This is a genomic window from Pseudomonas paraeruginosa PA7, assembly GCF_000017205.1.
Lineage (GTDB): Bacteria > Pseudomonadota > Gammaproteobacteria > Pseudomonadales > Pseudomonadaceae > Pseudomonas > Pseudomonas paraeruginosa.
Genome location: NC_009656.1, coordinates 5,572,501 through 5,628,829 on the forward strand (window position 1 = coordinate 5,572,501; position 56,329 = coordinate 5,628,829).

General features: G+C 66.3%; 53 protein-coding genes (2 of these 53 running past the window's edge). 29 read left to right on the forward strand and 24 right to left on the reverse strand.

Features of this window, described 5'->3' with window-relative positions:
• From msrQ to PSPA7_RS25820, 6 genes are all read right to left on the reverse strand, one after another.
• Positions 1-31, reverse strand: the start of a protein-coding gene (gene msrQ, locus PSPA7_RS25795; protein ID WP_012077452.1) for a protein-methionine-sulfoxide reductase heme-binding subunit MsrQ. 578 nt of this gene lie to the left of the window's left edge; the window shows 31 of its 609 coding nt (coding positions 1-31); the start codon lies at positions 29-31; its stop codon lies off the left edge, out of view.
• A complete protein-coding gene (msrP, locus tag PSPA7_RS25800) occupies positions 31-1,044 on the reverse strand; it encodes a protein-methionine-sulfoxide reductase catalytic subunit MsrP (protein ID WP_012077453.1) in 1,014 nt (337 codons plus the stop codon). The genes msrQ and msrP overlap by 1 nt, the downstream gene beginning before the upstream one ends.
• A 60-nt stretch (positions 1,045-1,104) precedes the next feature.
• Positions 1,105-1,920, reverse strand: a complete 816-nt coding sequence (gene pssA, locus PSPA7_RS25805; RefSeq protein ID WP_003095061.1) for a CDP-diacylglycerol--serine O-phosphatidyltransferase — start codon at positions 1,918-1,920, stop codon at positions 1,105-1,107.
• 155 nt (positions 1,921-2,075) lie between these two features.
• Positions 2,076-3,092, reverse strand: a complete 1,017-nt coding sequence (gene ilvC, locus PSPA7_RS25810) for a ketol-acid reductoisomerase (RefSeq protein ID WP_003148652.1) — start codon at positions 3,090-3,092, stop codon at positions 2,076-2,078.
• A 42-nt stretch (positions 3,093-3,134) separates the two neighbouring features.
• Positions 3,135-3,626 carry an acetolactate synthase small subunit gene (ilvN, locus tag PSPA7_RS25815; protein WP_003095069.1) on the reverse strand — a complete coding sequence of 164 codons (492 nt, stop codon included), beginning with the start codon at positions 3,624-3,626 and terminating at the stop codon, positions 3,135-3,137.
• Between the two features lie 2 nt (positions 3,627-3,628).
• Positions 3,629-5,353: an acetolactate synthase 3 large subunit gene (locus PSPA7_RS25820; protein ID WP_012077454.1), complete on the reverse strand. Its 1,725-nt coding sequence runs from the start codon at positions 5,351-5,353 to the stop codon at positions 3,629-3,631.
• Between the two features lie 551 nt (positions 5,354-5,904).
• On the opposite strand from PSPA7_RS25820, the gene PSPA7_RS25825 reads away from it, so the two are divergent.
• Positions 5,905-6,375: a DUF4124 domain-containing protein gene (locus tag PSPA7_RS25825; protein ID WP_003148655.1), complete on the forward strand. Its 471-nt coding sequence runs from the start codon at positions 5,905-5,907 to the stop codon at positions 6,373-6,375.
• Positions 6,376-6,499: 124 nt separating this feature from the next.
• Here the strand turns inward: PSPA7_RS25825 and PSPA7_RS25830 are convergent, their stop codons facing one another.
• Genes PSPA7_RS25830 through mrcB form a run of 3 tightly spaced genes read right to left on the reverse strand, consistent with a single transcriptional unit; the run spans position 6,500 to position 9,961 of the window.
• Positions 6,500-6,829: a YqcC family protein gene (locus PSPA7_RS25830; protein ID WP_012077456.1), complete on the reverse strand. Its 330-nt coding sequence runs from the start codon at positions 6,827-6,829 to the stop codon at positions 6,500-6,502.
• A complete protein-coding gene (gene lpoP, locus PSPA7_RS25835) occupies positions 6,829-7,617 on the reverse strand; it encodes a penicillin-binding protein activator LpoP (protein ID WP_012077457.1) in 789 nt (262 codons plus the stop codon). Before lpoP ends, PSPA7_RS25830 begins: the two co-directional genes overlap by 1 nt.
• Positions 7,618-7,633: 16 nt before the next feature.
• Positions 7,634-9,961, reverse strand: a complete 2,328-nt coding sequence (gene mrcB, locus PSPA7_RS25840) for a penicillin-binding protein 1B (RefSeq protein ID WP_012077458.1) — start codon at positions 9,959-9,961, stop codon at positions 7,634-7,636.
• A gap of 212 nt (positions 9,962-10,173) precedes the next feature.
• Here mrcB and PSPA7_RS25845 point away from each other — a divergent pair, with 212 nt between their 5' ends.
• From PSPA7_RS25845 to PSPA7_RS25860, 4 genes are all read left to right on the forward strand, one after another.
• Positions 10,174-11,736 (forward strand): bifunctional aminoglycoside phosphotransferase/ATP-binding protein, encoded by a 1,563-nt coding sequence (locus PSPA7_RS25845; RefSeq protein ID WP_012077460.1) that lies wholly within the window; start codon positions 10,174-10,176, stop codon positions 11,734-11,736.
• A 92-nt stretch (positions 11,737-11,828) separates the two neighbouring features.
• On the forward strand, positions 11,829-12,176 hold the full coding sequence (locus PSPA7_RS25850) for a pentapeptide repeat-containing protein (RefSeq protein ID WP_003148660.1): 348 nt from the start codon (positions 11,829-11,831) through the stop codon (positions 12,174-12,176).
• Positions 12,177-12,330: 154 nt separating this feature from the next.
• Positions 12,331-12,603, forward strand: coding sequence for a TfoX/Sxy family protein (locus tag PSPA7_RS25855; RefSeq protein WP_003148662.1), 273 nt, complete (start codon positions 12,331-12,333; stop codon positions 12,601-12,603).
• 104 nt (positions 12,604-12,707) lie between these two features.
• Positions 12,708-13,505 carry a cyclic nucleotide-binding domain-containing protein gene (locus PSPA7_RS25860; RefSeq protein ID WP_012077461.1) on the forward strand — a complete coding sequence of 266 codons (798 nt, stop codon included), beginning with the start codon at positions 12,708-12,710 and terminating at the stop codon, positions 13,503-13,505.
• Between the two features lie 446 nt (positions 13,506-13,951).
• On the opposite strand, the gene PSPA7_RS25865 is transcribed toward PSPA7_RS25860, so the two are convergent.
• The 5 genes from PSPA7_RS25865 to PSPA7_RS25885 are packed head-to-tail and all read right to left on the reverse strand — an operon-like array spanning position 13,952 to position 18,612.
• Positions 13,952-14,833 (reverse strand): ChaN family lipoprotein, encoded by an 882-nt coding sequence (locus PSPA7_RS25865; RefSeq protein WP_012077462.1) that lies wholly within the window; start codon positions 14,831-14,833, stop codon positions 13,952-13,954.
• A 10-nt stretch (positions 14,834-14,843) separates the two neighbouring features.
• A complete protein-coding gene (locus PSPA7_RS25870; protein ID WP_012077463.1) occupies positions 14,844-15,611 on the reverse strand; it encodes a heme ABC transporter ATP-binding protein in 768 nt (255 codons plus the stop codon).
• The gene (locus tag PSPA7_RS25875; RefSeq protein WP_079262254.1) at positions 15,611-16,603 is read right to left on the reverse strand and encodes a FecCD family ABC transporter permease; all 993 of its coding nucleotides are present in this window, start codon (positions 16,601-16,603) and stop codon (positions 15,611-15,613) included. Before PSPA7_RS25875 ends, PSPA7_RS25870 begins: the two co-directional genes overlap by 1 nt.
• Before the next feature lie 41 nt (positions 16,604-16,644).
• The gene (locus tag PSPA7_RS25880) at positions 16,645-17,538 is read right to left on the reverse strand and encodes a hemin ABC transporter substrate-binding protein (RefSeq protein ID WP_012077465.1); all 894 of its coding nucleotides are present in this window, start codon (positions 17,536-17,538) and stop codon (positions 16,645-16,647) included.
• Positions 17,539-17,547: 9 nt separating this feature from the next.
• A complete protein-coding gene (locus tag PSPA7_RS25885; protein ID WP_012077466.1) occupies positions 17,548-18,612 on the reverse strand; it encodes a hemin-degrading factor in 1,065 nt (354 codons plus the stop codon).
• A 181-nt stretch (positions 18,613-18,793) separates the two neighbouring features.
• Between PSPA7_RS25885 and phuR the strand changes: the two genes are divergently transcribed.
• The 3 genes from phuR to PSPA7_RS25900 all read left to right on the forward strand — a co-directional run bounded on the left by phuR (position 18,794) and on the right by PSPA7_RS25900 (position 22,125).
• Complete coding sequence (gene phuR, locus PSPA7_RS25890) at positions 18,794-21,088, forward strand: heme/hemoglobin uptake receptor PhuR (protein ID WP_003151996.1); 2,295 nt, start codon at positions 18,794-18,796, stop codon at positions 21,086-21,088.
• 99 nt (positions 21,089-21,187) lie between these two features.
• On the forward strand, positions 21,188-21,535 hold the full coding sequence (locus PSPA7_RS25895) for a Rieske (2Fe-2S) protein (RefSeq protein ID WP_074197265.1): 348 nt from the start codon (positions 21,188-21,190) through the stop codon (positions 21,533-21,535).
• An 80-nt stretch (positions 21,536-21,615) separates the two neighbouring features.
• Positions 21,616-22,125 (forward strand): DUF4136 domain-containing protein, encoded by a 510-nt coding sequence (locus PSPA7_RS25900; protein ID WP_033998111.1) that lies wholly within the window; start codon positions 21,616-21,618, stop codon positions 22,123-22,125.
• A gap of 3 nt (positions 22,126-22,128) precedes the next feature.
• Here the strand turns inward: PSPA7_RS25900 and PSPA7_RS25905 are convergent, their stop codons facing one another.
• Positions 22,129-22,584, reverse strand: a complete 456-nt coding sequence (locus tag PSPA7_RS25905) for a DUF4345 family protein (RefSeq protein ID WP_012077467.1) — start codon at positions 22,582-22,584, stop codon at positions 22,129-22,131.
• Positions 22,585-22,832: 248 nt separating this feature from the next.
• On the opposite strand from PSPA7_RS25905, the gene PSPA7_RS25910 reads away from it, so the two are divergent.
• The gene (locus PSPA7_RS25910) at positions 22,833-23,282 is read left to right on the forward strand and encodes a DUF411 domain-containing protein (protein WP_012077468.1); all 450 of its coding nucleotides are present in this window, start codon (positions 22,833-22,835) and stop codon (positions 23,280-23,282) included.
• 79 nt (positions 23,283-23,361) lie between these two features.
• Here PSPA7_RS25910 and alaC read toward each other — a convergent pair whose 3' ends face one another.
• Positions 23,362-24,597, reverse strand: coding sequence for an alanine transaminase (alaC, locus tag PSPA7_RS25915; RefSeq protein WP_012077469.1), 1,236 nt, complete (start codon positions 24,595-24,597; stop codon positions 23,362-23,364).
• A gap of 168 nt (positions 24,598-24,765) precedes the next feature.
• Between alaC and PSPA7_RS25920 the strand changes: the two genes are divergently transcribed.
• A complete protein-coding gene (locus PSPA7_RS25920) occupies positions 24,766-25,620 on the forward strand; it encodes a PhzF family protein (RefSeq protein WP_012077470.1) in 855 nt (284 codons plus the stop codon).
• Between the two features lie 67 nt (positions 25,621-25,687).
• On the forward strand, positions 25,688-26,581 hold the full coding sequence (gene ypfJ, locus PSPA7_RS25925) for a KPN_02809 family neutral zinc metallopeptidase (RefSeq protein WP_012077471.1): 894 nt from the start codon (positions 25,688-25,690) through the stop codon (positions 26,579-26,581).
• Positions 26,582-26,599: 18 nt separating this feature from the next.
• Here ypfJ and PSPA7_RS25930 read toward each other — a convergent pair whose 3' ends face one another.
• The gene (locus PSPA7_RS25930) at positions 26,600-27,076 is read right to left on the reverse strand and encodes a SecDF P1 head subdomain-containing protein (RefSeq protein WP_012077472.1); all 477 of its coding nucleotides are present in this window, start codon (positions 27,074-27,076) and stop codon (positions 26,600-26,602) included.
• A gap of 414 nt (positions 27,077-27,490) precedes the next feature.
• Here PSPA7_RS25930 and PSPA7_RS25935 point away from each other — a divergent pair, with 414 nt between their 5' ends.
• Both PSPA7_RS25935 and trmA read left to right on the forward strand, forming a co-directional pair.
• Positions 27,491-28,786, forward strand: coding sequence for an NCS2 family permease (locus PSPA7_RS25935; RefSeq protein WP_012077473.1), 1,296 nt, complete (start codon positions 27,491-27,493; stop codon positions 28,784-28,786).
• Positions 28,783-29,874, forward strand: a complete 1,092-nt coding sequence (gene trmA / locus PSPA7_RS25940; RefSeq protein ID WP_012077474.1) for a tRNA (uridine(54)-C5)-methyltransferase TrmA — start codon at positions 28,783-28,785, stop codon at positions 29,872-29,874. The genes PSPA7_RS25935 and trmA overlap by 4 nt, the downstream gene beginning before the upstream one ends.
• Before the next feature lie 16 nt (positions 29,875-29,890).
• On the opposite strand, the gene sfsA is transcribed toward trmA, so the two are convergent.
• Both sfsA and PSPA7_RS25950 read right to left on the reverse strand, forming a co-directional pair.
• Positions 29,891-30,598: a DNA/RNA nuclease SfsA gene (gene sfsA / locus PSPA7_RS25945; RefSeq protein ID WP_012077475.1), complete on the reverse strand. Its 708-nt coding sequence runs from the start codon at positions 30,596-30,598 to the stop codon at positions 29,891-29,893.
• Positions 30,598-31,770 carry a pyridoxal phosphate-dependent aminotransferase gene (locus PSPA7_RS25950; RefSeq protein WP_012077476.1) on the reverse strand — a complete coding sequence of 391 codons (1,173 nt, stop codon included), beginning with the start codon at positions 31,768-31,770 and terminating at the stop codon, positions 30,598-30,600. Before PSPA7_RS25950 ends, sfsA begins: the two co-directional genes overlap by 1 nt.
• Positions 31,771-31,962: 192 nt before the next feature.
• Between PSPA7_RS25950 and dksA the strand changes: the two genes are divergently transcribed.
• The 16 genes from dksA (at position 31,963) to PSPA7_RS26030 (ending at position 52,009) form a co-directional block, all read left to right on the forward strand.
• The gene (gene dksA / locus PSPA7_RS25955) at positions 31,963-32,409 is read left to right on the forward strand and encodes an RNA polymerase-binding protein DksA (RefSeq protein WP_003095122.1); all 447 of its coding nucleotides are present in this window, start codon (positions 31,963-31,965) and stop codon (positions 32,407-32,409) included.
• 67 nt (positions 32,410-32,476) lie between these two features.
• Positions 32,477-33,358 (forward strand): tRNA glutamyl-Q(34) synthetase GluQRS, encoded by an 882-nt coding sequence (gene gluQRS, locus PSPA7_RS25960; RefSeq protein WP_012077477.1) that lies wholly within the window; start codon positions 32,477-32,479, stop codon positions 33,356-33,358.
• Between the two features lie 69 nt (positions 33,359-33,427).
• Positions 33,428-33,604, forward strand: a complete 177-nt coding sequence (locus tag PSPA7_RS25965) for a hypothetical protein (RefSeq protein ID WP_003095129.1) — start codon at positions 33,428-33,430, stop codon at positions 33,602-33,604.
• Positions 33,588-36,539, forward strand: coding sequence for a two-component system sensor histidine kinase CbrA (gene cbrA / locus PSPA7_RS25970; protein ID WP_012077478.1), 2,952 nt, complete (start codon positions 33,588-33,590; stop codon positions 36,537-36,539). Before PSPA7_RS25965 ends, cbrA begins: the two co-directional genes overlap by 17 nt.
• Positions 36,540-36,565: 26 nt before the next feature.
• Complete coding sequence (cbrB, locus tag PSPA7_RS25975; RefSeq protein ID WP_012077479.1) at positions 36,566-37,999, forward strand: two-component system response regulator CbrB; 1,434 nt, start codon at positions 36,566-36,568, stop codon at positions 37,997-37,999.
• Positions 38,000-38,898: 899 nt separating this feature from the next.
• The gene (locus PSPA7_RS25980; protein WP_012077480.1) at positions 38,899-40,302 is read left to right on the forward strand and encodes a polynucleotide adenylyltransferase PcnB; all 1,404 of its coding nucleotides are present in this window, start codon (positions 38,899-38,901) and stop codon (positions 40,300-40,302) included.
• On the forward strand, positions 40,299-40,787 hold the full coding sequence (gene folK, locus PSPA7_RS25985) for a 2-amino-4-hydroxy-6-hydroxymethyldihydropteridine diphosphokinase (RefSeq protein WP_012077481.1): 489 nt from the start codon (positions 40,299-40,301) through the stop codon (positions 40,785-40,787). The genes PSPA7_RS25980 and folK overlap by 4 nt, the downstream gene beginning before the upstream one ends.
• Before the next feature lie 240 nt (positions 40,788-41,027).
• Positions 41,028-41,828, forward strand: coding sequence for a 3-methyl-2-oxobutanoate hydroxymethyltransferase (gene panB / locus PSPA7_RS25990; protein ID WP_012077482.1), 801 nt, complete (start codon positions 41,028-41,030; stop codon positions 41,826-41,828).
• Positions 41,825-42,676: a pantoate--beta-alanine ligase gene (panC, locus tag PSPA7_RS25995; RefSeq protein WP_012077483.1), complete on the forward strand. Its 852-nt coding sequence runs from the start codon at positions 41,825-41,827 to the stop codon at positions 42,674-42,676. The genes panB and panC overlap by 4 nt, the downstream gene beginning before the upstream one ends.
• Positions 42,677-42,769: 93 nt before the next feature.
• Positions 42,770-43,150: an aspartate 1-decarboxylase gene (gene panD, locus PSPA7_RS26000; protein WP_003148753.1), complete on the forward strand. Its 381-nt coding sequence runs from the start codon at positions 42,770-42,772 to the stop codon at positions 43,148-43,150.
• Between the two features lie 89 nt (positions 43,151-43,239).
• Positions 43,240-44,904, forward strand: coding sequence for a glucose-6-phosphate isomerase (pgi, locus tag PSPA7_RS26005; RefSeq protein WP_012077484.1), 1,665 nt, complete (start codon positions 43,240-43,242; stop codon positions 44,902-44,904).
• A gap of 182 nt (positions 44,905-45,086) precedes the next feature.
• Entirely contained in the window at positions 45,087-47,024 is a 1,938-nt protein-coding gene (gene acs / locus PSPA7_RS26010) for an acetate--CoA ligase (protein ID WP_003148751.1), read from the forward strand.
• Between the two features lie 97 nt (positions 47,025-47,121).
• Positions 47,122-48,003 carry an oxygenase MpaB family protein gene (locus PSPA7_RS26015; protein ID WP_012077485.1) on the forward strand — a complete coding sequence of 294 codons (882 nt, stop codon included), beginning with the start codon at positions 47,122-47,124 and terminating at the stop codon, positions 48,001-48,003.
• A 139-nt stretch (positions 48,004-48,142) separates the two neighbouring features.
• The gene (locus PSPA7_RS26020) at positions 48,143-51,409 is read left to right on the forward strand and encodes a DUF748 domain-containing protein (protein WP_012077486.1); all 3,267 of its coding nucleotides are present in this window, start codon (positions 48,143-48,145) and stop codon (positions 51,407-51,409) included.
• Between the two features lie 4 nt (positions 51,410-51,413).
• Complete coding sequence (locus tag PSPA7_RS26025; protein WP_012077487.1) at positions 51,414-51,707, forward strand: DUF2845 domain-containing protein; 294 nt, start codon at positions 51,414-51,416, stop codon at positions 51,705-51,707.
• A complete protein-coding gene (locus PSPA7_RS26030; protein WP_003148743.1) occupies positions 51,704-52,009 on the forward strand; it encodes a DUF2845 domain-containing protein in 306 nt (101 codons plus the stop codon). The genes PSPA7_RS26025 and PSPA7_RS26030 overlap by 4 nt, the downstream gene beginning before the upstream one ends.
• A 60-nt stretch (positions 52,010-52,069) precedes the next feature.
• Here PSPA7_RS26030 and PSPA7_RS26035 read toward each other — a convergent pair whose 3' ends face one another.
• From PSPA7_RS26035 to truB, 5 genes are all read right to left on the reverse strand, one after another.
• Positions 52,070-52,267, reverse strand: coding sequence for a CsbD family protein (locus PSPA7_RS26035; RefSeq protein WP_003095174.1), 198 nt, complete (start codon positions 52,265-52,267; stop codon positions 52,070-52,072).
• A gap of 52 nt (positions 52,268-52,319) precedes the next feature.
• A complete protein-coding gene (locus PSPA7_RS26040) occupies positions 52,320-52,664 on the reverse strand; it encodes a BON domain-containing protein (protein ID WP_003095177.1) in 345 nt (114 codons plus the stop codon).
• A 276-nt stretch (positions 52,665-52,940) separates the two neighbouring features.
• Positions 52,941-55,046, reverse strand: a complete 2,106-nt coding sequence (gene pnp / locus PSPA7_RS26045) for a polyribonucleotide nucleotidyltransferase (RefSeq protein WP_003148740.1) — start codon at positions 55,044-55,046, stop codon at positions 52,941-52,943.
• A 172-nt stretch (positions 55,047-55,218) separates the two neighbouring features.
• A complete protein-coding gene (gene rpsO / locus PSPA7_RS26050; RefSeq protein WP_003095184.1) occupies positions 55,219-55,488 on the reverse strand; it encodes a 30S ribosomal protein S15 in 270 nt (89 codons plus the stop codon).
• A 95-nt stretch (positions 55,489-55,583) separates the two neighbouring features.
• On the reverse strand, positions 55,584-56,329 hold the 3' portion of the coding sequence (truB, locus tag PSPA7_RS26055) for a tRNA pseudouridine(55) synthase TruB (RefSeq protein WP_003148738.1). It continues 169 nt past the right edge of the window; only the last 746 of its 915 coding nucleotides appear in the window; the start codon falls outside the window, past its right edge — the gene reads right to left on this strand; the stop codon is at positions 55,584-55,586.

The following is a 56,329-nucleotide window of genomic DNA, read 5'->3' on the forward strand; positions in this document are numbered from 1 at the left end:
ATACCGCAAGGCGCAGATACCAGTAGCGCATCAGTAGTACTTCCTCAGATCCATGCCGCTATAAAGGGAAGCGACCTCGCTCCCGTAGCCATTGAACATCTGCGTATCCCGCACATTGGGGCTGAACAACCCACTGGGCAGGCGTCGCTCGCGGGCCTGGGACCAGCGCGGGTGGTCGACCTGCGGATTGACGTTGGCATAGAACCCGTACTCGTTGGCGGCGATGCTTTCCCAGGTGGTCTTCGGCTGCTCGCGTACCAGACTGATACGCACGATCGACTTGATGCTCTTGAAGCCATACTTCCACGGCACCACCAGGCGCAACGGCGCGCCATTCTGGTTGGGCAACGGCCGCCCGTACATGCCCACCGCCAGAATTGCCAGGGGATGCATCGCCTCGTCCATGCGTAAGCCTTCTATATAAGGCCAGTCGATCACCGAGAAACCAGAGCGTTGGCCGACCATCTGTTCCGGACGCTGCAGGGTTTCGAAACGGACGAACTTCGCCTGCCCATGGGGTTCGACCCGCTTGAGCAGGTCCGCCAGGGGAAAGCCCAGCCAAGGGATCACCATCGACCAGGCTTCCACGCAGCGCAGCCGATAGATGCGCTCTTCCAGTTGGTAGGGTTTGACGAAGTCCTCAAGGGCATAGGTACCCGGCTTGCCGACCTCGCCGTCGATCACCACCGACCAGGGCTCGGTCTTCAGGGCCGAGGCGTTTTCCGCCGGATCGCCCTTGTTCGGCCCGAACTCGTAGAAATTGTTGTAGTGGGTGGCGTCCTTGAATGGAGTGATCGCTTCCCCCTGGACATCAACCGCCCGCCAGCGGGTCTGCGGTAGCTTTTCGGCGAACCAGCCCGGCGCCGGTACCGACTCGACGCCGGCATAGCGCTGTTCGTCGGCAAAGCCCAGGCGCGGCAGGCCGCTGGCCAGCGCCAATCCGGCGAGGGAACCGCCGAGCAGGCGCCGACGGGACAGGTAGAGGGTTTCGGAGGTGACGTCCGACTCGGAACAGTCGGAACGGGAGGGAATCTTGATCAGCATGACGGGCTCCGCAATGACCAGCGTTGTGCCAGTAGACTACGGAGCCCGTTGGAAATTACATCAGCTCGGCTGCTTCCGGCGACGCAGCTGCAGCAGGTATTGCACAGGACCGGAGGCCGCGTAGGCAAGGAACAGCAACAGGAGGATGCGCGGCGGATCGGTAAAGACCACGGCGAAGGCCAGCACCACGATAAGGATCGCCACGAACGGCACGCGGCCGCGCAGGTCGAGATCCTTGAAGCTGTGGTACTTGATGTTGCTGACCATCAGCACGCCGGCGGCGGCGACCAGCAGGGCGACGAGGAAGGCAACCTTGGCGCCCTGGATCTCGAAATCGCTGAACGCCCATACCGTACCCGCCACCAGCGCCGCGGCGGCCGGACTGGCCAGGCCGATGAAATAGCGCTTGTCGGCCTTGCCGACCTGGGTGTTGAAACGAGCCAGACGCAGCGCGGCGCCCGCAACGTAGATGAAAGCGACCATCCAGCCGACCTTGCCGAGGCTGCCAAGCGCCCATTCGAAGGCGACCAGCGCCGGCGCCACACCGAAGGCGACCATGTCGGACAGCGAGTCATACTCGGCACCGAAGGCGCTCTGGGTGTTGGTCAGGCGGGCCACGCGGCCGTCCAGTCCATCGAGGACCATGGCCACGAAGATAGCGATGGCGGCGTTGGCGAACTGGCCGCTCATGCCATTGATGATGGCGTAGAAGCCGGAAAACAGGGCCGCCGTGGTGAACAGGTTGGGCAGCAGGTAGATACCGCGGTGACGAACCTTCCGCCCTTCGGCGTCGTGCCCTTCTTCTATATGTTCGTCGATGGGCAGCAGGCTTTCTTCGTCGGAGGCCTTGTTCGGCTCCTCGGGACGTTCACTCATGGACAATTCCTTGGGAACTGATGGGGTGCGAATATGCCGACAGACTCTTCTGACTAGGAAGACAGTTCCGCCGGCCCAGGCTTTATACCAGATCGCCAGGCAAGAACGAAAAAACGCGGCCGGGGCCGCGTTTCTTCGTCTGTCGCCGGAGCCGCTTAGTTCTTGCTCTTGTCGACGATCTTGTTGGCTGCGATCCACGGCATCATCGCGCGCAGCTTCTCGCCGATCTGTTCGATCGGGTGAGCGGCGTTGTTGCGGCGGTAAGCTGTCATCGACGGGTAGTTCGCCGCACCTTCGGTGATGAACATCTTCGCGTATTCGCCGTCCTGGATGCGCTTCAGGGCGTTGCGCATGGCAGCGCGGGATTCGGCGTTGATCACCTCCGGACCGGTTACGTACTCACCGTACTCGGCGTTGTTGGAGATGGAGTAGTTCATGTTGGCGATGCCGCCTTCGTACATCAGGTCGACGATCAGCTTCAACTCGTGCAGGCACTCGAAGTAGGCCATTTCCGGTGCATAACCGGCTTCGACCAGGGTTTCGAAACCGGCCTTGACCAGCTCCACGCAACCGCCGCAGAGAACGGCCTGCTCACCGAACAGGTCGGTTTCGGTCTCGTCCTTGAAGGTGGTTTCGATGATACCGGTACGGCCGCCGCCCACGCCGCAGGCATAGGACAGCGCGACGTTCTTGGCATTGCCGGAAGCGTCCTGGTAGATGGCGATCAGGTCAGGGATGCCGCCGCCCTTGACGAACTCGGAGCGCACGGTGTGACCCGGGGCCTTCGGCGCGATCATGATCACGTCGAGGTCGGCGCGCGGGACGACCTGGTTGTAGTGGATGGAGAAGCCGTGGGCGAAGGCCAGGGTCGCGCCCTTCTTCAGGTTCGGCTCGATCTCTTCCTTGTACAGGCGACCCTGGAACTCGTCCGGGGTGAGGATCATGACCACGTCGGCGGCGGCGACGGCGCTCTTCACGTCGGCGACCTTCAGGCCGTGCGCTTCGGCCTTGGCCACGGTGGCGGAGCCGCTGCGCAGACCCACAGTGACGTCGACGCCGGAGTCCTTCAGGTTGCAGGCATGGGCATGGCCCTGGGAACCGTAACCGATGATGGCAACTTTCTTGCCCTGGATGATCGAGAGGTCACAGTCTTTATCGTAGAAAACGCGCATGGGAATTCCCCTTCAGTAAGGCCTCGCGGGCCTGCTTTCAGTTCAGATGCTCAGAGTCTTGTCGCCACGGGCGATGCCGGTGACGCCGCTGCGGACCACTTCCAGGATCGACGCGGTGCCGATGGCCTGGATGAAGCTGTCCAGTTTGTCGCTGGTACCCGCCAGTTGCACGGTATAGACGCTACTGGTGACGTCGACGATCTGTCCACGGAAGATGTCGGTGGTGCGCTTTACCTCGGCGCGCTGGGCGCCGGTGGCCTTGACCTTCACCAGCATCAGTTCGCGCTCGATATGGGCGCTTTCCGACAGATCGACCAGCTTGACCACCTCGATCAGCTTGTTGAGGTTCTTGGTGATCTGCTCGATCACCTCATCGTGTCCCACGGTGGTCAGCGTCAGACGCGACAGGGTCGGGTCCTCGGTCGGCGCCACGGTCAGGCTTTCGATGTTGTAGTTGCGTTGGGAGAACAGGCCGACCACGCGGGACAATGCGCCAGGCTCGTTTTCCAGCAGCAGGGAAATGATGTGTCGCATGATCAGGTACGCTCCGTCTTGCTCAGCCACATGTCGCGCATCGCGCCGTCACGGATCTGCATCGGGTAGACGTGCTCGCTGGCGTCCACCTGGATGTCGAGGAAGACCAGGCGGTTCTTCAGGGCGAACGCCTCTTCCATCTTCGGCTTCAGGTCCTTCAGGTCGGTGATGCGCATGCCGACATGCCCGTAGGCTTCGGCAAGCTTGACGAAGTCCGGCAGGGATTCCATGTAGGAATGCGAATAGCGGCTGTTGTACTGCATGTCCTGCCACTGGCGAACCATGCCCAGCGCACCGTTGTTCAGATTGACGATCTTCACCGGCAGGTCGTACTGCAGGCAGGTCGACAGCTCCTGAATGTTCATCTGGATACTGCCTTCGCCGGTCACGCAGGCTACGTCGTCGTCCGGGAAGTTGAGCTTGATGCCCATCGCCGCCGGGAAGCCGAAGCCCATGGTGCCGAGGCCGCCGGAGTTGATCCAGCGGTTGGGCTTGCTGAACTTGTAGTACTGCGAGGCGAACATCTGGTGCTGACCGACATCGGAAGTGATGTAGGCGTCGCCATGGGTGACTTCGTAAAGCGTCTCGATGACGGTCTGCGGCTTGATGATGCTGCCGTCTCCCTTGTCATAGGGGAACAGCCCGCGAGTGCCGCGCCATTCGTCGATCTGCTTCCACCAGGCGACCTGCGCCTCCTGGTTCGGGGTCTCGCCGATTTCCTTGAGGATCGCGACCATTTCGGTGAGGACGCTGTCCACCGGGCCGACGATCGGGATATCGGCCTTGATGGTCTTGGAGATCGATGCCGGATCGATGTCGATGTGGATGATCTTGGCGTTCGGGCAGAACTTCGCCGCGCCGTTGATCACCCGGTCGTCGAAACGCGCGCCCACGGCGAGGATCACGTCGCTGTGGTGCATCGCCAGGTTGGCGGTGAAGCTGCCGTGCATGCCGAGCATGCCGAGGAACTGGCGATCCGCGCCCGGATAGCCACCCAGCCCCATCAGGGTGTTGGTCACCGGCAGGTTGAGCATCTGCGCCAGCTCGGTCAGCGGCGCCGCGGCATTGCCCATGATCACGCCACCGCCGGAGTAGACCACCGGGCGCTTGGCCGCCAGGAGCATCTCGGCGGCCTTGCGGATCTGCCCGGAATGGCCACGCACGGCCGGGCTGTAGGAGCGCAGCTTGACCTTCTTCGGATAGGAATACTCGAACTTCTGGGTCGGATCGCCCATGTCCTTCGGAATATCCACGACAACCGGCCCCGGACGACCCGATTGCGCCAGGTAGAAGGCCTTCTTGATCACCTCGGGGATCTCCGAGGGATGCTTGATGATGAAGCTGTGCTTCACGATCGGCCGGGAAATGCCGACCATGTCGGTTTCCTGGAACGCGTCGGTGCCGACCATGTTGCTCGGTACCTGGCCCGACAGGATCACCATCGGGATCGAGTCCATGTACGCGGTGGCGATGCCGGTGATGGCGTTGGTCGCGCCCGGGCCGGAGGTCACCAGCACGACACCGGGCTTGCCGGTGGCGCGGGCGTAGCCGTCGGCCATGTGGGTAGCCGCCTGCTCGTGGCGCACCAGGATATGGGTCACGTCGTGCTCCTTGAAGAGCGCGTCGTAGATATGCAGGAGGGCACCACCCGGGTACCCGTAGATGTACTTAACGCCTTCGTCGCGCAACGAGCGGACGACCATTTCAGCGCCAGATAAAAGCTCCACGTTTTCACCTCTAGAACGCTATACGGCCACCCAGGGGCGGGCGACCGAAATTCGGTTGGCTGCCCGGCAGAGCATGGGTGACGGTAGTCACCGGCTACGTCAACTGCCGATTGAGCGAACTTGGAAGGGCGCCTGGTGTTACGGAGCTCTTCCACCCAGCGCGAGGTAACGCGAAGCAGGGTGTAACTTTCGGCGCGGGTAGGCACCTCATGGTCTGCCGGAGAGGGGACTGGGTTGCAGACGGCCCGCTACAGCGAGCTTGGATTCTTCGCATTCGCCGGACGCAAGTCAAGCTTTATTCTGAAATTTATCAAAAAAAATTCCACGGAAGCCGGCATACCCTTCCATAAAAAAGCTGATCAACTAACAAAAACAGATTTTATGGCTAGAAAATTCTGATTTAGAGCAAACATTGCCAAAATGCCCATGATTCCCGCGAGGACTTGCCAAGGCGTGGCCGTCTCCGGCGGCGGTTGTGATGCCGTGCAGCATGCCGGGCCGGCGGATTTGGTTATAGTTAGCCGCAGTTAGCGCATTTCCAAGGACTCCGCATGCGACGCATGATCCTCCCGGCCAGCCTGTTGCTCGCCCTCTCCTCTTTCGCCATGGCCGCGCCGATCTACAAGTGGGTCGACGCCGAGGGCGTCACCCATTTCGGCGCCCAGCCGCCGCAGGGAACCCAGGCCACCACGGTGAACACCCAGACCGCCCCGCCGCAGAACGACTTCCCGCTGCCCGCCTCGGTACCGGCGCCGACCATCGAGCGCAAGCCGGCCCTTGAGGAAAAGCCGGCCGACCCCGAACAGAAGGCGATCGACGACAAGGTGAAACAGCAGGTGGCGAAGGAGGAAGCCGAGCGCAAGCAGTTCTGCGAGGAAACCCGCAACAACCTCGCGCAGTTGAAGAACAACCCGCGCGTACGGGTCGACGAAGGCAAGGGTGAGCTGCGCCGCCTGGGCGAGGAAGAACGCCAGGAGCGAATCGCCAAGGCAGAGAAGGCGATCCAGGAAAACTGTCGCTGAGACGAGAACGAGCCGGCCTCGAAAGCATCGGTCCCGACGCCGCTGCGCGGTGCGGTGCCAGCGTCCGGCCTCTCCGGCAGGAAGAAACCCGGCTACAGGCCGGGTTCCTCTTGCCGGGGCGAGTTCATGACGACTCGCCGATCAGCCGATCGAACTCGCCAAGCGCCGCCAGCAGGCCGGCGACCTTCTCACCACGCTGCGCATAGACCACCTCGGCCATGGCCAGGATGCCCGAGGCTTGCGGCAGGGCGCTATCGCTCTCGAGAATCAGCTTCATCCGCGGCAGGAAGATCCATTGCAGCCATTCCTCCAGGGCCAGCGTGTCCACGCAGAATGGTTCGGGACTGGCCAGCGCCTCTGCGGCGGGACTGCTTTCGCTCCACCAGTGGAGGGCACGCAGCTCGCGCTCGATCAGCAGCAACTGATCGGCCAGCGCATAGACCCGCCGATCCATCACGAGCTTGCCTTGGCCTTCTGCCGGGCCAGCGCCGCGCCGGCGGAATCACCCTGCTTTTCCCGCGCCTGGGCGATCAGTTCCCAGAGCCCGGCCTGCAGGGTCGGTCGGCCATTGGCATAGCTCAGGCCGCGACGTGCGACCTGCTCGGCCTGCGCCGCATCGCCCTGGGCCAGGCGCACCTGGGCCAGACGATAGAGCACCTGCGGCTCCCTCGGGGCGATACGCTGGGCACGCTCGAGACTGGCGGCGGCACTGTTCAGGTCGCCGCTGCCCTGCTGTTGCTGGGCGGTGGTGAGCATCGCCAGGACAGGTCCGTCCAGCTGCTCGTCGGCCGCCAGGCTACCGGCCGAGCCGGAAGCCGGAATGCCGCTGGGCGCGGCCCGGGGAGCGCTGCCGGGAGCGGTGCTGGGCGGCATGCTGTAGCTGCCGCCCAGCGGGGCCGTGGGAGCGTTGCCGGACGGGGCCTGGTACGAGGTGCCGGACCCGATCGGCGCGCTGTTGATCGGCGCAGCGCCGGACTGCGCCGGGAAGGTCTGGATCGGCGCGGCATTGGCGCCCTGCGGCACCATCACCACCACGCCGGAGTCGCCGCCCTGGGGAATCCCCTGGGCCGCCGCGCCTTGCGTGCGCGGCACCTGTGTCCGGGTGATGCGGAAACCGCCGCTTTCCTGGTTGGAAACCGGAGTACCGGCATCCACCACCGGAATCGCGCCGTGTTGCGGACTGGCGCAACCCGCCAGCAGGGCGCTGCCGGCGAGCGCGGTGAGCAGGAAAATCTTCTTCACTTCAGGTCCTCTCGGATCAATTCAGCCAGCCACGCACCCAGTCCATAACCTCGCCGGCCGGGTTCTGGATCCCGCAACCGGGGCCCTGGGCGGGCTCGCTGCCACGAATATAGGGCATCTGCACGGCGTTCGGGCAGTCCGCCGCCGAGCCCTGCCCGGTCTGCGCATCGACCCAGGCCAACACCACGTTCTCCGGCATCGGCATCTCCAGCGGTTGCGGATGGGCCTTGCGCATGAAGCTGGTCCAGACCTGCAGGGCGCCGGTGGCACCGGTCAGGGGAGTCTTGCCGTTGTCGTCGCGACCGAGCCAGACCACCGCCTGGAGGTCGCCGCCGAAACCGGAGAACCAGCTGTCGCGGGAATCGTTGCTGGTACCGGTCTTGCCGGCCAGGGTCAGCGACGATGGCAATTGACTGTACACCGAACGCCCGGTGCCTTCGCGCATCACCCGCTGCATGGCGTTCTGCACCAGGTAGACGGCGCCCGAGTCGAAACGCTGCTCGACCTGGAACGGATAGCGCTTGAGCGGCTGGCCGTCGGCGGTCAGCACGCTGCGGATGCCGCGCAGCGGCGTGTTGAAGCCGCCGCTGGCGATGGTCTGGTACATGGTCGCGACTTCCATCGGGCTGAGCGAACCGGCGCCCAGCAGCATCGACGGGTAGGCCGGCCAGTCGCGGTTGATGCCCAGCCGGGCGACGGTCTGCAGCACATTGGGCACGCCAACGTCGAGGCCGAGCTTGGCGGTAGACAGGTTGTAGGAGTTGGCCAGGCCCTGGTACAGGAAGATCGTCCCATGCGAGCGCCGGTCATAGTTCTGCGGGCGCCAGACCTGGCCGTCCTGGCCTTTCACCGCGAAAGGCTCGTCCTGGACCCAGGTGGTCAGGGTGTACTTGCTCGGCCGCTCCAGGGCGGTCAGGTAGACCGCCGGCTTGATCAGCGAGCCGATCGGCCGCACTGCGTCCAGTGCCCGGTTGAAACCGGCGAAGCGCGGGTCGCGGCTGCCGATCAGGGCCTGGATCTCGCCGGTCTCGGGATTGGTGACGACCATCGCCGCCTCGACCTGGTCGACGCCCTTGCGCCCGCTGAGGCGCTTGAGCGTTTCGTTGACCGAGGTCTCGGCCTTCTCCTGCAGGATCGGGTCGAAGCTGGTGAAGATGCGCAGCCCTTCCTCGGTCAGGTCCTCGTCGCGGTAGTCCTGGCGCAACTGGCGCTTGACCAGGTCGAGGAAGGCCGGATACGAACTGTCGGCCATGCTGCCCTGGCGGGTTACGCCGAGCGGCCGCTGCTTGGCGGCGTCGACTTCCTGCCGGGTCGCCACGCCCTGCTCGGCGAGCACGTCGAGCACCAGGTTGCGCCGCGCCAGGGCGCGGTCCGGGTAGCGCCGCGGGTTGTAGTAGGACGGCCCCTTGACCATGCCGACCAGCAACGCCACCTGGTCGAGCTTGAGCTCGGCCAGCGGCTGGCTGAAGAAATACTGGCTGGCCAGGCCGAACCCATGGATGGCGCGCTGGCCGTCCTGGCCGAGGAATACCTCGTTGAGATAGGACTCGAGGATGTCGCGCTTGTCGTAATGCAATTCGAGCAACACGGCCATCATCGCCTCGTTGAGCTTGCGGCTCAGGCTGCGCTCGTTGCTCAGGAAGAAATTCTTCACCAGTTGCTGGGTCAGGGTGCTGCCGCCCTGGCGCAGCTGGCCGGCGGTGGTGTTGACCCAGACCGCGCGGGCCACCGACTTCAGCGATACGCCGTGGTGGTTCCAGAAGTCCCGGTCCTCGACCGCGACCAGGGTATCGATGAGGTAGGTCGGCACCTGGTCGAGCTTGACCAGGATGCGGTCCTCGTGGTGAGCCGGATACAGGCCGCCGATCAGCAACGGCTCCAGCCGCGCCACCGCCAGTTCCTTGCCGCTGGCCTCGTTCAGCCCGCTGACGTAGTTGCCGTTGAAACGCACGCGCACACGCTGGGCCGGTTCGGCCCCTTCGTAGAACTGGAAGCCACGGGTATTGAGCTCAACCGCGCTGGCCGCCACCGATACGGTGCCGGGCCCGGTCACGCTGGGCTCGCGACGGTAACCGAGGGCGTCGAGTTCGCGCAGGAAGTCTTCCTTGCTCAGCTTGAGGCCGTTGAACAGCTCCAGGGGACGGGCATAGACCTTCGCGGGGATGGTCCAGCGCCGGCCGGAGAATTTCTCCTGGACCACCGCATCGAGATAGATGGCGAAGCCGGCCAGGAGCACCAGGCCGACGAGGCCGAGCTTGAGTGCCCAGCCGAGCCACTTGTTCAGGCCGGGAGCCGGGCGTGCTTTTTTTCCGTTACGGGAGCGGGGGGATCGGGGACGCGTCATGGCGGCGCATTATACGTACTTTATCCACAGCGGACAGACACCGAATCGAGCGGCATCCACGGTCTGCGCGGCCCCGGTGGATAGGCGCGGCGGCGGCGCGGCGCATTCGACCGGCGATCCGGCAAATGGTTGCCATCCGCCAGCAAGGTTTGCACTGTCACCCCTTCCCGCCATAATGCGGGTTTCGCATATTTCCGAGGCAAGGATATCCCGTGAGCCAGACCCTGATCGCCGCCCTGCAGAACCCGGCCCTCTACCCCCACCCGGTGGAGCGCTTCGAGGTCATCGAGACGCACATCTCCTGGGTCCTGTTGACCGGTCCCTACGCCTACAAGATCAAGAAGCCGATGGACTTCGGCTTCCTCGATTTCACCAGCCTGGAAAAACGCCGCTTCTATTGCAACGAAGAGTTGCGCCTGAACCAGCGCCTGACCGACGACCTCTACCTGGAGGTCCTGCCGGTGACCGGCAGCGAACAGGCGCCGCGCATCGGCGGCGACGGCGAGGCCATCGAATACCTGCTGAAGATGCGCCAGTTCCCGCAGGACAACCTGCTGGCGGCGATCCAGGGGCGCGGCGAGCTGAGCAACCAGCACATCGACGAACTGGCCGAGCAGATCGCGCACTTCCACCAGACCACTCCGAAGGTGCCGCTGGAGCATCCGCTGGGCACCGCCGAATCCTGCATGGCGCCGGTGCGGCAGAACTTCGAACAGGTCCGCCCGCTGCTCAAGGACAAGGCCGACCTGCAGCAGCTGGACGCCCTCGAAGCCTGGGCCGAGAGCAGCTTCGAACGCCTGCTGCCGGTACTCCGCGAACGCAAGGAGCAGGGCTTCATCCGCGAATGCCACGGCGACATCCACCTGGGCAACGCCGCGCTGATCGACGGCAAGGTGGTGCTGTTCGACTGCATCGAGTTCAACGAGCCGTTCCGCTTCACCGACGTCTGCGCCGACTTCGCCTTCCTCGCCATGGACCTGGAAGACCGTGGCCTGAAATGCCACGCGCGGCGCTTCGTCAGCCTCTACCTGGAACGCACCGGTGACTACCAGGCCCTGGAACTGCTGAATTTCTACAAGGCCTACCGCGCCATGGTCCGCGCCAAGGTGGCGCTGTTCAGCCTCGGCTACCAGACCGACGCCGTGCAGCGCGCCGCGACCCTGCGCCAGTACCGCAACTACGCCAACCTGGCGGAAAGCTACAGTGCCATTCCCTCGCGTTTCCTGGCCATCACCCATGGAGTTTCCGCGGTCGGCAAGAGCCAGGTGGCTATGCGCCTGGTGGAGGCCCTGGGCGCGGTGCGCCTGCGCTCCGACGTGGAACGCAAGCGCCTGTTCGGCGAGCAAGCGGAGAACGACAAGGGCCGGTTCGCCGCCGGGATCTATAGCACCCAGGCCAGCGAGGCGACCTATGCGCACCTTCACCAGTTGGCTGCGAAGGTCCTCCAGGCCGGCTACCCGGTGGTGATCGATGCCGCCTACCTGAAGCAGAACCAGCGCCAGGCCGCTTGCCACATTGCGGAAGAAACCGGCGTGCCGTTCCTGATCCTCGACTGCCAGGCGCCCGAAGCGGTGATCGCCGGCTGGCTGGCGCAGCGCCAGGCGGAAGGCCGCGATCCTTCCGATGCCACCCTCGACGTGATCCGCACCCAACAGGCCACCCGCGAGCCGTTGTCGGCGGCCGAGACGGCACAGAGCAAACGCGTCGATACCCACGACGCGGCCAGCCTGGACGGCCTGGTCGACGGCATCCGCCAGCGCCTGCCCGGTCTCTGAGCACGGTCCAGCGCCGCCCGCTCCGTCCGGAGCGGGCGCTGTGCCACTACTCTTCTATACTCTGGGCGAGCCTTCCGCGCAGGACGCCGCCCATGAACGCCCCCCGTCAGCTCGATTCCCCGCTCTACCAGCTGTTGCACGACGAAGACATCGAAGGCTTCAACCAACAGAAGCCGGCCGACGGCTGGATCGACCTGGCCGGCGGCGATTTCCGCGGCCTCGACCTGCGCCTGCTGGATGCCGCCCGGGTCGACTTCAGCGATGCCTATTTCCGTGGCGCCGACCTGCGTGGCGTGGATCTGCGCGAGGCACGCCTGGAAGGCGCCAGCCTCGCCCACGCCCAGATCTCCGGCACCTACTTCCCGCTGCGCCTGGCGGCGGACGAGATCCGCATGTCGGTAAGCTTCGGCACCCGCCTGCGCTACCTGCCCGAGGCCTGACGCCCAGCGGCCACGTTTTGCCGGAGGACCGCTACACTTCCCGACAGGTATCCGGCCGGCTGAGGACCGGTCCCGGACCGCATCCACCGGTCCCGGGCCGGTTCCTGGCAGTTCCGCGCCATCACGCTTCTGAGCGGCATCGCAAGGACCGACGATGAACGACGAACTGCTGAACCTGAAGAACCTGGGCAAGACCTCCACCCAATGGCTGCATGCCGTGGGCATCCACAGCGCCACCGACCTGCGCCGGCTCGGCTCGGTGGGCGCCTACCGGGCGGTCCGCGCGCGCGGCTTCCGCGCCTCGAAAGTACTCCTCTATGCCATCGAGGGCGCCCTGCTGGACGTGCACTGGAACGAGCTGTCGGCGGACCACAAGGCCGCGCTGCTGGGCGAGCTGGAGACTTTCCCCGCACGAAACAAGAGCTAGCTCACACCTGCCACGGGAAGACATTTACTCCTCCCGGACGCCCACCTATCGTCTCGTGGACGTTCGTACCTCCTCTCCCGCCCAGGCAGCTCAAGGAAATGGCCATGTATCTACTCGGCGAGCAACCGGCTTATGCCGATCAACTGATCAACCGCCTGCAGGGAATCCCCCACCGCTTGCTCGAAGGCCTTTCGCCCAGCGGCCCCACCCTCGAGGTGGAGCGCAGCGACGACCTGGAGCACGAACTGCCCGACGACCGGGTCTTCCTGGTGGAAAGCGGCCTGCTCCATGCGCTGGTCGACGGGCGCCCGCTGTTCTACCTGCAGGAAGGCGACCTGCTCGGCCTGCGCCGCGGCCTCGACCTGCCCGCCTGCCGGCATGCCAACGAGGAACCGATCCGTCTGCGTCCCTATTCGCGCAGCGAGGTGCTGCGTCACTTCCATGCCGACGAAGGACGCCAGGAACTGCTGCTGCAATACCTGATCGGACAGACCGCCCTGCTCGGCGACGCCCTGGCGCACCTGAAGCAGCCGGAAATCCGCCCGGCCACCGGCTTCCGCCATTTCGCCGCGGGCGAAGCGCTGATCCGCCAGGGCGACGAGGCCGACCACGTGTTCATCATCATCGAGGGTCACGCCGAGGCGCTGGTCGATGGGCAGAAGGTCGGCGACGTGCAGAAGGACGAGATATTCGGCGCCATGGCCGTGTTCACCCGCGAGAAGCGCAGCGCCACGGTGGTCGCCAGCGAACCCTGCACGGTGATGGTGATTCCCAAGGAACAGTTCCTCGGCCTGATGCAAAACAACCCGCGGATCGCCCACAGCCTGATCGAAGGCATGGCCCGGCGCATCGACCTGCTCAACCGCGAAGTGACCCAATTGCGCCTGCCACGCAGCGCCTGAACCCTTCCAGAGACCTCGCGACTAGCTAGCAGAAAAGTTTCGCGAAAGCGTTTGACATGGAAATGAGAATCATTATTATATCACTCAACTGGTCGCGAGATCAGCCGGTAAGCTGAGAGACCCACGCAGTCGGACTCTTCAGATTATCTCCTCATCAGGCTAATCACGGTTTTTGACCCGGCACTTTGCCGGGTCTTTTTTTGCCTGCGTTTCGTGCCCCGGACGACCGTTCATCGGCTGGGAATGGAATGAATGAGAACCGACTTGACCTGATAATGAGAATAGTTATTATTACACCACCTGGCCGCGAGGCCAGCAGGTAAGCTGAGAGACCCACGCAGTCGGACTCTTCAGATTATCTCCTCATCAGGCTAATCACGGTTTCGACCCGGCACTTTGCCGGGTCTTTTTTTTGCCTGCGAAAAGCCTCTCGCGTCGCCAGTCTTTCAGCGCGCCTGCATGTCCGCGCAATAGTCCTTCTCCGGCAGCGCCGGCGTATACCAGGCATAGTCGGCCTCGCGCGTCGTCACCGCCTGGCCCGCTTCGACCAGCAGCAGCACCCGCACCTCCTGCACGCCAAGGTCACGCAGGTGGACCGGTACGCCAAGGTCGCGCCGCGCGTGGAACCCGCCGGCGATGAGCAGCGCCGGCAGCGGCGCATCGCGAAGGCGCTCGGCCATGCGCCGGTCGCGTTGCTGCTGGACGGCGAGCATTGCCGGCAATTGCTCATCGGGAAGCATGCCGCAGTGGGATTCGCGAATCTGCGCGAGTAGCGGCAGGCGCACGCTGTCGCGCCGGGAAGCCGTTCCCGCGGGCAGCGGGCGATCCTTGTAGATCCGCATGATCTCGCTCCGCTCGAGATTCGCCGCGAGCAATGGCGCGGGTTGCGCGAGCGCCCAGGTCACCAGGGGTCCGTACTGAGACCAGTCCCAACCTTTCCGCCAGTCCAGGGCCTGCTCCAGGTTCGCCACCGGCTTGCCGGCCTTACGTTGCGCCCTGATCGCATCGACACGCGGCTGCTGGTCGGGACCGAGCATTTCCAGCAGCAGGCTGCCTTGCGCCCGGCGTTCGCCCAGGGTTCGCGCCAGCCATAGTTCGAGGGCGTGATGGTCGGGGTTGTCGTGCTTCTCGCCAACGATCACCCGTGACGCCACAGCCAGGCGTTCGAGCAGTTGCCCGGGGGTCAACGTCGCACCGCTGCGCAGGTCGACGATGCGTCCGGCCCGTGGATCGTCGCGTCCCTCCGGACCTTGCCAGTCGGGCAACGGCGGCAGCTGGGACTGGCAACCGCCCAGCAGCAGGCAGAGGGCGAACAGGCGAATGCGCATGGCAGCTCCTTCAGCGGGCGACGATCAGCGGATGACCTCGCTCGGGATGACGTTGGACCAGGACTTCGAGACCGAACACCGCGCGCAGCGGCTCGGGGCGCAGGACCTCCTCGGGCGCGCCGAGCAGGTGCGGACGGCCATTCTGCAACAGCAGCAGACGGTCGCAATAGCGCGCGGCCAGGTTCAGGTCGTGGAGGATCACCAGCACCGAGGCGCCGCGCCGGGCGAAATCGTGCACCGCCTGCAGGGTGGTGTGCTGGTGCAGCGGGTCGAGCGCCGAGGTCGGCTCGTCGAGCAGCAGTACCTGCCCCGGCTCGCCCGGCCACAGCTGCGCCAGCACCCGCGCCAGGTGCACGCGCTGGCGTTCTCCGCCGGACAGCGCCAGGTAGCTGCGTCCGGCCAGATGGCTGGCGTCGGCCGCCGCCAAGGCCTCGGCGACGATCTGCACATCGCGCTCGCGGCCGCTGGAATGGGGCAGCCGACCGAAGCCGACCACCGCCTCCACCGGAAACGCGAAGCCCAGCGACGAACTCTGCGGCAGCACCGCCAGGCGCTGCGCGCGGGCTACGCCCGCCCACTGGTCGAGTCCGCGCTCGTCAAGCAGGACTCGTCCCTCGGCCGGCTCCAGTTCCCCGCAGAGCGCGCCGAGCAGGGTGCTCTTGCCGGCACCGTTGGGGCCAAGCACACCGAGCACCTCGCCGGCCCGTAGCTCCAGCTCCAGGCCCTCCAGCACGGTCTTTCCGCCACGGCGGATGGACAGGTTCTCCACGCGCAGCATCAGGCCCGCCCTCGCAGCAACAGGTAAAGGAAGAACGGCGCGCCGATCAGCGCCGTGACGATGCCGATCGGCAGCTCGGCCGGTGCCAGCGCCAGGCGCGCCAGCAGGTCGGCGAGCAGCAGCAGGGTGGCGCCGGCCATCATCGAAGCCGGTAGCAGGGTCCGGTGGTCAGGGCCGGCGACCAGGCGGATCAGGTGCGGCACCACCAGGCCGATGAAACCGATCATTCCCGCCGCCGCCACCGCGGCGCCGACACCGAGTGCGGTACAGAGCACCAGCTCGGCCTTGAGGCGCTCGACATCGAAGCCCAGATGGCGCGCTTCCGATTCGCCGAGCAGCAACGCGTTCAACGCATCGGCCCGGCGCGGCAGCCAGCAGGCCACCAGCAGCGCCACCAGCAGCAGCGGCCACAGGCGCGGGTAGCTGGCGCCATTGAGGCTGCCGAGGTTCCAGAAAGTCAGGGTGCGTAGCGTGGCGTCGTCGGCGAGGTAGGTGAACAGCCCGATCACCGCGCCGGACAACGCGGTCAGGGCGATCCCCGCCAGCAGCATGGTGGCCACGCTGGTCTGGCCATCGCGGCGGCCGAGTCGATAGACCAGCCAGGTAACCCCCAGGCCGCCACCGAAGGCGCACAGCGACAGCAGGTAAGGCGCGAGGACCGCCGGCAGGCCGCCCAGCGAGGCGCCGAACACGATCGCCAGCGCCGCGCCGAGCGCCGCGCCGCTGGACACCCCGACCAGGCCGGGATCGGCCAGCGGATTGCGAAACAGGCCCTGCATGGCAACGCCGGACAGCGCCAGCACGGCGCCCACGGCCAGGCCGAGCAGGGTCCGCGGCAGGCGGATCTGGCCGAGGATCATCTCCGCCTGGGCCAGGCCCGCTCCATCGAGTGGAAGACCGGTCAGGCGCAACGCGGCGCGCAGGGTATCGCCCAGCGGCAGGCTGACGGGACCGAGGGCGAGGGACAACCAGAGGACCAGGACGAGCGAAATCCCCAGCGCGCCGAACAGCGCGCGGGGACGAACAACCGATTTCAATGGGCGGCTTCCGTACTCAGCGGTTTCACGGAAGGATAAAAGGCTGCGGAAAGCGCCGCCAGGCCATCCGGCAGGCGCGGACCGAGACCGCCTACCAGCAGGGTCGGATCCAGCACCAGCAGGCGCCCGTCGCGGGCCGCGCGGGTCGCGGCGAGGCCTGGGTTCTGCTTGAGCAGGGCGGCGCGCGCGGCGTCGCCCTCCAGGCTGCGGTCGGCGATCACCAGCGCGGCAGGATCGAGCGCCGCCAGGGCTTCCACCGAGATCGGCTTGTAACCCTCATGGGCGGCCAGGTTGCGCGCCCCGGCCCGGTTCAGCACCCAGTCGCCGCCGGTGTTGCGCCCGGCCACCAGCACCTGCCCGCCGGCATTGCCGATCACCAGCAGGACGCCCGGCGCCGGCTGGCTCTTCTGTGCCGCTGCGATCCAGTCGGCCTGGCGTCGCAGGCGCTGGCGGTAGTCGAGTTCGGCGGCCTCGGCGCGCTGCGGCACACCGAGCCAGTCGCCGAGCTTCTTCAGATTGCTTTCCAGGGCGTCCAGATCCGCTTTGGCGGAAAGGGTCTCGACCCGCACACCGGCACCTGCGAGCTGCTCGAGCACCGGCGGCGGGCCCATTTCCTCGGTGCCGATGAGGATATCCGGACGCAACGCCAGCACGCCCTCGGCAGCCAGTTGGCGCTGGTAGCCGACGCTCGGCAACTGTTTCAGCGCCTGCGGATGCTGGCTGGTGGTGTCCACCCCGACCAGCTTGCTTTCGCCGCCCAGCGCCACTACCCACTCGCTCAGCGAGCCGCCGGCGCTCACCCAGCGCTGCGGCAGGCCATCGGCACGGGCCACGCCAGCGCCGAGCAGCAGGCCCAGCGCCAGGCCGTTGAATAGTCGTTCGATACGCATGATCTCTCCTCAGAGCGCCTTGAAGGATTCGGCCAGTTCGCGCCAGTCGTCGCGCTCGGGCTGGCCGGGCTTGCGCGCGCCGAACAGTTGCACGACCAGTTCGCCGTCGGCGTCGAAGGCTTCCCAACTGGTGACGATGCCATCGCTGCTCGGCTTGCGCACCCGCCACAGCTCGGCGATGCCGCTGGTCTTCAGATGCAGGTTGAAATCCGGATCGAGCACATTGAACCAGTCGTCCAGCCATTTCAGGTTGCACACCGGCCCGGAATGGATCTGGATGCAGTGGGCATTGCCGACGAACACCATGATCGGCAATCCGCTTTCGGCCGCCGCCTCGAAGAGCTTCGGCAGATCGCCATTGTCCAGGCGCTCGGCCCATTCGCCGCCGGCCAGGCGCAGCGCCTGGGTGCGCTGCGCGCCATGCTTCTTCAGCAAGGCGTGGAAATGGTGGGTGTCCTTCAACGCGGCCCAGCCTTCGCGCAAGGCGGCGGCATCGATCTGCGCATCGGCGACCGCCGTCGCCGGCGCGCTGGGCTCGCGCAGCGCCAGCACGGCATCCTGCCCGGCAGCCCGCAGGCGTTCGACCAGCGGCTCCCAGGCGCGGACGGCGCTGGCCTCGGTAAGAAATACCTTGTGTATCGCCACGCCCTGCTGGTCGAACACCTGGATGCTGCGCTGGATACCCCGCGGCGTCTCCTCGGCAATGGCGAAGGCGGCGTTCCAGCCACCCAGGAACAGGCGCAGGTCGATGTCCGGGGAAACCACCAGGCCCATTCGACCGTTGGCCGATACCGTCACCTCGCGATACGGCCCCTTGCGTTCATGGACGCAATGTTCGTTGCGGGTGAGCGCCATGATCGGTCCCAGTTCGCCGAGCGCCGGCAGCAAGGCGGACCAATCCGGGCGCAGGCGCACGGCATCGATGCCGACCCGGCTGGCGACCAGCTCGCCCTCGCTGACCCGCAACTGCGCCGCGGCGTCCCGCGCGCGCAACTGCGGCCGCTCGGCGCGCAGGTCCTGCCAGGCCCGGTAGAGCTCGGCGGGGGAATGGGAAAGGGTGGGAGTGCTGCTCATCGACGGATCCTCGGGCATTTCCGGTTCGGTAGCGCAAACGCGCAAAAACAGGTGAACTTTGCCATAAAACGCATATCTGAATCCATTTGATAATTATTTGCATTAGCGTTTTTCTGGCAGTACCTTGTGCGCCCGACGTCCCCCTGGCTATCCGCCATCGGCCCGACCCAAGGAGTCCCACATGTCGCTCGCCCCGCCCTTCGCCCTGCGCCCCTGCCTGGCCCTGCTGCTGCTCAGCCCTTCGCTGGCCCTGGCGGGGAATGCCGTCCCGCTGACCCCGACCACCATCACCGCGACCCGCACCGAGCAGGCGGTGGACGCTGTGCCGAGCACCGTCAGCGTCCAGACCCGCGAGCAACTGGACCGGCAGAACGTCAACAACATCAAGGAACTGGTGCGCTACGAACCCGGTGTCTCGGTCGGCGGCACCGGCCAGCGCGCCGGGATCACCGGCTACAACATCCGCGGCATCGACGGCAACCGCATCCTCACCCAGATCGACGGGGTCGAGCTGCCCAACGACTTCTTCAGCGGCCCCTACGCCCAGACCCACCGCAACTACGTCGACCCGGACATCGTCAAGCGCGTGGAAATCCTCCGCGGCCCGGCCTCGGCGCTGTACGGCAGCAACGCCATCGGCGGCGCGGTGAGCTACTTCACCCTCGATCCATCAGACATCATCAAGGACGGCAAGGACGTCGGCGCCCGCCTGAAGACCGGCTACGAGTCGGCCAGCCATTCCTGGCTGACCTCGGCCACCGTCGCCGGCCGCGCCGACGACTTCGACGGCCTGCTGCACTATGGTTACCGCCAGGGCCACGAGACCGAATCCAACGGCGGCCACGGCGGCACCGGACTCTCGCGCAGCGAAGCCAACCCGGAGGACGCCGACAGCTACAGCCTGCTCGGCAAGCTGGGCTGGAACTACGCCGAAGGCAGCCGTTTCGGGCTGGTCTTCGAGAAGTACAAGAGCGACGTCGACACCGACCAGAAGAGCGCCTATGGCGGCCCCTACGACAAGGGCAAGCCGGCGATACCGCCGAGCGTGCTGCCGGGCGGCATGTACCAGTGGCGCAAGGGCAACGACACCCTGACCCGCGAACGCTACGGCCTGGAACACCACTTCCTGGTCGACAGCCCGGTCGCCGACCGCATCCAGTGGAGCCTCAACTACCAGGTGGCGAAGACCGACCAGGCGACCCGCGAGTTCTACTATCCGATTACCCGCAAGGTCCTGCGCACCCGCGATACCACCTACAAGGAACGCCTGTGGGTGTTCGACAGCCAGTTGGACAAGAGCTTCGCCATCGGCGAGACCGACCACCTGCTGAGCTACGGGATCAACCTCAAGCAGCAGAAGGTCACCGGCATGCGCAGCGGTACCGGCACCAACCTGCAGACCGGCGCCGAGAGCCCGCGCGACGCCCTGGAGCGCAGCAGCGACTTCCCCGACCCGACGGTGAAGACCTACGCCCTGTTCGCCCAGGACAGCATCAGGTGGAACGACTGGACCTTCACCCCCGGGCTGCGCTACGACTACACGCGCATGGAGCCGCACATCACCGACGAGTTCCTGCGCACCATGAAGCAGAGCCAGAACACCACGGTCGACGAGTCGGACAAAAAATGGCACCGGGTCTCGCCCAAGTTCGGCGTGACCTATGACTTCGCCCAGCACTACACCTGGTACGGCCAGTACGCCCAGGGCTTCCGCACGCCCACGGCGAAGGCGCTGTACGGGCGCTTCGAGAACCTGCAGGCCGGCTACCACATCGAGCCGAACCCGAACCTCAAGCCGGAGAAGAGCCAGAGCTTCGAGACCGGCCTGCGCGGCAAGTTCGACGAAGGCAGCTTCGGCGTGGCGGTGTTCTACAACAAGTACCGCGACTTCATCGACGAGGACGCACTGAACACCGCTGGCACCGGCGGCAACGGCCAGACCTTCCAGGCCAACAATATCGAGCGCGCGGTGATCAAGGGCGTGGAACTCAAGGGCCGCCTGGAGCTCGGCGCCCTCGGCGCGCCGCAGGGCCTCTACACCCAGGCCAGCGTGGCCTACGCCCATGGCCGCAACAAGGACAACGGCGAGCCGATCAACAGCGTCAACCCGCTCACCGGCGTGTTCGGCCTCGGCTACGACGAGGCCGGCGGCAACTACGGCGGCCTGCTCAGCTGGACCCTGGTCAAGCGCAAGGACCGCGTCGACGACAGCACCTTCCACACCCCGGACGGCACCGCCAGTCAGTTCAAGACCCCGGGCTTCGGCGTTCTCGACCTCAGCGCCTACTACAAGTTGAGCAAGGACCTGACCCTCAACGCCGGCCTCTACAACCTGACCGACAAGAAGTACTGGCTGTGGGACGACGTACGCGGCTACGACGGCGTCGGCGAGGCTTCGGCGCTGGCCCCGGCGAACCTCGACCGGCTGTCCCAGCCGGGACGCAACTTCGCGGTCAACCTGGTCTGGGACATCTGAGTCTTTCCCCTTCGCACACGGAAGTGCCCCTATCCCCGCGCCCGGCTCCTGCCGGGCGCTTGCATGGCGGACAGGTGAAAGCCGCCCTCCGGATCGGGGATAATCCCGGCAAACGGAGCGCCCATGATCCACCTGTGTCCCTCTTCCCTGCTCGCCGAAGGCACCAGCCGCGGCTTCCGCGTCGATGAACGCCGCCTCTTCGCGGTGCGCCGCGACGGCCGCGCCTACGTCTACCTGAACCGCTGCCCGCACCGCGGCATCCCGCTGGAGTGGCAGCCCGACGCCTTCCTCGACGACAGCGCCAGCCTGATCCGCTGCGCCAGCCACGGCGCACTGTTCCTCGTCGAGTCGGGGGAATGCGTCGCCGGGCCCTGCGCCGGGGAGCGGCTGCGCGCCCTGCCCTGTCGGGAAGACGCCGAGGGACTCTGGGTGGAGCTGGACGACTGACCCAACCCGGGTTGGGCGGCAGGCCGCGCGCCAACGACTAGGCTGTGCGGCACAACGACAAGAAGAGGAAGGAACGCGCCATGCGCCGATTCAGCCTGCGCCTCGCCCTGCCGCTCCTGTTCGGCCTGCTGCTCTACGCCTGCCGCAGCGATCCGGACCCTGTACGCCTGGCCCCAGGAATAGCGGCGACGGATTACCGGACCTTCTTCATCCAGGCGGTACGCGCCGAGGGCCACCGCATCGACTTCGAGGAGCGCTTCGATACAGCCGTGCGCCGAGCCCTGGAGGCCAAGGGCTATCGCTACCAGGCGGAACACGGCGACCTGCGGGTGATCTATGCCCTCGGCCTGCGGCGCCAGCCGGGCCTGGAACTGCGCCCGGTGATAACTCGGGATGGCGTCTTCACCCAGACCCAGTTGACCGAAGACAGCGAGGCCAGGCTGGCCCTGCGCATCCTCGACGAGCGCGACGGCCGGATCCTCCTGGAAAGCGTGCTCGGCCGCCGACTGCACGATCCGGCGCTGACCCAGGAAGCCTTCGACAGCGGCGTGGCGCAACTGCTGAAGGATTTCCCGGCACGCCAGCGCTGAGCCTCAGAGCCCGTCGAAGTCGTCCTCGCGACGCTCGGCGCGCTCGACGGGCGTCGCTGCGGGCAGCGCAGCCGGCTGCCGCTGCAGCCACCACAGGGCGGCGATGCCGAGCAGCGCCATCGCGCCGCGGAACGCTAGGCCGAACAGGTTGGCGTCGGCGGCCATCCCGCCTTCGATCCAGGCGATCAGCAGGCGCGACAGGGTCAGGATGGATTGCAGCAGCACCACCAGGATCAGCGCCGGCTGCACCAGCGATGCCCGGCGCAGGGCGAACAGCAGGAACAGCGCCAGGGCGAACTGATGGCCGCCGTAGAATACCCGCGCATCGCTGACCGCCGAATCCTCCATCAGCAGCATGCCGCTGAGGTTGGCCATTTCGTAGGGGCGCACCCAGTACAGCACTCCCAGGGCGCCCCAGACCAGCGCCTGAACCAGCAAAACCAAACGGGCGAAGAGCATCCCCTTTCTCCTCGGGCCTGTTGCCCCTGCAATCAGTTCGACACCGGCGGCGCGCGCCCCGGCAACCTCAAGGACAGCAGACCTGAAGCGCGCCGGCGAGTTCGCTGCGACGATTCGTCCCTGCCCGACGGCAGCCCGGCACGCCGGGCCGCGGGACGCTTCGTCACAAGTGGATACAGCTCGCCGGCTGGGTGGCGCCGTGCGCCGGGGGTATGCTCGCGGCATTCGCTCGCCGCAAGGAGACTCTCATGCGCCGCTTCGCCCCCCTGGCCGTCCTGGCCGCCACCCTGCTCCACGGTTCCCTGGCCCAGGCCGCCGAACCACTGGCCATCGACGTGCATCGTGACGCCAATTGCGGCTGTTGCAAGGACTGGATCAGGCACCTCGAAGCCAACGGCTTCAAGGTCAACGACCATGTGGAAGCGGACATGAGCGCGGTCAAGACCCGGCTCGGCGTACCCCATGGCATGGGCTCGTGCCATACCGGGGTGATCGATGGCAAGTTCGTCGAAGGACACGTCCCGGCCAGCGATATCCTCAAGCTGCGCGCGCGCGCCGACCTGATCGGCGCCGCGGTGCCCGGCATGCCGGTCGGCTCACCGGGCATGGAAATGGGCGACCGCCAGGATGCCTACCAAGTCGTCGGCCTGAGCAGGAGCGGCCAGGCCTCGGTGCTGGCGGAGTACCCCGGACGCTGAGCGGGCTTCGCAACGCAGCAACGAAAACGCCGTTTCCCCTGGAGGAAACGGCGTTTTTCTTTCCGCTTCGGCGTGAAGGTCACTCCGCCGCGCTATCGGCCTTCTTCGACGGCGCCAGCAGCCCATCGGCGCGGAACATCGCCTTGATCCCGCGCACCGCCTGGCGCAGGCGGTCGCGGTTTTCGATCAGGGCGAAGCGCACATGGTCGTCACCGTAGTCGCCGAAGCCGATACCCGGCGACACCGAGACCTTGGCATCCTGCAACAGCTTCTTGGCGAACTCCAGCGAGCCCAGGTGTGCATAAGGCTCGGGAATCTTCGCCCAGACATACATCGAGGCCTTCGGGTTCACCACCATCCAGCCGGCCTCGCGCAGCCCCTTCACCAGTACGTCGCGGCGCTGCTGGTACTGCTGGGCGATATCGCGGACGCACTGCTGGTCGCCTTCCAGCGCGGCGATGGCCGCCACCTGCAGGGGCGTGAAGGTGCCGTAGTCGTGGTAGCTCTTGATCCGCGCCAGGGCCGAGACCAGCTCGGGATTGCCGACCATGAAGCCGATCCGCCAGCCGGCCATGTTGTAGCTCTTCGACAGGGTGAAGAACTCCACGGCGATGTCCTTGGCGCCCGGCACCTGCATGATCGACGGCGCTTTCCAGCCGTCGTAGACGATGTCGGCATAGGCCAGGTCATGCACCACCATCACGTCGTACTGCTTGGCCAGCGCCACCACGCGCTCGAAGAAGTCCAGCTCGACGCACTGCGCGGTGGGGTTGGAAGGGAAGCCGAGGATCATCATGCGCGGCTTGGGAATCGATTCGCGGATCGCCCGTTCCAGCTCGTTGAAGAAGTCGATGCCCGGCACCAGCGGCACCGAGCGCACCTGGGCGCCGGCGATCACCGCACCATAGATGTGGATCGGATAGCTCGGGTTGGGCACGAGGATGGTGTCGCCGTGGTCGAGGGTCGCCAGCATCAGGTGCGCCAGCCCCTCCTTGGAGCCGATGGTGACGATGGCTTCGCTCTCCGGGTCGATCTGCACGTCGTAGCGGTCGCGGTACCAGTGCGAGATGGCCCGGCGCAGGCGCGGGATGCCGCGCGAGGTGGAATAGCCGTGGGTGTCTTCGCGCTGGGCGACGGTGCAGAGCTTCTCGACGATATGCGGCGGGGTCGGCCCGTCGGGATTGCCCATGCTCAGGTCGATGATGTCCTCGCCACGGCGACGAGCGGCCATCTTCAGTTCGGCGGTGATATTGAAAACGTAGGGGGGAAGGCGGTCGATGCGCGCGAAACGGCGCGCAGGGCGTGATTCAGCCATGCTGTCCTCGGAGTAACGTAAGCGCCCGGAACCGTCCGAGCGACGCCGGCCGCTGTGACGGCCTGGAAAGCGCCAGCCAGGCGCTTTCTTGTCGGCGAACATAAAGGCCGATAGGCTGCTTGTCGAGTCCCCCCCGCGCTTTTCATTCCATTTCACAGGAAAAGGCCCATGTCCCGACGCTACTGGCACCTCGATGTGTTCGCCGAGCGTCCGCTCACCGGCAACGGCCTGGCCGTATTCGACGACGCCAGCGCCCTCGATGACGCCGCCATGCAGGCCTGGACCCGCGAGCTGCGCCAGTTCGAGTCGATCTTCCTGTTGCCGGGCGACGACCCGCAGGTCTTCGGCGCGCGAATCTTCACCCTGGAGGAAGAACTGCCGTTCGCCGGCCACCCGCTGCTCGGCGCTGCGGCCCTGCTCCATCATCTGCGCGGCGACGCCGGCGAACAGCGCTGGACGCTGCACCTGGCCAGCAAGTCGGTGGCCCTGCGCAGCGTGCGGGCGGGCAGCGGTTTCTACGCCGAGATGGACCAGGGCCGCGCCGAATTCGGCGCCACCCCGGACGCCGGGACCTGCCGCTGGTTCGCCGAAGCCTTCTCGCTATCGGCCAACGACCTGTCCGGGCATCCGCCGCGGGTGGTCAGTACCGGCCTGCCCTACCTGCTCCTGCCGGTGACCGCCGAGGCGCTGGGTCGTGCCCGCCAGGTCAACGATTTGCAAGAGGCGCTGGATAAACTCGGCGCGGCGTTTGTCTATCTGCTCGACGTCGACGGGCGCGAGGGCCGGACCTGGGACAGCCTGGGGCTGGTGGAAGACGTGGCTACCGGCAGCGCTGCCGGTCCGGTCGCCGCCTACCTGGTGGAACACGGGCTGGCCGCGCGCGGCGAACCTTTCGTCCTGCGCCAGGGGCGCTATCTCGGCCGCCCCAGCCGGCTCGACGTGGAGGTCGCGACGGACGGCAGCGTCAGGGTCGGCGGCCACGTCCAACTGCTCGCCCGCGCCGAGCTGCTGGTTCCGGCCTGACGGCCGGAGTGGCGCAGGCGGCGGACGGCGACAACACTGAAGAAGCGAAACGTACAGGAGAACCGCCATGCTCTGGCGCAAAGGACGACGCAGTGACAACGTGATTGATGCCCGGGGCGAAGGAGGCGCAGGCGGCGGGGGCGGCATGCGCATCGGCGGCAAGGGCCTGAGCCTGGGTGGGGTGGCCATCGTGGTGGTGGTCGGCCTGCTGATGGGGCAGGACCCGATGCAAATCCTCGGTTCGCTGCTCGGCCAGATGGACACCCAGGCCCCCGCCACCCAGCAGCAGGCCGGCGGTCGGGCCCCGGCGGCCAACGACGAGCAGAGCGAGTTCGTCCGCGCGATCCTCGGCGACACCGAGGACACCTGGGAACAGATCTTCGCCAGCGGCCAGGCCCAGTACCAGCAGCCCAAGCTGGTGCTGTTCAGCAATGGGGTGAATTCCGCCTGCGGCTTCGCCTCCTCGGCCACCGGGCCGTTCTATTGCCCGGCCGACCGCCGGGTCTACCTCGACCTGGAGTTCTTCCGCGAGATGGAGCAGCGCTTCTCCGCCGCCGGCGACTTCGCCCAGGCCTATGTGATCGCCCATGAGGTCGGCCACCACGTACAGAACCTGATGGGCATCTCGGCCAAGATCAGCGCCGCCCGCCAGCGCGGCGCGCGCATGGAAGGCGCCAACGGCCTGTCGGTGCGCCAGGAACTGCAGGCGGACTGCTTCGCCGGGGTCTGGGCCAATCGCGCCCAGCAGCGCCTGAACTGGCTGGAGCCGGGCGACATGGAGGAAGCCCTGAACGCCGCCAACGCCATCGGCGACGACCGCCTGCAGCGCCAGGGTCGTGGCATGGTGGTGCCGGACTCCTTCACCCACGGCTCCTCGGCGCAACGCATGCGCTGGTTCAAGACCGGTTTCGAGAGCGGCTCGCCGGCCAGCTGCGACACCTTCAAGGCGCAGACCCTCTGAGTCGACGCCGGCCGGGATTCACCGCCCCGGCTGGTTTCTCAGCGCGTTCAACTGGTCGGCCAGCTCGCCGGCCTCGTACGCCGAGCCCAGCCCGCCGAGATAGACCTTGCCGTTGCGGATCGGCTCGCGCACCCGCGGCGCCAGGCGCAGGCGCCCGTCCACCAGCACCGCCAGCGCGCGCCCCTGGGCCTCCTCGGTCAGCGCGGCCAGGCGACGGGCAGCCTGTTCGGTGAAGGTGACCTCGACACCGGGGCGGCCGTTCTGGTCGTAGAGGACTTCGGCGCGCAACACATCGGCCTGGGTCAGGCTCGGCTTGACCGCCACCAGCAACGCCTTGCCCTGAGGGTCGGCCAGGGTGCGGAACGCCGCGGAAGGCTTGCTGGCGGTGGCGTAGACCCCGAAGCTGTGCTGTGGGATCGGCAACGGATCGCTGGCGCAGGCGGCCAGCAGCAGCACCAGGCCCAGCGGAAGGAATGCGAGTGTCGAGCGTTTCATGATGAGTACTGCAGGGAGCCGGAGCGGGGCGTCCGCCCGGACGCCGCCACCCATGATAACGCCGCCCGCGTCGGCCGGGCGAGCGGGCAGCTGCGCGAAGCGACGATTGTCTAGACTGGCGGAAATTCACCCGTCTTCCGCGAACTGGTATGATGCGCGCCTTTTCGAGCCGTATGAACCCCACGCAGGCCGCCGCGAGGCCCCTGGCGTGCGTGGGTCGTTTCATGCGGCTCGCGCATTTTCGGGACTCAGCCGTCTGCCGGGATCGCTCGCGATACCACGCCGACGAGACAGCGATGCATCGCCCGCCACGCGGAAATTTCGGTTTTCCCTGGCCGGCGGCCGGCTCCCGGGCCTCCGGCAGCGGCCACGCGTCATGGGGATCGTTGCAGAGCACATTCAGGGGAAACCAACATGCTGGAAAAGCTGTTCCAACTCAAGGCGCACAACACCACGGTGCGCACCGAGATCCTGGCGGGGATCACCACCTTCCTGACCATAGCCTACATCCTCTTCGTCAACCCGAGCATCCTCGGCGAGACAGGCATGGACAAGGGCGCGGTGTTCGTCGCCACCTGCCTGGCGGCGGCGATCGGCTCGACCATCATGGGCCTGATCGCCAACTACCCGATCGCCCTGGCGCCCGGCATGGGCCTGAACGCCTTCTTCACCTACACCGTGGTGCTGCACATGGGCCACAGTTGGCAGGTCGCGCTGGGCGCGGTGTTCATCTCCGCCACCATGTTCTTCCTGCTGTCGATCTTCCGCATCCGCGAATGGATCATCAACAGCATCCCGCTGCCACTGCGCTCGGCGATCGCCGCCGGGATCGGCCTGTTCCTCGCGCTGATCGCCCTGCAGAACGCCGGCATCGTGGTGGACAACCCGGCGACCCTGATCGGCATGGGTGACCTGACCAAGCCGGCGCCGATCCTCGCCACCCTCGGCTTCATCCTGATCGTCGCCCTGGAGGCCCGCAGCGTCACCGGCGCGGTGCTGATCGGCATCCTGGTGGTCACCGCCATCGCCATCCTGCTCGGCGTGACCCAGTTCGGCGGCGTGGTGTCGATGCCGCCGTCGCTGGCACCGACCTTCCTCCAGCTGGATATCAAGGGCGCGCTGGATATCGGCCTGGTCAGCGTGATCTTCGCCTTCCTCTTCGTCGACCTGTTCGACAACTCCGGCACCCTGATCGGCGTCGCCAAGCGCGCCGGGCTGATGGGCAAGGACGGCCACATGCCGAAGATGGGCCGCGCGCTGATCGCCGACAGCACCGCGGCGATGGGCGGTTCGCTGCTAGGCACCTCGACCACCACCAGCTACATCGAGTCCGCCGCGGGTGTCAGTGCCGGCGGCCGCACCGGCCTGACCGCCATCGTGGTCGCCATCCTCTTCCTCCTGGCGCTGTTCTTCGCCCCGCTGGCCGGCAGCGTCCCGGCCTTCGCCACCGCACCGGCGCTGCTCTTCGTCGCCGTACTGATGGCCTCCGGCCTGGCCGAGATCGACTGGGAAGACATCACCGTCGCCGCCCCGGTGGTGGTCACCGCGCTGGCCATGCCGTTCACCTACTCGATCGCCACCGGCATCGCCTTCGGCTTCATCTCCTGGACCGCTATCAAGGTGCTTTCCGGACGCTGGCGCGAGCTGAATCCGGCGCTGGTGATCCTCTCCATCCTCTTCGTGATCAAGCTGGGCTTCTTCAACGCATGAGCCGTCCGCAGTTCGACCCCGCCGCCTACGCCGCGCAACTGGAAGACAAGAAGGCCCGCCTCGCCGGGTTGCTGGCGCCGTTCGCGGCGCCCGCGCCGGAAGTCTTCGAGTCGCCGCGCGAGCACTACCGCCTGCGCGCCGAATTCCGCCTGTGGCGGGAGACCGGCAACGAGAACCGCCACTACGCGATGTTCGAACAGGGCGACAAGCACACCCCGATCCTGATCGAGGACTTCCCCATCGCCAGCCGCCGCATCAACGAGCTGATGCCGCGCCTGAAGGACGCCTGGGCCGAGCCGGCGCTGGGCTTCAAGCTGTTCCAGGTGGAGTTCCTTACCACCCTGGCCGGCGACGCCCTGATCACCCTTTGCTACCACCGGCCGATCGACGCCGCCTGGCAGCAGGCGGCAGAAGCGCTCGCCGCGGAACTGGGCGTGAGTCTGGTCGGCCGTTCGCGCGGCAAGCGCATCGTCGTCGGCCGCGACTACGTGGAAGAGGAACTGCTGGTCGCCGGCCGGCGCTTCCGCTACCGCCAGCCCGAAGGCGCCTTCACCCAGCCCAACGGCGAAGTGAACCAGAAGATGCTCGGCTGGGCCTACGAGGCGCTCGGCGAGCGCGAAGACGACCTGCTCGAACTGTACTGCGGCAACGGCAACTTCACCCTGCCGCTGGCCACCCGGGTGCGCAAGGTGCTGGCCACCGAGATCAGCAAGTCGTCGGTCAACGCGGCGCTGGCCAACCTGGCCGACAACGCGGTGGACAACGTCAGCCTGGTGCGCCTGTCCGCCGAGGAGCTGACCCAGGCGCTGAACGAGGTCCGCCCGTTCCGCCGCCTGGCCGACATCGACCTGAAGAGCTACGCCTTCGGCAGCGTGTTCGTCGACCCGCCGCGCGCCGGCATGGACCCGGACACCTGCGAGCTGACCCGGCGCTTCGAACGCATCCTGTACATCTCGTGCAACCCGGAAACCCTGGCGCAGAACATCGCCCAGCTGCACGACACGCACCGGATCAGCCGCTGCGCGCTGTTCGACCAGTTCCCCTACACCCACCACATGGAAAGCGGCGTCCTCCTCGAACGCCGCTGAGCGAACTGGCCGCGCCTCAGAGCCGCACCGGGAGGCGCCGCGCCAGGCGCAATCCTTCCGTAGTCACCTCGGCGCCATAGGCCAGCACCTCGACGCCCGCTTGCGCCGCCTCGCGCAGGGCCTTGCCGTAGGCCGGATCGATCTCGTCGGCGGGGCGCACCGCCTCGATCCCGGACAGGTTCACGCAGTACAGCTGCACCGCGCGGACACCGTCCCGCGCCAGCGCCGCCAGTTCGCGCAGGTGCTTGGCGCCACGCAGGGTGACGGCGTCGGGGAAGGCCGCCACGGCGGTTTCGTCGAAGCCCAGGGTGACGCTCTTCACCTCGATGAACAACGCGCCGGCGGGATACTCCAGGCGAAAGTCGGCACGGCTGTTCTCCACCCCGTACGCCACTTCCCGGCGCAGGCTGGCGAAGCCGGCGAGTTCGGGGATGTCGCCGGCCAGCAGCGCTTCCTCCACCAGGCGGTTGGCCCGCGCCGTGTTGACGCAGGCCAGGCGGCCCTGCGGGGTCTCGCTAAGCTCCCAGGTCCCTGGCAGCTTGCGCCTGGGATCGTCGGAGCGGCTGAACCAGACCCGGCAGCCCTCGCTCATGCAATTGAGCATCGAGCCGGTGTTCGGACAGTGGATGGTCAGGCGCTCGCCGCCGGCGCTCTCGATATCGGCGAGGAAACGCTTGTAGCGGCGCAGCAGGCGCCCCTCCTCCAGCGGCGGATCGAAACGCATCAGGGCCGCCAGCCCTTCAGCCCGCGGGCGATCCGCTCCACCGCTTCCTGCAGGCGCGGCAGGCTCTGGGTATAGGCGAAGCGCACGTGGTGGCCGGCCTGGTGGCGGCCGAAGTCCAGTCCCGGGGTGAAGGCGACATGCTCGGTCTCGATGAAGTGCTTGCAGAAAGCGTAGGCATCGCCGCCGAACGCGCTGATATCGGCATAGAGATAGAAGGCGCCTTCCGGCTCCACGGCGATCCCGAAACCCAGCTCGCGCAGGGCCGGCAGGAGGAAGTCGCGACGGCGGGCGAACTCGTGGCGGCGCTCCTCGAGGATGGCGATGGTGCCCGGCTCGAAGCAGGCCAGCGCGGCCTGCTGGGCCATGCTCGGCGCGCTGATGTAGAGGTTCTGCGCCAGCTTCTCCAGTTCCGGCAGCGCCGCCGGCGGCGCCACCAGCCAGCCCAGGCGCCAGCCGGTCATGCCGAAATACTTGGAAAAACTATTCAGGACGAAGGCCTCGTCGTCGACTTCCAGCACCGAGGCGGCATCCACGCCGTAGGTCAGGCCGTGGTAGATCTCGTCCACCACCAGGTGCCCGCCGCGCCCCTTCAGGGCGGCCGAGAGGCCGGCCAGTTCGTCGCGGCCGAGCAGGGTTCCGGTGGGATTCGCCGGCGAGGCCACCAGAGCGCCTACACTGTCTGAGTCCCAGTGCCGCTCGATGAGCGCCGGGGTCAGTTGGTAACGGCTGTCCGGCCCCACCGGCACCAGTTGCGCGGCGCCTTCGACCAGGCGCAGGAAGTGCCGGTTGCAGGGGTAGCCCGGATCGGCCAGCAGCCAGTGCCGGCCCGGGTCGACCAGCAGGCTGCTGGCCAGCAGGAGGGCGCCGGAGCCGCCCGGGGTGACCAGCACGCGCTGCGGATCGAGATCGACCCCGTAGCGCTCGCCGTAGTATCTCGCGATCGCCTCGCGCAGCGCCGGCAGGCCGCGCGCGGCGGTGTAGCGGGTATGCCCGGCGGCCAGGGCGGCGCGCCCGGCCTCGATGATCGGCTCGGCGGTGGTGAAGTCCGGCTCGCCGATTTCCAGGTGGATCACGTCGTGGCCGGCGGCCTGCAGCTCGTTGGCACGGGCCAGCAGGGCCATGACGTGGAAAGGCTCGATGGCCCGACTGCGTGCGCTATAGGAGGTAGCCATGGATATTCCGAACTTTGCGGGGAAAAACCGATTCTAACCAAGCCATTACGCGGGTGACACCAGCCTCGACAACCGGGAGTAGCGCCAAGGTTGTCGTTCTGGTAAGTTCGCCCGCTTGCGACCGCGGGGCCGGAGAGCCGGCGAGGGAACCCTGCCGCGGACAGGATTAGCGAAAGTGAGAGGCGGCCATTCATGTCCACCAAAGCAAAACAACAGAGCAGCCAGCAGATGACCCGCGGCTTCGAGCCCTACCAGGAAACCAAGGGCGAGGAGTACATGAGCGAGCGCATGCGCGCGCACTTCACCGCGATCCTGAACAAATGGAAGCAGGAGCTGATGGAAGAGGTCGACCGTACCGTGCATCACATGCAGGACGAAGCGGCCAACTTCCCCGATCCGGCCGACCGCGCCAGCCAGGAAGAAGAGTTCAGCCTGGAACTGCGCGCCCGCGACCGCGAGCGCAAGCTGATCAAGAAGATCGACGAGACCCTGCAGCTGATCGAAGACGAAGAATACGGCTGGTGCGACTCCTGCGGCGTCGAGATCGGCATCCGTCGCCTGGAGGCCCGCCCCACCGCGACCCTCTGCATCGACTGCAAGACCCTCGCGGAAATCCGCGAGAAGCAACTCGGCTCCTGAGCCGGACCGACGGGGCGCCAAGGCGCCCCGTTTCGTTTCCGTCGTTCCCCGCCGCACCGCCCGCGCCATGACCTCTTCCTACGTAGGCCGCTTCGCCCCGACGCCCAGCGGCTACCTGCACTTCGGCTCCCTGGTGGCGGCCGTCGCCTCCTACCTGGACGCCCGCGCCGTCGGCGGCCGCTGGCTGGTGCGCATGGAAGACCTCGACCCGCCACGGGAGGTCCCCGGCGCCCAGCGGGCGATCCTGGAGACCCTGGAGCGCTACGGCTTCGAGTGGGATGGCGCGGTGGAACGCCAGAGCGAACGCTTCCCGGCCTACGCCTCGGTGATCGAACAACTGCTGCGCAGCGGACTGGCCTACGCCTGCACCTGCTCGCGCAAGCAACTGGAAGACTTCGCCGGTATCTACCCGGGCTTCTGCCGCGACGCCGGGCACGCCCGCGACGACGCGGCGATCCGCCTGCGCGTGCCTGAGCTGGAATATCGCTTCGTCGATCGCGTGCAGGGCGAAGTCTGCCAGCATCTCGGCCGCGAGGTCGGCGATTTCGTCATCCAGCGCCGCGACGGCCTCTACGCCTACCAACTGGCGGTGGTGCTGGACGACGCCTGGCAGGGCATCACCGACATCGTCCGCGGCGCCGATCTGCTCGACTCGACCCCGCGCCAGCTCTATCTCCAGGAACTGCTGGGGCTGAGCCAGCCGCGCTACCTGCACGTGCCGCTGATCGTCCAGCCGGACGGGCACAAGCTGGGCAAGTCCTACCGCTCCCCGCCGCTGCCCGCCGAACAGGCCGCCGTGCCGCTGACCCGCGCCCTCCGCGCGCTCGGCCAGCGGCCGCCGGCCGAACTGGCCGAAGGCAGCGCCGGCGAGGCACTGGCCTGGGGCGTCGCGCATTGGGACGCCACACGCATCCCGCGCCGCGCCACCCTCCCCGAGGAAAGCCTGTAGCCCGCCCGGCGGCTTGCCGGCACCCACCCGCAGCCTGTAGCCTGCCGGCCCAAGCATGAGGGAAGCGGCATGTACATCTACCGACTGGTCCTGCTCCTGGTCGTGGGCATCTATCTCTTTTCCCCCGCCATCATGGACTGGTGGATCGACCCCAACGGCGCCTGGTACCGCCCGTACCTGCTGTGGCTGATCCTCATCGTGGTCACTTTCATCCTGCAGAGCCAGCGCGATGCTGACGAGCTTTAGCCTCACCCAGCTGATCCTGATCAGCGTCGCCTATCTCTTCACCCTGTTCGGCATCGCCTGGATCGCCGAGCGCGGCTACGTGCCGCGCCGGCTGGTGCGCCACCCGCTGGTCTACACCCTGTCGCTGGGGGTCTATGCCAGCGCCTGGGCCTTCTACGGCACGGTCGGCCTGGCCTACCAGTACGGCTACGGCTTCCTGGCCATCTACCTGGGGATCTCCGGGGCCTTCCTGCTCGCCCCGGTGTTGCTATACCCGATCCTGCGGGTGACCCGCGCCTACCAGTTGTCCTCGCTGGCCGACCTGTTCGCCTTCCGCTTCCGCAGCACCTGGGCCGGTGCCCTGACCACCCTGTTCATGCTGATCGGCGTGCTGCCGATGCTGGCCCTGCAGATCCAGGCGGTCGCCGACTCGATCAGCATCCTCACCCGAGACCCGGCCCAGGAGCGGGTCGCGTTCGTCTTCTGCACCCTGATCACCCTGTTCGCGATCCTCTTCGGCGCCCGCCACATCGCCACCCGCGAGCGCCACGAGGGGCTGGTGTTCGCCATCGCCTTCGAATCGCTGGTCAAGCTGGTGATGCTCGGCAGCATCGGCCTCTACGCCCTGTACGGGGTCTTCGGCGGGCCGGAAGGCCTGGAAATCTGGCTGTTGCAGAACCAGACCGCGCTGACCACCCTGCACACCCCCCTGGCCGAGGGGCCGTGGCGGACGTTGCTGCTGGTGTTCTTCGCCGCGGCCATCGTGATGCCGCACATGTATCACATGATCTTCACCGAGAACCTCAACCCGCGGGCGCTGATCTCCGCCAGTTGGGGCCTGCCACTGTTCCTCCTGCTGATGAGCCTGGCCGTGCCGCCGATCCTCTGGGCCGGCCTGCGCCTCGGCGCCTCGACCACCCCGGAGTACTACACCATCGGCCTCGGCCTGGCGGTGGACAGCCCGGCCCTGGCCCTGGCCGCCTTCGTCGGCGGGATCTCCGCCGCCAGCGGGCTGACCATCGTGATGACCCTGGCGCTATCGGGCATGGTCCTCAACCACCTGGTGCTGCCGCTCTACCAGCCACCGGCGCAGGGCAACATCTACCGCTGGCTGAAGTGGACCCGGCGCCTGCTGATCGTCGCCATCATCATGGCCAGCTATGCCTTCTACCTGCTGCTGGGCGCCGAGCAGGACCTGTCCAACCTCGGCATAGTGTCCTTCGTCGCCACCCTGCAGTTCCTCCCCGGCGCCCTCTCGGTGCTGTACTGGCCGACCGCCAACCGCCGCGGCTTCATCGCCGGGCTGATCGCCGGGATGCTGGTCTGGGCGATCACCATGCTGCTGCCGCTGATGGGCAACGTGCAGGGCCTGTACCTGCCGCTGTTCGACATGATCTACGTGCTGGACGACTCCAACTGGCACCTGGCGGCGCTGTCCTCGCTGGCGGCCAACGTCCTGGTCTTCACCCTGGTCTCGCTGTTCACCGAAGCCAGCGACGAAGAGAAAGGCGCGGCCGAGGCCTGCGCGGTGGACAATGTGCGCCGTCCGCAGCGCCGCGAGCTGTTCGCCGGCTCGCCGCAGGAGTTCGCCAGCCAGCTGGCCAAGCCGCTGGGCGCGAAGACCGCGCAGAAGGAAGTCGAGCAGGCCCTGCGCGACCTCCACCTGCCCTTCGACGAACGCCGCCCCTACGCCCTGCGCCGCCTGCGCGACCGCATCGAGGCCAACCTGTCCGGGCTGATGGGGCCGAGCGTGGCCCAGGACATCGTGGAAACCTTCCTGCCCTACAAGACCAGCGAGGAAAGCTACGTCACCGAGGACATCCACTTCATCGAGAGCCGCCTGGAGGATTACCACTCGCGGTTGACCGGTCTCGCCGCCGAACTCGACACCCTCCGCCGCTACCACCGGCAGACCCTGCAGGACCTGCCGATGGGCGTCTGCTCGCTGGCCAAGGACCAGGAAGTGCTGATGTGGAACCGCGCCATCGAGGAACTCACCGGGGTCGGCGCGCAGAAGGTCGTCGGCTCGCGCCTGTCGGCCCTGCCGGAACCCTGGAAGGGCCTGCTGGAACGCTTCATCGACGCTCCCGACGAGCATCTGCACAAGCAGCGCCTGGTCTACGACGGCCACACCCGCTGGCTGAACCTGCACAAGGCGGCGATCGAGGAGCCCCTGGCGCCGGGCAACAGCGGCCTGGTGCTGCTGGTCGAGGACCTCACCGAAACCCAGTTGCTGGAAGACAAGCTGGTCCACTCCGAGCGCCTGGCATCCATTGGCCGCCTGGCCGCCGGCGTCGCCCACGAGATCGGCAACCCGATCACCGGCATCGCCTGCCTGGCGCAGAATCTACGCGAGGAGCGCGAGGGCGACGGCGAACTGACCGAAATCAGCGAACAGATCCTCGACCAGACCAAGCGCGTCTCGAGGATCGTCCAGTCGCTGATGAGCTTCGCCCATTCCGGCAGTCACCTGCAGGCCCTGGAGCCGGTATGCCTGAGCGAGGTCGCCCAGGAGGCCATCGGCCTGCTGTCGCTGAACCGGCGCAGCGTCGAGGTGCAGTTCTTCAACCTGTGCGATCCGGCGCACTGGGTCGAGGGCGACTCTCAGCGCCTGGCCCAGGTGCTCATCAATCTGCTCTCCAACGCCCGCGACGCCAGTCCGCCGGGCGGGGCGATCCGGGTCCGCAGCGAAGCCTCCGAACACACCGTGGACCTGATCGTCGAGGACGAAGGCAGCGGCATCCCGAAAGCGATCATGGACCAGCTGTTCGAGCCGTTCTTCACCACCAAGGACCCCGGCAAGGGCACCGGGCTCGGCCTCGCACTGGTCTATTCGATCGTGGAAGAGCATTATGGACAGATAACCATCGAGAGCCCGACGGATCACTCGCGAGAAGGCGGCACCCGCTTCCGCGTGACCCTGCCGCGGCACCCTGGCCCGACGGCCGAGCTGTAGACGAGCACGTCGAGAGAGCTGAATACATGGCACATATTCTGATCGTCGAAGACGAAACCATTATCCGATCCGCATTACGGCGCCTGCTGGAGCGCAACCAGTACCAGGTCAGCGAAGCCGGTTCGGTGCAGGAGGCCCAGGAGCGCTACACCATCCCCTCCTTCGACATGGTGGTCAGCGACCTGCGCCTGCCGGGCGCGCCCGGCACCGAACTGATCAAGCTGGCCGAAGGCATCCCGGTGCTGATCATGACCAGCTACGCCAGCCTGCGCTCGGCAGTGGATTCGATGAAGATGGGCGCGGTGGACTACATCGCCAAGCCCTTCGACCACGACGAGATGCTGCAGGCGGTGGCGCGTATCCTCAAGGACCGCCAGGAAAACCGCAGCGCCGCGCCGGCCGCGGCGGGCGCGGGCAAGGCCGGCGGCGAGCGCGGCGCCAGCCCGGCGGCCGACGGCGAGATCGGCATCATCGGCTCCTGCGCGCCGATGCAGGAGCTGTACAGCAAGATCCGCAAGGTCGCGCCGACCGACTCCACCGTGCTGATCCAGGGCGAGTCCGGAACCGGCAAGGAACTGGTCGCGCGCGCCCTGCACAACCTGTCGAAGCGCGCCAAGGCGCCGCTGATCTCGGTCAACTGCGCGGCGATTCCGGAAACCCTGATCGAATCCGAGCTGTTCGGCCATGAAAAGGGCGCCTTCACCGGCGCCAGCGCCGGCCGCGCCGGCCTGGTCGAAGCGGCCGACGGCGGCACCCTGTTCCTCGACGAGATCGGCGAGTTGCCGCTGGAGGCCCAGGCCCGCCTGCTGCGCGTGTTGCAGGAGGGAGAGATCCGCCGGGTCGGCTCGGTGCAGTCGCAGAAGGTCGACGTGCGCCTGATCGCCGCCACCCACCGCGACCTGAAGACCCTGGCCAAGACCGGGCAATTCCGCGAGGACCTCTATTACCGCCTGCACGTGATCTCGCTGAAGCTGCCCGCCCTGCGCGAGCGCGGCAACGACGTGATGGAGATCGCCCGCGCCTTTCTGGCCCGCCAGTGCACCCGGATGGGGCGCGCGCCGCTCAGCTTCGCCCACGATGCCGAACAGGCGATCCGTCACTACCCCTGGCCGGGCAACGTGCGCGAACTGGAGAACGCCATCGAGCGGGCGGTGATCCTCAGCGAGAGCCAGGAAATCCATGCCGACCTGCTGGGCATCGATATCGAGCTGGACGATCTCGAGGATGACTTCGCCGCCGACCTCGGCCTCGGCCCGGCAGGCGCCGCGGCCAGCAACCACGAGCCCACCGAGGACCTGTCGCTGGAAGACTACTTCCAGCATTTCGTCCTCGAACACCAGGACCACATGACCGAGACCGAGCTCGCGCGCAAGCTGGGCATCAGCCGCAAGTGCCTGTGGGAACGCCGCCAGCGCCTGGGCATTCCGCGGCGCAAATCGGGGGCCTCGGCCGACTCGTAACACCCTGCAACCTGTTACCGCGGACGTGCCGCGTAACAGAAACCGGGTTCATCGGTAACGGGAACCCGGTTTTTTTGTGCCCTGCGGCAACCCACCGAAAACCTCAACCTCTTGATTTTACTGGGTTTCAAAAAACTGGCACGGCATCTGCTTATGTATTGGCACAACAACAATAACAAGCAACGACGAAGACAATAAAAACAACACGTAACGACTCCAGCACAACAAAAACAAAATCGCGGAGGCGCAGCTAACTGATTCTTTTGGAGAGGAGTTGCTGTCGGGACCATCCCGTAGCCAGTCGGAAGAAGAATAAAACTGCCTCGAGGCAGCGCACAGACTGGTTGGATCGCTTGGCGATCATGGCAGCATCAGCGACCAAAGCAATCCGTTTGCTATTGAACTCCCAGCCTGGGAGATATCCCTGAAGCGACTGGCTCAAGGGACGGGTCAACAAACAAAAACAACAAGCCCGAAATCATAACAAAAACAAAGCACGCACCTACTTGGGGGGGAGCTTCGGCTCCCCCAGTAGCTTCTCCCCTTCCCCCGTTTTCTGCCGTTCTCCCTTCGCCTTACACCATTTCCCCATCCAATGCTAGAATCCGCGCAGACTATGCGGCCATCCGCATGCCTTGCCAGACTCACCGCAGCCTTTTGCGGCCCTCTCCCGCCTCGCGGCAATGGAGGTACGGCCCCTGTTCGTTTCTGTCAGGATGCATGGCGCAGTCGGTTCCGGCGCCCGGGACACCCTGTGCGTCCCGGGGCCAAACATTCAACGGGTACAGAACACGCCTCGCCCGAGAGGTCCTGATAATGCCGTGGCATTACCCGACGTCCGTCCTGCTTGAGCAACGCAGGCGTGCAACCACCCACATCGTGCTCCCGATAACACATCCATGCTGAAAAAGCTGATCCAGACCATTCGCTCCCCCCTGCGCCGCCCGCGCGCCGTCCGTACAACGCCGGAAGTCATCGGTAACAACCAGCATTCCCTGCGCCGGGATCAGTTCAGCCGGAACGCCGTCAAGGTCGTCGAGATCCTCCAGAGAGCCGGCTACCAGGCCTATGTGGTGGGCGGTTGCGTACGCGACCAGATGCTCGGCATCGCCCCCAAGGACTTCGACGTCGCCACCAGCGCCACGCCGGAGCAGGTCCGCGCCGAGTTCCGCAACGCACGCATCATCGGCCGCCGCTTCAAGCTGGTGCACGTGCATTTCGGCCGCGAGATCATCGAGGTCGCCACCTTCCGCGCCCACCATCCGGAAGGCCAGGACGACGGCGACAGCCGCGCGTCGAGCAACGAAAGCGGTCGCATCCTGCGCGATAACGTCTACGGTAGCCTGGAAGACGATGCCCAGCGCCGCGACTTCACCATCAATGCCCTGTACTTCGATGTCACCAGCGAGCGCCTGCTCGACTACGCACACGGCGTGCACGACATCCGCAACCGCCTGATCCGCCTGATCGGCGATCCCGAGCAACGCTACCTGGAAGACCCGGTGCGGATGCTGCGCGCGGTGCGTTTCGCCGCCAAGCTCGACTTCGAGATCGAGAAGCACAGCGCCGCGCCGATCCGCCGGCTGGCGCCGCTGCTGCGGGAAATCCCTTCCGCCCGCCTGTTCGACGAAGTGCTCAAGCTGTTCCTCGCCGGCCGAGCCGAGCGTACCTTCGAACTGCTGGTCGAATACGAGCTGTTCGCACCGCTGTTCCCGGCCAGCGCCAAGGCGCTGCAGGCCAACCCCGACTACACCGGCAGGCTGATCCGCCAGGCCCTGGCCAATACCGATGCGCGCATCCGCCAGGGCAAGCCGGTCACCCCGGCCTTCCTCTTCGCCGCGCTGCTCTGGCCGGCCCTGCCGGCGCGTGTCGCGCAATTGCAGGAGAAAGGCATGCCGGCGATCCCGGCGATGCAGGAAGCCGCCCACGAACTGATCAGCGAGCAGTGCCAGCGGATCGCCATTCCCAAGCGCTTCACCCTGCCGATCCGCGAGATCTGGGACATGCAGGAACGCCTGCCGCGCCGCCAGGGCAAGCGCGCCGACCTGCTCCTGGAAAACCCGCGCTTCCGCGCCGGCTACGACTTCCTCCTGCTGCGCGAAAGCGCCGGCGAGCAAACCGACGGCCTCGGCCAGTGGTGGACCGACTACCAGGAAGTCAGCGACAGCGAGCGCCGCAACATGATTCGCGATCTGGCCGCCGGCCAGGAAGACGGCGGCGCCCCGCGCAAGCGTCGACGCGGCGGCAACAGCGGCCGCCGGCGGCGCGGGCCGCGCAAGGAAGGCAGCGGGAGCGGCGAATGATCCAGCGCGCGTATATCGCGCTGGGCAGCAACCTGGCGCAGCCCCGGGAGCAGATCCAGGCGGCCCTCGAGGCCCTGGCGCGTCTGCCGGATAGCCGCCTGGTCGCGGTCTCGCCACTCTATATCAGCGACCCGCTCGGCCCCACCGATCAGCCACGCTTCGTCAACGGCGTGGCCGCCCTCGATACCACCCTGGCGCCGCTCGACCTGCTCGACGCGCTGCAGGCCATCGAGCAGGAACAGGGCCGTGTCCGCGACCTGCGCTGGGGACCACGCACCCTCGACCTCGACATCCTGCTGTACGGCGAGCAACTGCTCGACCTGCCGCGCCTGAAGGTGCCGCATTACCACATGCAGGCCCGCGCCTTCGTGCTCTATCCCCTCGCCGACCTCGCCCCCGACCTGCTGCTGCCCGACGGCCGCCACCTGCCGGACCTCCTCGCGGCCTGTCCCTTCGAAGGCATCGAACGGCTTCCAGCCGCCTGACGCTGGCCGCCGCAACTACCTCGCGGCGGGCTCTTCACACTGTTACCGAAAAGCTGGCGAACGACGCCGCGGATGCGCGTACACTGCGCGCGCAACCGCAGGCGGCGCGGCGTCCGCCAGTGGCAGTAACGCCGTAACAATGCGGTAACACCTGCAATTGACTTCGAGCCACCCCATCCGGACTATAAGTGGCCGTTTGCCCCGCGCCGGCTCATCACCGGCCCAACGAGGAGCCTTTCCATGCCTGATGTAACCCTGACCACCCTGCAAGGGTTGAAGCAGAGCGGCGAGAAGATCGCCATGCTGACCTGCTACGACGCCACCTTCGCCCACACCGCCAGCCAGGCCGGCGTGGACGTGCTTCTGGTCGGAGATTCGCTCGGAATGGTATTGCAGGGTCACGACAGCACCCTGCCGGTCAGCAACGAGGAAATGGCCTATCACACGGCCTGCGTGAAACGCGGTAACAAAGGTTCCCTGATCGTCACCGACCTGGCCTTCGAATCCAGCCATTCCCTGGCCCAGACCCTTGCCGACGCGGTCCGCCTGATGCAGGCCGGCGCACACATGGTCAAGCTGGAGGGTGGGGCCTGGCTGGCGGAGCCGATCGCCCGCCTGGCACAGATGGGCGTGCCGGTGTGCGCGCATCTCGGCCTGACCCCGCAGGCGGTCAACCTGTTCGGCGGCTTCAAGGTCCAGGGCCGCCAGGAAACCCAGGCGCGCCAGTTGCGTGCCGACGCCATCGCCCTGGAGCAGGCCGGCGCCGCGATGCTGCTGCTGGAGTGCGTGCCCAGCGTGCTGGCCGAAGAAATCACCCAGGCGGTGAAGATCCCGGTGATCGGCATCGGCGCCGGCCCGGCGACCGACGGCCAGGTGCTGGTCATGCACGACATGCTGGGGCTCTCGCTGACCGGCCGCTCGCCCAAGTTCGTCAAGGATTTCATGCAGGGCCAGGAGAGCATCCCGGCCGCCATCGCGGCCTATGTCCGCGCCGTCAAGGACGCGTCCTTCCCCGCCGCCGAACACGGATTCAACGCATGAACACCGTCAAGACCGTCCGTGAACTGCGCGCCGCGGTGGCGCGCGCCCGCAGCGAAGGCAAGCGCATCGGTTTCGTGCCGACCATGGGCAACCTCCACGCCGGCCATGCCGCGCTGGTGAAGAAAGCCGGCGAACGCGCCGACTTCGTGGTCGTCAGCATCTTCGTCAACCCGCTGCAGTTCGGCCCCAGCGAAGACCTCGACAAGTACCCGCGGACCCTCGCGGCCGACCAGGAACGCCTGCTCGAGGCCGGTTGCCACCTGCTGTTCACGCCCGGGGTCGAGGAAATGTATCCCGACGGCATGGACGGCCAGACCCGCATCCATGTCCCCGGCGTCTCCGAAGGGCTCTGCGGCGCCAGCCGCCCCGGTCATTTCGAAGGCGTGGCGACCGTGGTCAGCAAGCTGCTGAACATGGTCCAGCCGGACCTCGCGCTGTTCGGCGAAAAGGACTTCCAGCAACTGGCGGTGATCCGCAAGCTGGTCCGCGACCTCAACCTGCCGGTGCAGATCTTCGGCGAGCCGACGGTGCGTGCCGCCGATGGCCTGGCGTTGTCCTCGCGCAACGGTTACCTCGACGAGCAGCAGCGCGCCGCCGCCCCGGCGATCTACCGCACCCTGCGGCAGCTCGGCGAACGCATCCGCGCCGGCGCCGAGGACTTCCCGGCATTGCTCGCCGACGCCCGCCAGGCCCTGGAACAGGCCGGGCTGCGCCCCGACTACCTGGAAATCCGCGAGCCGATCAGCCTGCGCCCCGGGGTACCCGGCGACCGCCAACTGGTGATCCTGGCCGCCGCCTACCTGGGCGGTACGCGCCTGATCGACAACCTCTCAGTCCACCTCGATTGATGCATGCCGAGCCCCCGGTTCCCGGGGGCTTGAGCGCTCACCACGGACTCGCCATACTCTGCCGCCCCCCGCGGACCCGATAGGAGTCGCCCCATGCACGCCATCATGCTCAAAGCCAAGTTGCATCGCGCCGAAGTCACCCATGCCGTCCTCGACTACGAAGGCTCCTGCGCCATCGACGGCGATTGGCTGGACCTCTCCGGAATCCGCGAATACGAACAGATCCAGATCTACAACGTCGACAACGGCGAGCGCTTCACCACCTATGCGATCCGCGCCGAGAACGGCTCGAAGATGATCTCGGTGAACGGCGCCGCGGCACACAAGGCCAAGGTCGGCGACCGCGTGATCATCTGCGCCTACGCCCACTACGGCGAAGCCGAACTGGCCAGCCACAAGCCGCGCATGCTGTACATGGCGCCGGGCAACCAGCTCAGCCATACCAGCGAGGCGATTCCGATACAGGTCGCCTGACCTCGCCCCCTCTGGATAGAGCCCGGTTTCATCCGGGCTTTTTCATGTTCAAATAAGTGCGCCATCGAATTCCAACCAGAAGGTCAGCCATGAAGCACCACCTCACTCCGCTGGATGCCACGCAACTCGACAGTTGGCGCGCCCTGGCCGCCCATCGCCAGGAACTGCAGGACTTCAGGATGCGCCAGGCGTTCATCGACGATCCGGAGCGCTTCAAGCGGTTTTCCTTCAGCGCCTGCGGGCTGTTCCTCGACTTCTCGAAGAACCTGGTGCGCCAGGACACCATCGACCTGCTGGTGAAGCTGGCCGAGGAAGCACGGCTCAGCGACGCGATCCGGGCGATGTTCGACGGCGAGGCGATCAATGCCTCCGAGCGCCGGCCGGTACTGCACACCGCGCTGCGTCGACCGATCGGCGACAAGGTGCTGGTCGATGGCGTCGACGTGATGCCGGAAGTCCACCGCGTCCTGCACCAGATGACCGAACTGGTCGGCTACGTGCACAACGGCCTGTGGCGCGGCTATACCGAGAAGCCGATCACCGACGTGGTGAACATCGGCATCGGCGGCTCCTTCCTCGGCCCGCAACTGGTCTCCGAAGCCCTGCTGCCGTTCGCCCAGAAAGGCGTGCGCTGCCACTACCTGGCGAACATCGACGGCAGCGAGTTCCATGAGCTGGCCTGCCGCCTGAACGCCGAGACCACCCTGTTCATCGTTTCCTCCAAGTCCTTCGGCACCCTGGAAACCCTGAAGAACGCCCAGGCCGCGCGCGCCTGGTACCTGGCCCAGGGCGGCACCGAGGAAGAGCTCTATCGCCATTTCATCGCCGTCTCCAGCAACAAGGAAGCCGCCATCGCCTTCGGCATCCGCGAGGAGAACGTCTTCCCGATGTGGGACTGGGTCGGCGGCCGCTACTCGCTGTGGTCGGCCATCGGCCTGCCGATCGCCATGTCCATCGGCATTTCCAACTTCAAGGAGCTGCTGTCCGGCGCCTACAACATGGACCAGCACTTCCAGACCGCCCCGTTCGAACGCAACATCCCGGTGCTGCTCGGCCTGCTGGGCGTCTGGTATGGCGACTTCTGGGGCGCGCGCAGCCATGCGATCCTGCCCTACGACTACTACCTGCGGAACATCACCGACCACCTGCAACAGCTGGACATGGAGTCCAACGGCAAGAGCGTGCGCCAGGACGGCACCCCGGTCACCAGCGGCACCGGCCCGGTGATCTGGGGCGGCGTCGGCTGCAACGGCCAGCACGCCTATCACCAGTTGCTGCACCAGGGCACCCAGCTGATCCCGGCGGATTTCATCGTCCCGGTGAGCAGCTACAATCCGGTCGCCGACCACCACCAGTGGCTGTACGCCAACTGCCTGTCGCAGAGCCAGGCGCTGATGCTGGGCAAGAGCCGCGAGGAAGCCGAGGCCGAGCTGCGTGCCAAGGGCCTGCCGGAAGCCGAGGTGCAGCGCCTGGCGCCACACAAGGTGATCCCCGGCAACCGGCCGAGCAACACCCTGGTGGTCGAGCGCATCAGCGCCCGCCGCCTCGGCGCGCTGATCGCCATGTACGAGCACAAGGTCTACGTGCAGAGCATCCTCTGGGGCATCAACGCCTTCGACCAGTGGGGCGTGGAACTTGGCAAGGAACTCGGCAAGGGCGTCTACTCGCGGCTGGTCGGCAGCGAGGAGAAACCCGCCGAGGACGCCTCGACCCAGGGCCTGATCGACTTCTTCCGCGGTCGCCACCGCGGCTGATCGACCCGCTCGCGAAAGCCCGGCCCCGCGCCGGGCTTTTTCGTCGGCACCGGCGCCCACCCCGCTCGCCCCTTTGCCACTTGAACATGGCACTCGCCTGGCCCACCCTTGGTCGAACCTGGAGAGGGGCCGCGCGCGGTCGCCTCGACACCTTGCGGAGCAGAAAAACAAAGGAAACCGCCATGTTCGAGATCAGCGTCCACCCGGTGCCGGAGGCCGTCCGCCAGCGTGCCTACCTGAACGATGACGACTACCGGCGCCTGTACCGCCAGTCCGTGGAAAATCCCGAGGAATTCTGGGGCGAGCAGGCCAAGGCCTTCCTCGACTGGTTCAAGCCCTGGCACAGCGTCCACCATGGCGATCTGAGAAAGGGCCAGGCCAGCTGGTTCAAGGGCGGCCAGCTGAACGTCGCCTACAACTGCATCGACCGCCATCTGGAGCGCCGCGGCGAGCAGATCGCCATCGTCTGGGAAGGCGACAATCCCAGCGAATCCGCGCATATCACCTACCGCAAGCTGCACCACAACGTCTGCCGCCTGGCCAACGTGCTGAAGAGCCGCGGGGTGGAGAAGGGCGACCGGGTCTGCATCTACATGCCGATGATTCCCGAGGCCGCCTACGCCATGCTCGCCTGCGCCCGCATCGGCGCGGTGCACTCGGTGGTGTTCGGCGGCTTTTCGCCGGACTCGCTGCGCGACCGCATCCTCGATGCCGACTGCCGCACCGTGATCACCGCCGACGAGGGCGTGCGCGGCGGCAAGTACATTCCGCTGAAACAGAATGTGGAAAAGGCGCTGGAGGATTGCCCGGAGGTCTCCACCGTGGTGGTGGTCGAGCGCACCCAGGGCGACATCCCCTGGGTCGAAGGTCGTGACCTCTGGTACCACGAGGCACTCCACGCGGCTTCCGCCGACTGCCCGGCGGAAGCGATGGACGCCGAGGACCCGCTGTTCATCCTCTATACCTCCGGCAGCACCGGCAAGCCGAAGGGCGTGTTGCACACCACCGGTGGCTACCTGCTCGGCGCGGCGATGACCCACAAGTACGTGTTCGACTACCACGACGGCGATGTCTACTGGTGCACCGCCGACGTCGGCTGGGTCACCGGGCACAGCTACATCGTCTACGGCCCGCTGGCCAACGGCGCCACCACCCTGATGTTCGAGGGCGTGCCCAACTACCCGGACGCCTCGCGCTTCTGGCAAGTGATCGACAAGCACCAGGTGAACATCTTCTACACCGCGCCGACCGCGATCCGCGCCCTGATGCGCGAAGGCGACGGGCCGGTGCGCCAGACCTCGCGCAGCAGCCTGCGCCTGCTCGGCTCGGTGGGCGAACCGATCAATCCGGAGGCCTGGGAGTGGTACTACCAGGTGGTCGGCGAGAAGCGTTGCCCGATCGTGGACACCTGGTGGCAGACCGAGACCGGCAGCATCCTGATCACCCCGCTGCCCGGCGCCACCGCGCTCAAACCGGGCTCGGCCACCCGGCCGTTCTTCGGCGTGCAACCGGTGCTGCTCGACGAGAAAGGCAAGGAAATCGACGGCGCGGGCAGCGGCGTGCTGGCGATCAAGGCCAGTTGGCCGAGCCAGATCCGCAGCGTCTACGGCGATCACCAGCGGATGATCGACACCTACTTCAAGCCCTACCCGGGCTACTACTTCAGCGGCGACGGCGCGCGGCGCGACGAGGACGGCTACTACTGGATCACCGGCCGGGTCGACGACGTGATCAACGTCTCCGGCCACCGCATCGGCACCGCCGAGGTCGAGAGCGCGCTGGTCCTGCACGACGCGGTGGCCGAAGCGGCGGTGGTCGGCTGCCCGCACGAGGTGAAGGGCCAGGCGATCTATGCCTTCGTCACCCTGATGGCCGGCAGCCAGCCCGACGAGGCGCTGCAGCAGGAACTGCTGGCGCTGGTCGGCAAGGAGATCGGCAGCTTCGCCAAGCCGGACCACCTGCAATGGGCGCCCAGCCTGCCGAAGACCCGCTCCGGCAAGATCATGCGGCGTATCCTGCGCAAGATCGCCTGCAACGAGCTGGACAGTCTCGGCGATACCTCGACCCTGGCCGATCCGGGAGTGGTGCAGGGGTTGATCGACAACCGCCTCAACCGCTGACCCGCGCAACCGTCCCGCCGCCCTGCGGCGCGGGACGGTTCCAGTCGCTCCGGCGCCTGGGTTAAGCTCGGGCCTGACCAGCCGTAGCGAGCCGCCCATGGAAAGTGTCCGTCGCCACATCGAAAGCCAGGTGCTGAGCCTTACCGGGCTCGCCGTGGGCGGCATCGACTTCGAGTCGCCGAAGGGCGATCCCGGCCTGTTCGGTCCTGGCGCGGCCTGCTGGAAAGTCCACGGCGACTTCAGCAGCATGATGATCGGCGGCATCGGCGCGCTGCTCCTGCAGATGCTCCATCCGCTGGCTCTGGCCGGGGTCTGGGACCATTCCAACTTCCGCGACGACCTGCTCGGCCGCCTGCGTCGCACCGGCCAGTTCGTCTCGGCGACAACCTATGGTCCGCTGGCCGACGCCGAGCGCCTGATCGAGCGGGTCCGGCGCATCCACGAAAGCGTCACCGGCCAACTGCCCGATGGCACGCCCTATTCCGCCAGCGATCCGGACCTGCTGACCTGGGTACACGTCGCCGAAGTCAGCAGCTTCCTCAAGTCCTACCTGCGCTATCTCAACCCCGGCCTGGCGGGCAGCGAGCAGGACCGCTACTACGCGGAAATCGCCCAGGTCGCCGAACGCCTCGGCGCCCGCGATGTACCGCGCAACCGCCGGCAGATCGCCGCCTACCTGGAACGCATGCGCCCGCAACTGCGCTGCGACGAGCGCACCCGCGAGGTGGTACGGGTTCTCTTCGACGCGCCGGCGCCGAGCACCCTGGCCAAACCGTTCGGCGCACTGATGCTGCGCGCCGGCGCCGAACTGCTGCCGGCGTGGGCCGCGTCGATGCTCGGATTCTCCTTCAGCCCGCTGCGCCGCCGTCTGATCCGCAGCGGTGTCAGGCGCAGCGTACCGCTACTGCGTTGGGCGGTGCGAAACGCCTCCATGCACCGGGCCTGTCGACGAATGGGGCTGCCACCGGTGAGCCACTGATGGGCGAGGCCGGGAAATTTCGTGCCCCAGCGGCAAGAATACCCATCCAAAGGCTCTGAATCGGCGCGAATCGCCGCCGGAACCTTGAGGCCGTGCCATACTCCAAGGCACCGCTTAGAACGGAAAATGAAATAGAGCCATGCCCAAAGGACTGAAACGCGCTGTCAGCGCCCTGCTGATCACCTTCCTCGTCTATTGCCTGCTGGGCTTCCTGCTCATCCCCGGCATCGGCCTGCGCGTCGCCAACCAGCAACTGGCGCAATACGCCACCGTCCCCGCGCGACTCGAACGCATCGAGTTCAACCCCTTCAGCCTGGAATTGACCCTCTGGGGCCTGCGTCTGGGCGACGAGAAGAACCCCCAGGTCGCCTTCCGCCGGCTGTACGCCAACCTGCAGCTGGACAGCCTGTGGAAGCGCCAGTTGCACCTGGCCGACGTCGAGCTGGAAGGCCCGCATACCGAATTGCTGTTCGACGAGAAGGGCCAGCTCAACCTGGCCAGCCTGTTCAGGATCCCGCCGAGCGAATCGCCCGAGCCCGAGCAGCCGAGCGATCCGTTCCCGCTGCGCATCGACCGCATCCAACTGGCCGAGGGCAGCCTGCACTTCCAGGACCTGCGTCCGAGCGAGCCGGTCGACTTCCGCTTCGACCCGCTGGGCTTCGAGCTGCACAACCTCAGCACCCTGCCCGACGACGGCGCGAAGATGACCCTGGTCGCCACCGGCCCGGATGGCGGTCGCCTGGACTGGGAAGGCGACCTGACCCTGGTGCCGATCACTTCCAGAGGCCACCTCAGCATCAAGGATATCCAGCTCAAGGCCTGGTGGCCCTATGTCCGCGACAATGCCCCGCTGGTCCTGGAGAACGGCGTGGTCAGCCTCTCCAGCGACTATCGCCTGGACCTGTCCAAGGACACTCAGCTGCTGCTCGACAAGGCAGCCCTGAAGCTGGCCGACTTCAGCATCAATTCGCCCCAGGGCAAGCCACTGGCCAAGCTCGCCAGCCTCGACGTGGCCGCTACCACCCTGGACCTGGCCAAGCAGGAAGTGGTGCTCGGCGAAGTCCGCAGCCAGGGCCTGGAAGCCTGGGCCGCGCGGGAAAAGGATGGCCAGCTCGACTGGCAGAAACTGTTCGCCGATTTCACCCCGCCGCCGCGCAAGGCGCCTGCGCCCAAGCCGAAGGAAAACACCGATGCCGCCGCGGAACCAGCCGAAACGGCGAAGGCCGCCAGCGAGCCGGCGACCGACCGCGCCGCCAAGGCAACGGCGATAGCCTCGGGCGAAACGAGCAAGGACAAGCCGGCGGAGAAGGACGCCAGCGTCGCCGAGACGGAAAAGGCAGCGACCGGCAAAGAGCCCGCCAAGGTCGCGGAAAGCGCTGCCGGCAAGGGAGCCAGGCAAGAGACGAGCAAGGCTTCGGAGACCGGCAAGGCGACCGGACAGGAAACGGCCAAGACCGCGGAGATCGACAAGGCGGCCAACGACGCGGCGCAACAACTCGCCGACACTGCAAAGGCGCCTCCGACCGATAGCGCGAAAGGCGCTGCGGAGACGCCTGCCAAACCCTGGCACGTCATCCTGCGCGACGCCCAGTTCCGCGGCTACAAGGCGCACCTGGTGGATCGCCAGCCAGCCACGGCGGTGCCGCTGGAAGTCGGCCCGCTGGACCTCGACCTGCAGAACGTCGACAGCCTCGGCAAGACCCCCTTCGACCTCAAGCTCAAGACCGGCCTCGGCAACCGCGGCCAGGTCCAGGCCAGCGGTCAGGTGGTGCTCGATCCGATCAGCGCCCGGCTCAAGGTCAGTACCCGCGACATCGATCTGCGCGTGGCCCAGGCCTACATTTCGCCATTCATCCGCCTGGAGCTGCGCAGCGGCTTTCTTGGCAGCGAACTGGCGGTCGACCTGAAGAGCGTCGAGCCGCTGGCCTTCAGCATCGACGGCAGCGCCGAAGTCAGCCAGTTGCACACCCTGGACACCCTCAAGGACCGCGACTTCGTCAAATGGACCAAGCTGACCCTCAACGGCCTCGCCTATCGGCATGAGGACAGCCTGTCGATCCAGAGCGTGTCCCTGGAGGAGCCCTACGCCCGCTTCATAATCAACGAAGATCGCAGCACCAACGTCAGCGAACTGATCATCCCGCAACCAGGCAGCTCGACCGGCAAGGCCGCCGCCGAAAGCGGGAATGCGCCGGCGGGCAAGCCGCTGGGCATCCACATCGGTGGCGTGCGGATCAACAACGGCTCGGCGAACTTCGCCGACCTGACCCTGATGCCGCCGTTCGGCACCGCCATCCAGCAGCTCAGCGGCGAAGTCGGCACCCTCGATACGCGCAACTCGCAGCCGGCCAAGATAGATATCAAGGGCAAGGTCGACAAGTACGCGCCGGTGACCATCGTCGGCGAGCTGGATCCGTTCGACCCGCTGAAGAAGCTCGACATCACCACCAGCTTCAAGCGCGTCGAGCTGACCACCCTGACGCCCTATTCCGGCAAGTTCGCCGGCTACCGTATCCGCAAGGGCCGGCTCAACCTCGACCTGCACTACCAGATCGAGCGCAGCCAGCTGAAAGCGGAAAACAAGGTCCTGCTGGAAGGCCTGCAGCTCGGCGAAAAGGTCGACAGCCCGGATGCCGTCGACCTGCCGGTGAAACTGGCAGTGGCCCTGCTCAAGGACACCAAGGGCAACATCGACATCCAGCTGCCGGTCGCCGGCGACCTGAACAACCCTGAATTCAGCGTCATGCCGATCGTCTGGCAGACCCTGCGCAACCTGGTCCTGCGTGCCGTACAAGCGCCATTCAAGTTCATCGCCGGACTGGCCGCCGGCGGCGACGAAGACCTGGGCACGGTGCCGTTCGCCCCGGGCAGCGACGAGCTGTCGCCGGAGGCCCAGGCCAACCTGGACAAGCTCGCCGGTGCGCTCAAGGACCGCCCGGCGCTGCGCCTGGAAGTGGAAGGTGTGGCCTCCGCCGTGGCGGACGGACCCTCGATCGGCGCCAAGCGTCTCGAACTGGAATACCAGAACACCTACTACCGCATGTTGCAGCGGCGCGGCGACAAGGTACCGAGCGACGCCAAGCAGCTGGAAGTGCCGGAGAACATGCAGCCGGCGCTGCTCGAAGGCATCTACCGGGCCCGCCTGAAGCAACAGCCGCCGGCCGAGTGGAAGGAACTGGACAGCGACGAGCGCAGCGCGAAGATGCGCGAAGCGGTGATCGCCTCCTGGGCCAAGAGCCAGGTGCTGCTGCGCCAGATCGGCCAGGCCCGGGCCACCCGGATCAAGGACTACCTGGTGGAGAAAGGCCAGATGCCGGACGAACGCATCTACTTGATCGACGTCAGTTTCGCCGAAGGCGAGGACAAGGGTAATGTCGACACCCAACTGCACCTGGATAGCGAGTAATACCGTGCGCAAGCGATTCACCGCCCTGGCGGCCCCCCTGTTCCTCCTCGCCTGCGCTGCCGCGCAGGCCGACACCATGCGCTGCGGCAGCGCGCTGGTCAGCGTTGGCGACCGCGCCTTCGAAGTGCAGCAGAAATGCGGCGATCCGGATCACCGCGACGATGTCGGCTATACCCTCGGCAGCCATGATCGGCGGGAATTCAAGGTCGAGGAATGGGTATACGGACCGCGCAACGGCGTCACCTACATCCTGACCTTCGAGGCCAACAAGCTCAGACGCATCGAGTTCAAGCGTTGAGCCGCGCCCTCCTCTACGCCGGCCTTCTGGCGCTGCTGCCGCTGGCCCAGGCGCAGGCCGATTCGCTGCGCTGCGGCAGCCGGCTGGTCAGCAGCGGCGACAGCAGCAGCGATGTCCTCGAGCGCTGCGGCGAGCCACGCAGCCGCGACAGCCTGGGCTATCGCGAGGTCGTCGGCGAGTGGGGCAAGCGCTACGAGGTGGAAGTCCAGGAATGGGTCTACGGCCCATGGAACGGCATGCTGTATTTCGTCCGTTTCGAGGGCAACCGCCTCAGCGCCATCCAGAGCCGCCGGGGCAACTGAGAGCCCTCATGAAAGAAGCCCCGCCGGGCAAAACCCGGCGGGGCTTCCTTACTGCCTGGGTTACAGGCGGTCGCTGAAGTCGCGGACTTCCTGTTCGGCCCGTTCCTTGGACCATCCATAGCGTTCCTGCAGCTTGCCGACCAGGTACTCGGCATGTCCGTCGGCAGCCTGGAGATCATCGTCGGTCAGGTCGCCCCAACGCTCCTTGATCTTGCCGGTGAGTTGCTTCCACTTGCCTTTGATCACATCGGAATTCATCGGTGGTCTCCTGAGTGACGTGGGAAAAGGATCTCGTTCGGCTCGACCGTGATTATTCGACCGATTTCAGGCCGTCGGCGGAAACGGCCTTCACGCCCTTGATGCCCTTGGCGGTCTCGATCGCCAGGTCACGCTCGGCATCGCTCTTCACGTTACCGGACAGGGAAACCACACCCTTGTTGGTTTCGACCTTGATATCGACGCCACTCACGTTCTTGTTGGCGATCAGACTGGATTTCACCTTGCTGGTGATCCAGGTGTCGGAAACCGCTTCTTCGGTTTTCTGCATAGTGTCGTTGGCCGCCAGGCTGATGGGCTGGGCAGCGAACGCATTGGCCATCGAGAAGCTCAGAGCAGTGGCAGTAGCAGCGGCAATAGCGAGTTTGCTGAATTTCATCGCGGTTTCTCCTATGGATTTCGAAAAACTGCAGCCATTCCTGGCGGCAGTTGCATAAGAGATATCGCAAGCGCTGTGCCAGTTTTTTTCAAAAATAAAAACCTTTAAAAACAATAAGTTATAAAAATAGCGGAAAGCGAGACGGTTGCAGAATGCCGAATTCGCCCGGTTTCGGCTTGCAAAATGCAAGGATTCCCCGCTTCACCCGGACCGACTCCCACGGCAGAAACGAAAACAGGGCCCGAAGGCCCTGTTTCGATTCGATCGCGACTCGACTTATACGCCGGAAGCTTCGGCGGCAGCCACGTCCTTGATCGACAGCTTGATGCGACCACGGTTGTCCACGTCGAGCACCAGGACCTTCACCTCCTGGCCTTCCTGCAGCACGTCGGTGACCTTGTCGATGCGCTTGTCGCTGATCTGCGAGATGTGCACCAGGCCATCCTTGCCCGGCAGGATGTTGACGAAGGCGCCGAAATCGACGATGCGCTCGACCTTGCCGACGTAGATCTTGCCGATCTCGGCTTCCGCGGTGATCGCCAGCACGCGCTGCTTGGCGGCCTCTGCGGCTTCCTTGGTTTCGCCGTAGATCTTCACGCTGCCATCGTCCTCGATATCGATCGAGGCCTTGGTTTCTTCGCAGATCGCACGGATGGTGGCGCCACCCTTGCCGATGACGTCGCGGATCTTGTCCGAGTCGATCTTCATCTGCAGCATGGTCGGCGCGTTCTCCGACAGCTCGGCGCGCGGCCTGGCGATGACCTGGTTCATCTGGCCGAGGATGTTCAGGCGAGCTTCCAGGGCCTGGCCCAGGGCGATCTCCATGATCTCTTCGGTGATGCCGTTGATCTTGATGTCCATCTGCAGGGCGGTGACGCCCTTGTCGGTACCGGCGACCTTGAAGTCCATGTCGCCCAGGTGGTCTTCGTCACCCAGGATGTCGGTCAGGACGGCGAACTTCTCGCCTTCCTTCACCAGGCCCATCGCGATACCGGCAACCGGCGCCTTGACCGGCACGCCGGCGTCCATCAGTGCCAGCGAAGCGCCGCACACGGAAGCCATGGAGCTGGAACCGTTGGACTCGGTGATCTCGGACACCACGCGAATGGTGTAGGGGAATTCGTCCTGGGTCGGCAGCATGGCGGCGACGCCGCGACGGGCCAGGCGGCCATGGCCGATTTCACGACGGCCCGGGCTGCCCATGCGACCGCACTCGCCTACCGAGAAGGGCGGGAAGTTGTAGTGCAGCATGAAGGCGTCCTTGCGCTCGCCTTCCAGGGTGTCCAGCAGCTGGGCATCGCGGGCGGTGCCGAGGGTGGCGACGACCAGGGCCTGGGTCTCGCCGCGGGTGAACAGCGCGGAGCCGTGGGTCTTGCCGAGCACGCCGACTTCGATGCGCAGCGGACGCACGGTACGGGTGTCACGACCGTCGATGCGCGGCTTGCCATTGACGATGTTCTCGCGAACGGTGCGGTATTCCAGCAGGCCGAACACGTCCTTGACCTCGGAAGCCGGGAACTTGCCCTCTTCCTCGCCGGCGAACAGCGCCACGGCCTGGTCGCGCAGCTCGCCCAGGCGGTTGTAGCGGTCCTGCTTGATGGTGATGGTGTAGGCCTGGGAGATCGCCTCGCCCAGCTCGGCCTTGATGGCGTTGACCAGCACGGTGTTCTCGGCCGGGGCTTTCCAGTCCCAGGCCGGCTTGCCGGCTTCGGCGGCCAGTTCCTTGACGGCACGGATCACCGCCTGGAATTCGTCGTGGGCGAACAGCACGGCGCCGAGCATCTGGTCTTCGGTCAGCTCGTCGGCCTCGGACTCCACCATCAGCACCGCGTCTTCGGTACCGGCCACGACCATGTCGAGGCTGGAGCTCTGCAGTTGCTCGTAGGTCGGGTTGAGGATGTAGCCGATTTCCGGGTGGAAGCCGACGCGTGCGGCGCCGATCGGGCCGGCGAACGGAATGCCGGAGATCGCCAGGGCGGCGGAGGTGCCGATCATCGCGGCGATGTCCGGATCGGACTTCTTGTTGGTGGAAACGACGGTGCAGACGACCTGCACTTCATTCATGAAACCTTCGGGGAACAGCGGACGGATCGGACGATCGATCAGGCGCGAGGTGAGGGTTTCCTTCTCGGAAGGACGCCCTTCACGCTTGAAGAAACCGCCGGGGATACGGCCTGCCGCGTAGGTCTTTTCCTGGTAATGCACGGACAGCGGGAAGAAGTCGCGGCCCTCGGCCGGCGACTTGGCGCCGACCACGGTGACCAGCACGCTGACGTCGTCCATGGTGACCAGTACGGCGCCGGTGGCCTGGCGAGCGATACGGCCGGTCTCGAGAGTGACGGTCGACTGACCGAACTGGAATTGCTTGGTTACCGGGTTCACGGTGTCTTTACCTTCTATGTTGCCTTGGGGGAAATCGGTGGAATGCCGGGAGTCGGACCCGAATCGATTCCTAGAAAGCGCGAAGCTGGAAGCCCGACGCCGATACCCGCCTCGTGTGCGGGTACCGACGCCAGACTTCCAGCTCCTGCTTCAAGCTGCCGACCGGCGTCGCTTAGCGACGCAGACCCAGACGGCCGATGAGGGCGGTGTAACGGGATACGTCCTTGCCCTTCAGGTAGTCCAGCAGCTTACGGCGCTGGTTAACCATACGGATCAGACCACGGCGGGAATGGTGATCCTTGCCGTTGGCCTTGAAGTGATCCTGCAGCTTGTTGATGTTGGCGGACAGCAGGGCTACCTGCACTTCCGGGGAACCGGTGTCGCCTTCAGCTTGCTTGTATTCGTTAACGATCTGCGCTTTTTCTTCAACGCTCAGTGCCATGATGGGCTTCCTCTGAGTGAACAGGCCGGGAATCGCTTCCCGTGTTTTAAAAGGAGGAATGACCGTGCCTGCTGACAGCCACCCTCGTATCGGCCTTATGACCGAATCAGTCGACGCGGGGCGATACGCCCGTCGTCGGTCACTTCACCGATGCCGATGAAACGACCTGTATGATCCTGCACCCGCAACCAGCCGAACTTCGGCGCTTCCGGGGCTCGCACCGGCTGCCCGTGCAGCCAGTAGTACGCACTGTGCTCGGACAACTGCAGCACCGGCCAATGCAGCAGGCCGCTGTCTTCCGGCATCAGGAACTGGTCCAGCGCTTCCGGACCACCTTCGGCATGCACGCGCTCGAGCGTCTCGAGGGTGATCGCCTGGGCCAGGACGAACGGCCCGGCCTGGGTCCGCCGCAGTGCCGCGACGTGCGCGCCGCAGCCCAGGACCTGGCCAAGGTCCTCCACCAGCGTACGCACGTAGGTGCCTTTGCTGCAGGAAACGGCCAGGGTCGCGCAGGGCGGCTCGAAGGAGAGCAAATCCAGGCGCGTAATAGTAACAGAACGCGCCTCGCGCTCCACTACCTCTCCTGCACGAGCGAGCTTGTACAGCGGTTGCCCGTCCTTCTTCAGCGCCGAGTACATCGGCGGCACCTGCTCTATGTCGCCACGGAAGCGCGGCAGGGCCTGCTCGAGATCGTCCCGACCGACGGTCACCTCGCGCTCGGCGAGCATCTCGCCCTCGGCGTCGCCGGTGGTGGTGGTGATGCCCATGCGCATCACCGTCTCGTAGCCCTTGTCGGCATCGAGCAGGTACTGGGAGAACTTGGTCGCCTCGCCGAAGCACA

Coding starts and splice junctions, on each gene's coding strand:
- PSPA7_RS25920 (WP_012077470.1), top strand. CDS start 24,766: ATGTCCCGACGCTACTGGCACCTCGATGTGTTCGCCGAGCGTCCGCTC.
- pssA (WP_003095061.1), bottom strand. CDS start 1,920: ATGAGTGAACGTCCCGAGGAGCCGAACAAGGCCTCCGACGAAGAAAGC.
- PSPA7_RS26020 (WP_012077486.1), top strand. CDS start 48,143: ATGCCCAAAGGACTGAAACGCGCTGTCAGCGCCCTGCTGATCACCTTC.
- mrcB (WP_012077458.1), bottom strand. CDS start 9,961: ATGACGCGTCCCCGATCCCCCCGCTCCCGTAACGGAAAAAAAGCACGC.
- ypfJ (WP_012077471.1), top strand. CDS start 25,688: ATGCTCTGGCGCAAAGGACGACGCAGTGACAACGTGATTGATGCCCGG.
- PSPA7_RS26040 (WP_003095177.1), bottom strand. CDS start 52,664: ATGAAATTCAGCAAACTCGCTATTGCCGCTGCTACTGCCACTGCTCTG.
- rpsO (WP_003095184.1), bottom strand. CDS start 55,488: ATGGCACTGAGCGTTGAAGAAAAAGCGCAGATCGTTAACGAATACAAG.
- PSPA7_RS25965 (WP_003095129.1), top strand. CDS start 33,428: ATGTACATCTACCGACTGGTCCTGCTCCTGGTCGTGGGCATCTATCTC.
- pgi (WP_012077484.1), top strand. CDS start 43,240: ATGAAGCACCACCTCACTCCGCTGGATGCCACGCAACTCGACAGTTGG.
- PSPA7_RS25930 (WP_012077472.1), bottom strand. CDS start 27,076: ATGAAACGCTCGACACTCGCATTCCTTCCGCTGGGCCTGGTGCTGCTG.
- PSPA7_RS25900 (WP_033998111.1), top strand. CDS start 21,616: ATGCGCCGATTCAGCCTGCGCCTCGCCCTGCCGCTCCTGTTCGGCCTG.
- PSPA7_RS25830 (WP_012077456.1), bottom strand. CDS start 6,829: ATGGATCGGCGGGTCTATGCGCTGGCCGATCAGTTGCTGCTGATCGAG.
- PSPA7_RS25855 (WP_003148662.1), top strand. CDS start 12,331: ATGAACGACGAACTGCTGAACCTGAAGAACCTGGGCAAGACCTCCACC.
- panB (WP_012077482.1), top strand. CDS start 41,028: ATGCCTGATGTAACCCTGACCACCCTGCAAGGGTTGAAGCAGAGCGGC.
- PSPA7_RS25885 (WP_012077466.1), bottom strand. CDS start 18,612: ATGAGCAGCACTCCCACCCTTTCCCATTCCCCCGCCGAGCTCTACCGG.
- PSPA7_RS25870 (WP_012077463.1), bottom strand. CDS start 15,611: ATGCTGCGCGTGGAGAACCTGTCCATCCGCCGTGGCGGAAAGACCGTG.
- sfsA (WP_012077475.1), bottom strand. CDS start 30,598: ATGCGTTTCGATCCGCCGCTGGAGGAGGGGCGCCTGCTGCGCCGCTAC.
- PSPA7_RS25935 (WP_012077473.1), top strand. CDS start 27,491: ATGCTGGAAAAGCTGTTCCAACTCAAGGCGCACAACACCACGGTGCGC.
- trmA (WP_012077474.1), top strand. CDS start 28,783: ATGAGCCGTCCGCAGTTCGACCCCGCCGCCTACGCCGCGCAACTGGAA.
- PSPA7_RS25865 (WP_012077462.1), bottom strand. CDS start 14,833: ATGCGCATTCGCCTGTTCGCCCTCTGCCTGCTGCTGGGCGGTTGCCAG.
- PSPA7_RS25950 (WP_012077476.1), bottom strand. CDS start 31,770: ATGGCTACCTCCTATAGCGCACGCAGTCGGGCCATCGAGCCTTTCCAC.
- folK (WP_012077481.1), top strand. CDS start 40,299: ATGATCCAGCGCGCGTATATCGCGCTGGGCAGCAACCTGGCGCAGCCC.
- PSPA7_RS25910 (WP_012077468.1), top strand. CDS start 22,833: ATGCGCCGCTTCGCCCCCCTGGCCGTCCTGGCCGCCACCCTGCTCCAC.
- dksA (WP_003095122.1), top strand. CDS start 31,963: ATGTCCACCAAAGCAAAACAACAGAGCAGCCAGCAGATGACCCGCGGC.
- cbrA (WP_012077478.1), top strand. CDS start 33,588: ATGCTGACGAGCTTTAGCCTCACCCAGCTGATCCTGATCAGCGTCGCC.
- gluQRS (WP_012077477.1), top strand. CDS start 32,477: ATGACCTCTTCCTACGTAGGCCGCTTCGCCCCGACGCCCAGCGGCTAC.
- PSPA7_RS25825 (WP_003148655.1), top strand. CDS start 5,905: ATGCGACGCATGATCCTCCCGGCCAGCCTGTTGCTCGCCCTCTCCTCT.
- panC (WP_012077483.1), top strand. CDS start 41,825: ATGAACACCGTCAAGACCGTCCGTGAACTGCGCGCCGCGGTGGCGCGC.
- PSPA7_RS26035 (WP_003095174.1), bottom strand. CDS start 52,267: ATGAATTCCGATGTGATCAAAGGCAAGTGGAAGCAACTCACCGGCAAG.
- alaC (WP_012077469.1), bottom strand. CDS start 24,597: ATGGCTGAATCACGCCCTGCGCGCCGTTTCGCGCGCATCGACCGCCTT.
- cbrB (WP_012077479.1), top strand. CDS start 36,566: ATGGCACATATTCTGATCGTCGAAGACGAAACCATTATCCGATCCGCA.
- msrP (WP_012077453.1), bottom strand. CDS start 1,044: ATGCTGATCAAGATTCCCTCCCGTTCCGACTGTTCCGAGTCGGACGTC.
- ilvN (WP_003095069.1), bottom strand. CDS start 3,626: ATGCGACACATCATTTCCCTGCTGCTGGAAAACGAGCCTGGCGCATTG.
- PSPA7_RS25880 (WP_012077465.1), bottom strand. CDS start 17,538: ATGCGTATCGAACGACTATTCAACGGCCTGGCGCTGGGCCTGCTGCTC.
- PSPA7_RS26015 (WP_012077485.1), top strand. CDS start 47,122: ATGGAAAGTGTCCGTCGCCACATCGAAAGCCAGGTGCTGAGCCTTACC.
- acs (WP_003148751.1), top strand. CDS start 45,087: ATGTTCGAGATCAGCGTCCACCCGGTGCCGGAGGCCGTCCGCCAGCGT.
- PSPA7_RS25980 (WP_012077480.1), top strand. CDS start 38,899: ATGCTGAAAAAGCTGATCCAGACCATTCGCTCCCCCCTGCGCCGCCCG.
- PSPA7_RS25850 (WP_003148660.1), top strand. CDS start 11,829: ATGAACGCCCCCCGTCAGCTCGATTCCCCGCTCTACCAGCTGTTGCAC.
- PSPA7_RS25905 (WP_012077467.1), bottom strand. CDS start 22,584: ATGCTCTTCGCCCGTTTGGTTTTGCTGGTTCAGGCGCTGGTCTGGGGC.
- PSPA7_RS25860 (WP_012077461.1), top strand. CDS start 12,708: ATGTATCTACTCGGCGAGCAACCGGCTTATGCCGATCAACTGATCAAC.
- panD (WP_003148753.1), top strand. CDS start 42,770: ATGCACGCCATCATGCTCAAAGCCAAGTTGCATCGCGCCGAAGTCACC.
- ilvC (WP_003148652.1), bottom strand. CDS start 3,092: ATGCGCGTTTTCTACGATAAAGACTGTGACCTCTCGATCATCCAGGGC.
- phuR (WP_003151996.1), top strand. CDS start 18,794: ATGTCGCTCGCCCCGCCCTTCGCCCTGCGCCCCTGCCTGGCCCTGCTG.